Origin of the sequence: Stenotrophomonas sp. RG-453, from assembly GCF_033843685.1 — a bacterium.
Classification (GTDB): Bacteria; Pseudomonadota; Gammaproteobacteria; order Xanthomonadales; family Xanthomonadaceae; genus Stenotrophomonas; species Stenotrophomonas bentonitica_A.
Map to the genome: position 1 here is coordinate 513,400 of NZ_JAMYED010000001.1, position 57,120 is coordinate 570,519.

50 protein-coding genes and 1 tRNA gene (2 of these 51 cut by a window edge) are annotated in these 57,120 nt (G+C 67.7%); 26 read left to right on the forward strand and 25 right to left on the reverse strand.

Annotated elements, in window-relative coordinates; all coding sequences use genetic code 11:
• The 8 genes from rnfB to NJD74_RS02220 all read right to left on the reverse strand — a co-directional run.
• Positions 1-170, reverse strand: the beginning of a protein-coding gene (rnfB, locus tag NJD74_RS02185; protein ID WP_319623577.1) for an Rnf electron transport complex subunit RnfB. It extends 250 nt beyond the left edge of the window; 170 of the gene's 420 nt are visible here — the first part of the coding sequence; its start codon is at positions 168-170; its stop codon lies off the left edge, out of view.
• Between the two features lie 28 nt (positions 171-198).
• Positions 199-840, reverse strand: a complete 642-nt coding sequence (locus NJD74_RS02190) for an HAD family hydrolase (RefSeq protein WP_319623578.1) — start codon at positions 838-840, stop codon at positions 199-201.
• A gap of 60 nt (positions 841-900) precedes the next feature.
• Positions 901-2,979 (reverse strand): methionine--tRNA ligase, encoded by a 2,079-nt coding sequence (gene metG / locus NJD74_RS02195; RefSeq protein ID WP_319623579.1) that lies wholly within the window; start codon positions 2,977-2,979, stop codon positions 901-903.
• 98 nt (positions 2,980-3,077) lie between these two features.
• Complete coding sequence (locus tag NJD74_RS02200; protein ID WP_121038630.1) at positions 3,078-3,521, reverse strand: DUF2147 domain-containing protein; 444 nt, start codon at positions 3,519-3,521, stop codon at positions 3,078-3,080.
• Positions 3,522-3,622: 101 nt separating this feature from the next.
• Positions 3,623-4,042: a VOC family protein gene (locus tag NJD74_RS02205; protein ID WP_319623580.1), complete on the reverse strand. Its 420-nt coding sequence runs from the start codon at positions 4,040-4,042 to the stop codon at positions 3,623-3,625.
• Positions 4,039-5,085, reverse strand: a complete 1,047-nt coding sequence (locus NJD74_RS02210; RefSeq protein WP_319623620.1) for a serine hydrolase domain-containing protein — start codon at positions 5,083-5,085, stop codon at positions 4,039-4,041. The genes NJD74_RS02205 and NJD74_RS02210 overlap by 4 nt, the downstream gene beginning before the upstream one ends.
• Positions 5,086-5,142: 57 nt before the next feature.
• Complete coding sequence (locus tag NJD74_RS02215; protein ID WP_319623581.1) at positions 5,143-7,059, reverse strand: DUF885 family protein; 1,917 nt, start codon at positions 7,057-7,059, stop codon at positions 5,143-5,145.
• A 131-nt stretch (positions 7,060-7,190) separates the two neighbouring features.
• Positions 7,191-7,868 carry a DUF502 domain-containing protein gene (locus tag NJD74_RS02220; protein WP_319623582.1) on the reverse strand — a complete coding sequence of 226 codons (678 nt, stop codon included), beginning with the start codon at positions 7,866-7,868 and terminating at the stop codon, positions 7,191-7,193.
• Positions 7,869-7,967: 99 nt separating this feature from the next.
• On the opposite strand from NJD74_RS02220, the gene NJD74_RS02225 reads away from it, so the two are divergent.
• Positions 7,968-9,239, forward strand: a complete 1,272-nt coding sequence (locus NJD74_RS02225; RefSeq protein ID WP_319623583.1) for a hypothetical protein — start codon at positions 7,968-7,970, stop codon at positions 9,237-9,239.
• A 23-nt stretch (positions 9,240-9,262) separates the two neighbouring features.
• Here NJD74_RS02225 and NJD74_RS02230 read toward each other — a convergent pair whose 3' ends face one another.
• From NJD74_RS02230 to trxA, 5 genes are all read right to left on the reverse strand, one after another.
• Complete coding sequence (locus NJD74_RS02230; protein ID WP_319623584.1) at positions 9,263-9,994, reverse strand: hypothetical protein; 732 nt, start codon at positions 9,992-9,994, stop codon at positions 9,263-9,265.
• A 51-nt stretch (positions 9,995-10,045) separates the two neighbouring features.
• Positions 10,046-10,510 carry a DUF4442 domain-containing protein gene (locus NJD74_RS02235; protein WP_121038612.1) on the reverse strand — a complete coding sequence of 155 codons (465 nt, stop codon included), beginning with the start codon at positions 10,508-10,510 and terminating at the stop codon, positions 10,046-10,048.
• A 70-nt stretch (positions 10,511-10,580) separates the two neighbouring features.
• Positions 10,581-12,212, reverse strand: coding sequence for a CHASE2 domain-containing protein (locus NJD74_RS02240; protein ID WP_319623585.1), 1,632 nt, complete (start codon positions 12,210-12,212; stop codon positions 10,581-10,583).
• Positions 12,209-13,831: a FecR domain-containing protein gene (locus NJD74_RS02245; protein ID WP_319623621.1), complete on the reverse strand. Its 1,623-nt coding sequence runs from the start codon at positions 13,829-13,831 to the stop codon at positions 12,209-12,211. Before NJD74_RS02245 ends, NJD74_RS02240 begins: the two co-directional genes overlap by 4 nt.
• Before the next feature lie 251 nt (positions 13,832-14,082).
• Positions 14,083-14,946 (reverse strand): thioredoxin, encoded by an 864-nt coding sequence (gene trxA / locus NJD74_RS02250; protein ID WP_319623586.1) that lies wholly within the window; start codon positions 14,944-14,946, stop codon positions 14,083-14,085.
• Positions 14,947-15,074: 128 nt separating this feature from the next.
• On the opposite strand from trxA, the gene NJD74_RS02255 reads away from it, so the two are divergent.
• The 8 genes from NJD74_RS02255 (at position 15,075) to NJD74_RS02290 (ending at position 22,238) form a co-directional block, all read left to right on the forward strand.
• On the forward strand, positions 15,075-15,686 hold the full coding sequence (locus NJD74_RS02255; RefSeq protein ID WP_319623587.1) for a DUF998 domain-containing protein: 612 nt from the start codon (positions 15,075-15,077) through the stop codon (positions 15,684-15,686).
• 186 nt (positions 15,687-15,872) lie between these two features.
• Positions 15,873-18,521 carry a leucine--tRNA ligase gene (leuS, locus tag NJD74_RS02260; protein WP_319623588.1) on the forward strand — a complete coding sequence of 883 codons (2,649 nt, stop codon included), beginning with the start codon at positions 15,873-15,875 and terminating at the stop codon, positions 18,519-18,521.
• Between the two features lie 163 nt (positions 18,522-18,684).
• Positions 18,685-19,320, forward strand: coding sequence for an LPS assembly lipoprotein LptE (gene lptE / locus NJD74_RS02265; protein WP_319623589.1), 636 nt, complete (start codon positions 18,685-18,687; stop codon positions 19,318-19,320).
• Between the two features lie 31 nt (positions 19,321-19,351).
• Positions 19,352-20,389 (forward strand): DNA polymerase III subunit delta, encoded by a 1,038-nt coding sequence (gene holA / locus NJD74_RS02270; RefSeq protein ID WP_070425626.1) that lies wholly within the window; start codon positions 19,352-19,354, stop codon positions 20,387-20,389.
• A 4-nt stretch (positions 20,390-20,393) separates the two neighbouring features.
• The gene (nadD, locus tag NJD74_RS02275; RefSeq protein ID WP_319623590.1) at positions 20,394-21,059 is read left to right on the forward strand and encodes a nicotinate-nucleotide adenylyltransferase; all 666 of its coding nucleotides are present in this window, start codon (positions 20,394-20,396) and stop codon (positions 21,057-21,059) included.
• Positions 21,060-21,117: 58 nt separating this feature from the next.
• Positions 21,118-21,549 (forward strand): ribosome silencing factor, encoded by a 432-nt coding sequence (rsfS, locus tag NJD74_RS02280; RefSeq protein ID WP_121038588.1) that lies wholly within the window; start codon positions 21,118-21,120, stop codon positions 21,547-21,549.
• A gap of 84 nt (positions 21,550-21,633) precedes the next feature.
• On the forward strand, positions 21,634-22,104 hold the full coding sequence (gene rlmH / locus NJD74_RS02285) for a 23S rRNA (pseudouridine(1915)-N(3))-methyltransferase RlmH (protein ID WP_259259584.1): 471 nt from the start codon (positions 21,634-21,636) through the stop codon (positions 22,102-22,104).
• Between the two features lie 57 nt (positions 22,105-22,161).
• Positions 22,162-22,238: transfer RNA gene (locus NJD74_RS02290), tRNA-Asn, on the forward strand.
• A gap of 124 nt (positions 22,239-22,362) precedes the next feature.
• On the opposite strand, the gene NJD74_RS02295 is transcribed toward NJD74_RS02290, so the two are convergent.
• The 3 genes from NJD74_RS02295 to NJD74_RS02305 all read right to left on the reverse strand — a co-directional run bounded on the left by NJD74_RS02295 (position 22,363) and on the right by NJD74_RS02305 (position 26,985).
• Positions 22,363-25,182, reverse strand: coding sequence for a TonB-dependent receptor (locus NJD74_RS02295; protein ID WP_319623591.1), 2,820 nt, complete (start codon positions 25,180-25,182; stop codon positions 22,363-22,365).
• Between the two features lie 177 nt (positions 25,183-25,359).
• Positions 25,360-26,019, reverse strand: coding sequence for a TonB family protein (locus NJD74_RS02300; protein WP_319623592.1), 660 nt, complete (start codon positions 26,017-26,019; stop codon positions 25,360-25,362).
• Between the two features lie 231 nt (positions 26,020-26,250).
• On the reverse strand, positions 26,251-26,985 hold the full coding sequence (locus NJD74_RS02305) for an SIMPL domain-containing protein (RefSeq protein WP_088434541.1): 735 nt from the start codon (positions 26,983-26,985) through the stop codon (positions 26,251-26,253).
• 130 nt (positions 26,986-27,115) lie between these two features.
• Here NJD74_RS02305 and NJD74_RS02310 point away from each other — a divergent pair, with 130 nt between their 5' ends.
• From NJD74_RS02310 to tldD, 4 genes are read left to right on the forward strand one after another with little or no spacing between them, the layout of a single operon-like run.
• On the forward strand, positions 27,116-27,697 hold the full coding sequence (locus NJD74_RS02310; RefSeq protein ID WP_319623593.1) for a Maf-like protein: 582 nt from the start codon (positions 27,116-27,118) through the stop codon (positions 27,695-27,697).
• Positions 27,690-29,177 (forward strand): ribonuclease G, encoded by a 1,488-nt coding sequence (rng, locus tag NJD74_RS02315; protein WP_319623594.1) that lies wholly within the window; start codon positions 27,690-27,692, stop codon positions 29,175-29,177. Before NJD74_RS02310 ends, rng begins: the two co-directional genes overlap by 8 nt.
• Positions 29,178-29,207: 30 nt before the next feature.
• A complete protein-coding gene (locus NJD74_RS02320) occupies positions 29,208-33,068 on the forward strand; it encodes a YhdP family protein (protein ID WP_319623595.1) in 3,861 nt (1,286 codons plus the stop codon).
• Positions 33,069-33,122: 54 nt separating this feature from the next.
• Positions 33,123-34,568 (forward strand): metalloprotease TldD, encoded by a 1,446-nt coding sequence (gene tldD / locus NJD74_RS02325; RefSeq protein ID WP_070470976.1) that lies wholly within the window; start codon positions 33,123-33,125, stop codon positions 34,566-34,568.
• A gap of 78 nt (positions 34,569-34,646) precedes the next feature.
• Here the strand turns inward: tldD and yjgA are convergent, their stop codons facing one another.
• On the reverse strand, positions 34,647-35,270 hold the full coding sequence (gene yjgA / locus NJD74_RS02330; protein ID WP_319623596.1) for a ribosome biogenesis factor YjgA: 624 nt from the start codon (positions 35,268-35,270) through the stop codon (positions 34,647-34,649).
• A gap of 68 nt (positions 35,271-35,338) precedes the next feature.
• On the opposite strand from yjgA, the gene pmbA reads away from it, so the two are divergent.
• Together pmbA and NJD74_RS02340 are read left to right on the forward strand one after the other, a co-directional pair.
• Positions 35,339-36,706 carry a metalloprotease PmbA gene (gene pmbA, locus NJD74_RS02335; protein WP_319623597.1) on the forward strand — a complete coding sequence of 456 codons (1,368 nt, stop codon included), beginning with the start codon at positions 35,339-35,341 and terminating at the stop codon, positions 36,704-36,706.
• Between the two features lie 78 nt (positions 36,707-36,784).
• A complete protein-coding gene (locus NJD74_RS02340; RefSeq protein WP_019182616.1) occupies positions 36,785-37,162 on the forward strand; it encodes a DUF4870 domain-containing protein in 378 nt (125 codons plus the stop codon).
• A 102-nt stretch (positions 37,163-37,264) separates the two neighbouring features.
• Here NJD74_RS02340 and NJD74_RS02345 read toward each other — a convergent pair whose 3' ends face one another.
• The 5 genes from NJD74_RS02345 to NJD74_RS02365 all read right to left on the reverse strand — a co-directional run bounded on the left by NJD74_RS02345 (position 37,265) and on the right by NJD74_RS02365 (position 42,068).
• Positions 37,265-38,143, reverse strand: a complete 879-nt coding sequence (locus tag NJD74_RS02345; RefSeq protein ID WP_070470974.1) for a farnesyl diphosphate synthase — start codon at positions 38,141-38,143, stop codon at positions 37,265-37,267.
• Complete coding sequence (locus tag NJD74_RS02350; RefSeq protein WP_019182618.1) at positions 38,133-38,393, reverse strand: exodeoxyribonuclease VII small subunit; 261 nt, start codon at positions 38,391-38,393, stop codon at positions 38,133-38,135. The genes NJD74_RS02345 and NJD74_RS02350 overlap by 11 nt, the downstream gene beginning before the upstream one ends.
• Before the next feature lie 36 nt (positions 38,394-38,429).
• Positions 38,430-39,719: a tRNA lysidine(34) synthetase TilS gene (gene tilS, locus NJD74_RS02355; RefSeq protein ID WP_046273262.1), complete on the reverse strand. Its 1,290-nt coding sequence runs from the start codon at positions 39,717-39,719 to the stop codon at positions 38,430-38,432.
• A gap of 64 nt (positions 39,720-39,783) precedes the next feature.
• Complete coding sequence (locus tag NJD74_RS02360; protein ID WP_070470972.1) at positions 39,784-40,356, reverse strand: hypothetical protein; 573 nt, start codon at positions 40,354-40,356, stop codon at positions 39,784-39,786.
• Positions 40,356-42,068, reverse strand: a complete 1,713-nt coding sequence (locus NJD74_RS02365; protein WP_319623598.1) for an alkaline phosphatase — start codon at positions 42,066-42,068, stop codon at positions 40,356-40,358. Before NJD74_RS02365 ends, NJD74_RS02360 begins: the two co-directional genes overlap by 1 nt.
• A 149-nt stretch (positions 42,069-42,217) precedes the next feature.
• Here NJD74_RS02365 and NJD74_RS02370 point away from each other — a divergent pair, with 149 nt between their 5' ends.
• The 7 genes from NJD74_RS02370 (at position 42,218) to NJD74_RS02400 (ending at position 49,651) form a co-directional block, all read left to right on the forward strand.
• Positions 42,218-43,546 carry a dicarboxylate/amino acid:cation symporter gene (locus NJD74_RS02370; protein ID WP_070470968.1) on the forward strand — a complete coding sequence of 443 codons (1,329 nt, stop codon included), beginning with the start codon at positions 42,218-42,220 and terminating at the stop codon, positions 43,544-43,546.
• A gap of 431 nt (positions 43,547-43,977) precedes the next feature.
• A complete protein-coding gene (locus NJD74_RS02375; protein ID WP_070425617.1) occupies positions 43,978-44,508 on the forward strand; it encodes a hypothetical protein in 531 nt (176 codons plus the stop codon).
• Positions 44,505-45,143: a hypothetical protein gene (locus tag NJD74_RS02380; RefSeq protein ID WP_319623599.1), complete on the forward strand. Its 639-nt coding sequence runs from the start codon at positions 44,505-44,507 to the stop codon at positions 45,141-45,143. Before NJD74_RS02375 ends, NJD74_RS02380 begins: the two co-directional genes overlap by 4 nt.
• A 56-nt stretch (positions 45,144-45,199) precedes the next feature.
• Complete coding sequence (locus NJD74_RS02385) at positions 45,200-46,666, forward strand: adhesin (RefSeq protein ID WP_319623600.1); 1,467 nt, start codon at positions 45,200-45,202, stop codon at positions 46,664-46,666.
• Positions 46,667-46,825: 159 nt separating this feature from the next.
• Positions 46,826-47,512 carry a C39 family peptidase gene (locus NJD74_RS02390; RefSeq protein ID WP_070471074.1) on the forward strand — a complete coding sequence of 229 codons (687 nt, stop codon included), beginning with the start codon at positions 46,826-46,828 and terminating at the stop codon, positions 47,510-47,512.
• Positions 47,513-47,521: 9 nt separating this feature from the next.
• Positions 47,522-48,286, forward strand: coding sequence for a hypothetical protein (locus NJD74_RS02395; protein WP_019182627.1), 765 nt, complete (start codon positions 47,522-47,524; stop codon positions 48,284-48,286).
• A 48-nt stretch (positions 48,287-48,334) separates the two neighbouring features.
• Positions 48,335-49,651, forward strand: coding sequence for a hypothetical protein (locus tag NJD74_RS02400; protein ID WP_019182628.1), 1,317 nt, complete (start codon positions 48,335-48,337; stop codon positions 49,649-49,651).
• Between the two features lie 31 nt (positions 49,652-49,682).
• On the opposite strand, the gene NJD74_RS02405 is transcribed toward NJD74_RS02400, so the two are convergent.
• The 3 genes from NJD74_RS02405 to NJD74_RS02415 all read right to left on the reverse strand — a co-directional run bounded on the left by NJD74_RS02405 (position 49,683) and on the right by NJD74_RS02415 (position 52,714).
• A complete protein-coding gene (locus tag NJD74_RS02405) occupies positions 49,683-51,020 on the reverse strand; it encodes a sigma-54 dependent transcriptional regulator (RefSeq protein ID WP_070470967.1) in 1,338 nt (445 codons plus the stop codon).
• 246 nt (positions 51,021-51,266) lie between these two features.
• On the reverse strand, positions 51,267-52,028 hold the full coding sequence (locus NJD74_RS02410) for a C40 family peptidase (protein WP_235318920.1): 762 nt from the start codon (positions 52,026-52,028) through the stop codon (positions 51,267-51,269).
• A gap of 146 nt (positions 52,029-52,174) precedes the next feature.
• Entirely contained in the window at positions 52,175-52,714 is a 540-nt protein-coding gene (locus NJD74_RS02415; RefSeq protein WP_019182631.1) for a C40 family peptidase, read from the reverse strand.
• 111 nt (positions 52,715-52,825) lie between these two features.
• Between NJD74_RS02415 and NJD74_RS02420 the strand changes: the two genes are divergently transcribed.
• The 4 genes from NJD74_RS02420 to NJD74_RS02435 form a co-directional block, all read left to right on the forward strand.
• Positions 52,826-53,305, forward strand: a complete 480-nt coding sequence (locus NJD74_RS02420; RefSeq protein ID WP_019182632.1) for a peptidylprolyl isomerase — start codon at positions 52,826-52,828, stop codon at positions 53,303-53,305.
• 83 nt (positions 53,306-53,388) lie between these two features.
• Positions 53,389-54,636, forward strand: coding sequence for a DUF418 domain-containing protein (locus NJD74_RS02425; protein ID WP_319623601.1), 1,248 nt, complete (start codon positions 53,389-53,391; stop codon positions 54,634-54,636).
• A gap of 154 nt (positions 54,637-54,790) precedes the next feature.
• Complete coding sequence (gorA, locus tag NJD74_RS02430; RefSeq protein ID WP_019182634.1) at positions 54,791-56,146, forward strand: glutathione-disulfide reductase; 1,356 nt, start codon at positions 54,791-54,793, stop codon at positions 56,144-56,146.
• A gap of 262 nt (positions 56,147-56,408) precedes the next feature.
• A protein-coding gene (locus NJD74_RS02435) for a DMT family transporter (RefSeq protein ID WP_026069690.1) crosses the window boundary here: on the forward strand, positions 56,409-57,120 show its 5' portion. The gene runs 209 nt beyond the window's last position; the window shows 712 of its 921 coding nt (coding positions 1-712); its start codon is at positions 56,409-56,411; its stop codon lies beyond the right edge, outside the window.

The window sequence follows — 57,120 nt, forward strand, 5'->3', positions numbered from 1 at the left end:
AGCGCGCGCGCACCCGCATCGCCGCCGGGCGGGCAGTGATCGACGCCCGCCACGCCGCGTGCCATCGCCTCGGCATACGGGCGGCAGCCGTCGTAGCCGCACTGCCCGCATTGGGTCTGTGGCAGGAGGCGGTCGAGGCGTTCGGTGAGGGTGTCGATGGGGAGGCTCATGGCGTGGCGGTGGCTGCGCGGTGGGGCATCAGGCCCGGCTGTCCCGGGCCGGTGGTGGGGTCGCCGGTGGATCCCGACGCGGCTTCATGGGCTTGCCGCGATACCAGCGCTCGTGGGCGAGCGCGAGCATCGGGCGGTCTTCGCGGCTGTCGCCGTACGCGTGGATGCGCAGGTAGCGCGCGAGGTCGTAACGCCGGCGGATGTGCTCCACCTTGTGCGGCGCGCAGTCGCCCTCGGCGTAGCGCCCGGTGAGGCGTCCGTCGCGGCTCTCCACTCGGTTGCAGATCAGCTCCAGCCCCATCGCCTCGCACCACGGGCGCAGGTACAGGTCCAGCGAGCCGGACACGATCACCACGGTGTGTTGTTGCTTGAGGTGCCAGTGGATCTGATCGAGCATCTCCGGCCGCATCACCTGCGGCAGCACATCGCGCGCGTAGCCGGCGGCTTGTGCGGTGATGTCATCGAGATGGCGGCCGGTGAAGGTCAGGCGGGTGACACGTGCGCGGATGCGTTGCGCGGAGATCAGCTTCAGGCGATAGGCCAGCAACCACGGGCCGACTTTCCACCAGGCCTGTGCAAGCTGTTCGGGGGTCGCCACGCGGCGCAGGAACCGCCCGTAGGTATCGCAGGTGGTGACCGTGTGGTCGAAATCGAACAGCGCCAGTTCCAACCCACACCTCCAGGCAGAAGAGCGTGGCAGGGCGACCCGGTGGCCGCCCTGCCGCAGCGATCAGCGGACCGGCATGCCCGGCAACGCGGCGCTGTCGGCGTCCAGCAGGGCCAGTGCGCCGCCGTCGAAACCGGCCGACAGGATCATGCCCTCGCTCAGGCCGAAGCGCATCTTGCGCGGGGCCAGGTTGGCGATGAAGACCACGCTGCGGCCGACCAGCTGTTCCGGCTCGCCGTAGCTGGCGCGGATGCCGGAGAAGATCTGGCGCTTGCCCAGGTCACCGGCGTCGAGTTCGAAACGCAGCAGCTTGTCCGACCCTTCCACGAACTCGCAGACCAGCACCTTGCCGATGCGCAGATCCAGCTTGGCGAAGTCGTCGATGCCGATGTAGGCCGGTGCGGCCTCGCCATCGGCCGCAGCAACCGGTGCCGGTGCGGCAGCGGGCTTGGCCGGTTTGGCCGGGGCGGCGGGGGCCGGGGTGGCGGCCTGCAGGTTGTCCTTGGATGCGTCGGTCATGGCGTCGATTTTTTTCGGGTCGATACGGGTGAACAGGGGCTCGTACACCGCGATGGTGTGCGCGGTCAGCGGGGTGGCGATGTCGGTCCAGGCCTGCACCGGCGCGGCCAGGAAGGCCTCGGCCTGCGCGGCGGTGGCCGGCAGCACCGGCTTGAGCGCGGTAACCAGCACACGGAACAGGTTCAGGCCCTGGGTGCAGACCGATTGCAGCTGCGCGTCGGCGCCGTCCTGCTTGGCGATCACCCACGGCTTTTCATCGTCGATGTAGCGGTTGGCTTCGTCGGCCAGCGCCATGGTCTGGCGCAGTGCGCTGGCCGGATCGTTGCGCTCGTACGCCTCGCGGATCGGCGCCAGCGCGGCGACGAAACGGTCGTACTGGGCGGCATCGGGCAGCGCGTCGGCCAGGCGGCCCTTGAAGCGCTTGCTGATGAAGCCGGCGCAGCGGCTGGCCAGGTTGACGAACTTGCCGACCAGATCCGCGTTGACGCGCGCGATGAAGTCACCCAGGTTCAGGTCGAGATCGTCCACGCCGCCGGAGGACTTGGCCGCGAAGTAATAGCGCAGCGCTTCCGGTTCCAGCCCGGCATCCAGGAAGGTGCGGGCCATCACGAAGGTGCCGCGCGACTTGGACATCTTCGCGCCCTCCACGGTCAGGTAGCCGTTGACGTGCAGGCGGGTCGGCGCGCGGTGGCCGGTGCCGTGCAGCACCGCCGGCCAGAACAGGCCGTGGAAGTTCACGATGTCCTTGCCGATGAAGTGGTGCAGCTCGGTGCTGGTGCCCGCGCGCAGGTGCGCCTCGAAATCTTCGCCGGTCTTGGCGCACAGCGCCTGGAAGCTGGAGAGATAGCCGATCGGCGCATCCAGCCACACGTAGAAGTACTTGCCCGGGTGACCCGGGATCTGGAAGCCGAAGTACGGCGCATCGCGCGAGATGTCCCACGCGCGCAGGCCACCCTCGGCATTGAGCCACTCACCCAGCTTGGCCTTCACGCCCGGCAGGGCGACGTCGCCGGCCAGCCACTCGCGCAGGAAGCCTTCGAAGCGGCCGACCTCGAAGAAGAAATGCTCCGAATCGCGGATTTCCGGCGTGGCGCCGGAGATCACCGATTTCGGGTCCTTCAGGTCGGTCGGGCTGTAGGTGGCGCCGCAGACTTCGCAGTTGTCGCCGTACTGGTCCGGCGTGCCACAGTTCGGGCAGATGCCCTTGATGTAGCGGTCGGGCAGGAACATGCCCTTGGCCGGGTCGTAGAACTGGGCCACGGAGCGGCGCGCGATGTGGCCTTCGGCCTCGAGCTTGAGGTAGAAGGCTTCGGTCAGCGCCTTGTTGGCCACCGAGTTGGTCGAGTCGTAATGATCGAACGCCACGCCGAACGCGGCGAAATCGCGCTCATGGCTGGCCTGGATGTTGGCGATGAAGGCCTCCGGGGTCACGCCGGCCTTTTCGGCCGCGAGCATGATCGGGGTGCCATGGGTGTCATCGGCGCAGACGAACCAGGTCTTGCCGCCGCTCATTCGACGCGCGCGCACCCAGATGTCAGCCTGGATGTAGCCGACCAGGTGGCCCAGGTGCAGCGGGCCGTTGGCGTAGGGCAGGGCGGTGGTGACGAGAGCGGTGCGGGTCATGATGAGCGCTGTTGCCAGGGGAACCGGGGATTATCGCACGCCAAAACGCAGTAACCCGGCCGAAGCCGGGTTACGGGGGCTCAAAAGCAGCGCCGGGCTTACTCGCGCACCCAGGTCTGGGCGCGGCAGATGAAGGCCACGCAGCCGGACACGTCCAGCTTGGCGCCGCCGGTCTGCAGCTTCATCTTGGACTTGTAGGTCTTGCCGTTGCCCGGATCCAGGATGGTGCCGCCGGACCAGGCGTTGGTGCCGTCGGCCTTGAGGTTCCACAGGATGGTCATGCCTTTGACCGGCTTGTTCTTGTTGGCGCCCTCGCAGCCGTCGCAGACCGGATTGGGGCCCTTGTCCGAGTGCAGGATGTCCACGACCTTGCCGGTCAGGGTGCCATTGGTGGCCTGGGTGATCTCCACGATCGACTTCACCTTGCCGGTCTTGTCATCGATGGTCTTCCAGCGGCCGACGGCGCCGTCGGCGGCGCTGGCCGACATCGCGGCCATCATCAGCGGCAGCGCCAGCAACAGGGTCTTGAAAGTCTTGCGCATGTTCCCCTCCCAGGGATGTCCGTGAACGCCGGCGCAGGCGGCCGGTACAGGGCCGACTGTATACCCATTCGCTCCGGTACGGAACGTGTCCGGCGCACGGTTCAGCCGGCGTCGGCCGGGATCTCGTACAGCTCCAGCGGCAGGTCGTCCGGGTCGGCGAAGAAGGTGAAGCGGCGGCCGGTGTACTCGTCCACCCGGATCGGTTCGCAGGCCACGCCGGCCGCGGTCAGGCGGGCGATCATGGGCTCCAGCGTGTGCACGCGGAAGGTCAGGTGGCGCAGGCCCTGCGCCTCGGGGCGGCTGGGCCGTGTGGGCGCGCCCGGGAACGAGAACAGCTCCAGCTGGCTGCCATCGGGCAGGGCCAGATCGAGCTTCCAGGAGTCGCGCGCCGCGCGATGGTTCTCGGCGATCACCTGCAGGCCGAGCAAGCGGGTGTAGAAGTCTCGGGAGCGGACGTAATCGGCGCAGATCAGGGCCACGTGGTGGATGCCGATCAGTGGGGACGCGTCAGAAGCGTTCATTGCAGAGTATCCAGCCAGCGCCGGGCGATCTGCAGCGCCAGCGGATAGGGTTCGGGGGCGTTGCGGTTGCTGAGTACGATCACGGTGAGGCGCTGCGCCGGATAGCGCAGGATCACGTTGCGGAAGCCGATGCTCTCGCCGCTGTGCCACTGCGCGCCACCGTTGAGCCGCCAGCCGAAACCGTAAAACGGCACGTCCGTCTCGGTGGTGGGGGTGGCAGGGGAGAACATCTGCTTCAACGATGTCGCCTTCAACAGGCGCTGGTCATACAGCGCGGCATCCCAGCGCGCCAGGTCATCCAGCGAGGAATACACCCCACCATCGCCGAGCACCGCGCTGGTCGGGCTTTGATCGGTACGCTGCCAACGCCCGTCGCGCTCGCTGTAGCCATAGGCGCGGCGCGCGATGTCGTCCACGCCATCCTGATGCGCCACGCTGTCGCGCATGCCCAGCGGCAGGAAAATCCGCTGGCGCAGGAAGCTGGCGAAATCGGTGCCCGAGGCCTTGCCGACCACCAGCGCCAGCAGCGCGTAGCCGCTGTTGCTGTAACGGTAGGCCGAGCCCGGCGCGAAGTACGTCCGGTCCTGGTGTTCCAGCAGATGCAGCACGTCCTGGTCATGGACCTGCACGGTCGCGTCGGCAGCCATCAGGTCTTCGTAATCGAGCAGGCCGCTGGTGTGGCTGAGCAGCTGGCGCAGGGTGATGGCATCGGAGGCCGCCGGCAACGAGGGCAGCCAGCGCTTGAGTGGGTCATCCAGGCCCAGCGCACCATCTTCGGCCAGCAGCAGGATCGCCGCGGCGGTGAACTGCTTGCTGACCGAGGCCAGACGGAAATTGGTCTGCGCGGTCACCGTGGTGCGATCTTCCAGCACCGCCAGGCCGTAGCCGCGCCGGAACACCGGCTGGCCATCGTGCAGGACCAGCACCGCCGCGCCGGGAACCTGGCCGTCGTAGCGCTGCATCAGCGCATCGATGCCCGGATCCGGTGGCGTCAGCACCGGTGCTGCGATGACGGCGCCGCTACCGCTACCGGCGATGCACATCGCGCTGATCCACACATGCAGATGCCGGACGATGTGCATGCTCGTTTCCTTCAGGGCTCAGGGCGCGGGCGTGGCCGCGCCACTCTGGCTGGCGATCCAGCGGGCGATCTTGGCATCGAGGATGTCCAGCGGCATCGAGCCATCGCGCAGCACTTCCTCATGGAAGCGGCGCGCGTCGAAACGTGCCCCCAGCGCTGCCTTGGCCTTGTCGCGCAGTTCCATCATCTTCAGTTCGCCCAGGCCATTGGCCAGGGTCTGCCCGGGCAGGGCCATGAAGCGCTCCACTTCCGCGGTGGCATCGCTGGCGCTCATGTCCGCGGTCTTGACCAGATAGTCCACGGCCTGGCGCTTGCTCCAGCCCTGCGCGTGCACGCCGGTGTCGGCGGACATGCGCGCGGCACGGGTCAACGCGGCCTGCAGATAGCCGATCCGCTCGTAGGGATCCTGATAGACGCCCAGTTGCTCGCCCAGCGACTCGGCATACAGGCCCCAGCCTTCCACGAAGGCGATGTCTCCGCCCAGACGACGGAAGCGTGGCAGCTTGTCCAGCTCCTGTTGCAGGCCCAGCTGCACGTGATGGCCGGGAATGCCCTCATGCAGGAACTGCATCGGTGCGGCCCAGCGGCGGCGGCTCGGCAGATCGCCGGTGTTGATGTACAGCACGCCCGGGCGCATCCCGTCCGGCAATGGTTGCTGGTAGCTCACCGCGCCGGCGGTGGCCGCGCGTTCGGGCTCGACCGCGCGGATCTCCATCGGGGCCTTGGGCAGCGTGCCGAGCAGCGTGGGCAGGCGGGCGTTGACCTGGCTCTGCAGCTGCTTGTAGCGGTTGAGCAGCGCATCGGCGTTGGCGTACTGGAAATCGCGGTCGGTGCGCATGGTGCGCAGCAGTTTCTGCTGCGAGCCACGGATCTTGTTGTCTTTCATGATCGTGGCGATCTGCGCCTGCAGCGTGGCCACGCGTTGTTCGGCCAGGGCATGGATCTGTTCGGGCGTCAGCGTGGATGCGGTGCTCTGCACGATGGTCTGCGCATACCAGGCCTTGCCGCCGGGCAGGCCGGCCAGGCCATCGGTGCTGCGCGCGGCCGGCAGGTACTCGGTCGCGATGAAGCCGCGCAGAGCGCGATAGGACGGCATGATGCGGAACTCGATCATGCGCTTGTATTCGGCCGTGATGCGCGCCTTGTCGGCCGCCGGGAAATCCTCGGGCAGGTTGCGCACCGGCGCCCAGAAGATGCTCTCTTCGGCGGTCGGCTTGATCACCGCATCCAGCTGCGGCAACACCTTTTCCATCAGGTCGCGCGGTTGCACCACACCGGCGGCCATGCCTTGGCGCATGTTGGCGATGGCCTGCTCGAACAGGGCCGGAATGCCCAGCGAGCGGCGCGACCAGCCATCGTAATCCTGCACCGTGTTGAACGGCTGCGCACCGGAGCCGGAGCCGAGAATGGCCATGATGCTGCCGAGGTTGTAGTACTGGCTCACCGGCAGCATCCAGCCGGGGAACTGCTCGGCGGCCAGCGACATGCGCGCGTCGCGCACGAAGATTTCGTAGCTGAGCAGGTCCTGGCCGGTCAGGCCGTCCGGCCCGATCTTCTCGACCTTGCCCAGCCACTCCACGGTGAAGTCATGCGACTGCTGCCGGTAGGCGGCAGAAAGAATGTTGGGCAGCTGATCGTTGTGGCGGCTGTCGCCCTGGAAGGTGGCCTGCAGCGGATTGAGCCGCATCGAGGCATCCCAGTACTCATCGTAGATCCGGTCCAGCTGCGCGGCCTTGGTCTGCTGGCGCACCAGCGGCTGGCGGGCAGGGGCGGCGGCTGGGCGTGCACGCGGCTTGGCCTTGGGCTTGGCAGCGGGCCGGGACTGGGCCGCGGCGGGCCGGGTGGCCTTCTTCTTGGCAGCTTCGGCCGGAGCGGCAGCGCTGAAGGCCATCAGTACGGCAATGGCAAGCGCCAGGGCGCGGGCGGGGTGGGGCATCGGCTGTTTCCGTAAACGCACAGACACGGGAGCTTGCCCGATTCGCCTGCGTACGGCCAGCATCGGCCCCCGGTCAGGTTTGTCATGTACGGCGCCCAGTCAGCTGCGGCAGCATGCTGCTGCCGCGATGCTCAACGATCGCCGGCGCGGGTGAACGGCATGGTTTCCGGGGCGACCGCGCCGCCGGAGATGATGAAGCTCATTGCCTGGTCCACGGTCCAGTCGGTGGGCGTGAGCAGCTCCACCGGCACGATTTCCAGATAGCCCGAGGTCGGATTGGGGGTGGTGGGGACGTATACGGCGGCCAGCTCCCGGCCGCTGCCTTCTTCCTTCATCACCCGCGTCACCAGGCCAACCGACTTCATGTCGCGATGCGGGAAGTCGATCAGCACCACACGCTGCGTGCTGCCCGGTTCGGTCTGCAGCATGTCCAGCAGTTTCTTGGCGCTGTCGTAGATGATGCTGGCCAATGGAATGCGCTTGATCACCGCACCGAACCAGCGCAGCAGGCGCTGGCCGATCACGCGGCGGCTGAGTATGCCCACCGAGAGAATCACCAGCAGCGTGGCGGCCAGGGCGATGATGTCCTGCATCCACTCGACCTTGATCCAGCCCAGGTAATGCGGGAACGAGGCGGCGATCTGCTCGGACAGCGGCACCACCAGCGGGCTGGAAATGCCCGAGAGCAGCACGAACACGAATTTGACCACCACCCAGGTCAGCCAGATCGGCAGCAGGGTCAGCAGGCCGGTCAGGAACAGGCGCTGCAGGGAGGGACGCGGAACGAGTTGGGGGGCTTCGGGCGACATCCGCGCATTGTAGCGGTGGCGATGCCCGGTTTACGCTGCCCATCCCCGCAGGACGCGGGGTCTGGGGAGAATGCTGTGGTGAGAAATGGACTGAAATGGGTGGGCATCTCGATCCTGAGCCTGTCGCTGGCCGTGGCGGGGCTCTGGGCCGCCTCGCGGTTCTGGCCGCTGCCGGCCGAGCAGCGTGAGGCGATGCGGCTGCTGCAGGCGCCGCTGCCCACGCGCGGCGAGAACGGCTTCACCGCGTTGTGGACGCTGCGCTACGACGGCCTGGATGCCCATGGGCGCGCGGCCGTGATGGCACAGGATGTCGCGCGTTGGCGCACCGGTACGCCAGGCCAGCGGCCGGTAGCGTCCAGCGCGGAGGGGCATTACCCGGCGACGCCGCTGTCGGCCCTTGCGCGCTGCGGCCGGCGGGGTGTCGGGTGTCTTGCGGCGGTGCGGGCGGACCCCGAACGTTTCGCCAGCGCGCATGCCGGACATGATGGGCTTCACCAGCGCGTGGCCGCGCTGGCCGGCTACGGTCATTTCGTCTCTCCGTTCGAGCCGTTCGGCACGGACCCGATGGTGCCGCTGCCCGCGTTCCAGCCGCTGCTCGATCCGCTGTCCGCGCATGCGCTGGCCCACGTGCGCGGCGACAGTGGATCCGCGCTTGCCGGTGCATGCGCCGATATCCTCAGTGGCCGCCGGCTGACAGGGCAGGGCGACACCCTGGTCACCAGCATGATCGGCGCAGCCATGGTGGAGAGCAACGCGCGGCTGCTGGCCGATATCCTGGTCGAGCTGCCCGCCGACGTTGCATTGCCCGCGGTCTGCGCGGCGGCACTGGCGCCGATGACGGCCAGCGAGCAGAGCCTGTGCACGACGATGCGCGGCGAGTTCGCGCTCGCTGCGGCGGGCGTGCGGCCGTCCACTGGGAACCCGGACGGCCATCGCCTGTTGCTGGATGTGCCGCGCACTCTGGCGCGCATGGCGCCCCGCTATGCGTGGGCGTGCGCCACCAGTGCAGAACTGGTAGCAGCGCGCGACGCGCCCACGCCCATTCCCGGGCCCGCGCAGGATCGCTTTGCCTGCATCGCCAATCCGCTGGGCTGTGCCGTGGCCAACATCGGCGGGCCAGACATGCGGCAGTATGCCGGCCGCCCGCAGGATGCCGCGGCGATGCTGCGCCTGGTGGCGGCGCAGCGATGGCTGCGGCAGCAGCCGATGGCGGCCTCCGCGGCGCTGCAGAGCATGCCGGAGGCGCTGCATTCGCCCACCCGCACGCCGGTGCTCAGCGACGATGGCCAGTGGCTGCAGGTGGAGCGGCGCGTGGTGATGGATGAGGCCGGGCCGACGCTGCAGGTGCCGATGCGCGCGCCTGCCCGGTAAGCCGCGCGCGGCGCCGCGGCGGTTTACCGATCGTCGGCGCCGGCCAGTGGCTCGAATGCGCTGCCATCGCCTACCGTCTCCAGCGTCCAGCGGCGTGGCGAGGTGAGGGTCTCCCAGCGCACGGTGTCTTGGTCCGATTCCATGCTGCCTTCGGCATGGCGCACGCGGCGGGTCGAGTAATTGATGCTCAGGCTTTCGGTCTGCCCGGAGTTGCGCATCATCGAGTCGCGGTCATACCCAATCAATGCGAAGGCACCGTTCTGCCAGCGGAAGGTGTAGCTGGCCGAACCGGTGGACCAGCTGCCGGCATTGGAGAAGAAGAACAGCGTGGTGCGCAGGGTGCCGCGCACGATCGAGACGCCGGCGCCGTCTTCAAACACATCCGACAGGTTCGGCGCCTCGTGACGGGTGATCAGCGTGTGGTTCTGCGTGGCGAGCGTGTAGCCGTTCGGTGTGGCCCAGGCGATGGCGAGCATGCGTGGATTGCTGTCCAGTGGGCTGATGCCGAAGCCATCGTGTTCGACGATGTTGCGCGGGTCCTGCTGGCGCAGCACCAGAACGAGATCATCGCGCTTGTCGCCATTGAGATCGCCACGCAGCTGCTGCTCGATGCGCCAGCCGGACGGCACGAAGCCCTCGGCGTTGGCCGCGTGAGCCGGCAGGACCGGATAGTCGACCGGCGGGATCCGCAGCTCCTGTGCGGCGGCGGGCAGGATGACGAACAGCAATGGGGTCAGCAGCAGGCGCAGGTGCATGGTCTTCCGTGGCGTGAATCCGGCGCGCGAGCATAGCAAGCGTGCGAGGGCTCATCCCGCGCGCTGGCGTGCCTCGGGCTTGAGCCGCAGGTAGACCTGCTTGCGTACGCGGGCGATGACCTCGCCTTTCGCATCGACAATGTCATTGCTGAACCAGTGCAGGTACTTTTCCCCGCTGGCAGTGGCGGCACGCAATTGATCCAGCAGTGCCTCGTCCAGCCGGAACTCGGCAACCACCGTCCCGCGGCCCGGCTTGAGGAATTCGATCTCACCCGCACGGTCCCAGACGTAGTAATCGCGTCCCAGGTTCTGCATCACGGTGAGCATCCAGAACGGATCGGTCATCGCGAACAGGCTGCCACCGAAGTGGGTACCTACGTAGTTGCGGTTCCACGGGCGCATGCGCAGTTCGACACGCACATGGCGATAGTCCGGGCTGACCGTGGTCACGTGGATGCCCGTGAACAGGAACGGCGGCCACAGGTTGAGGCCAAGGCGGAAGACGGAGGCCTTCATTCGGATCGCATCTCAGTGCTGAGGGTGACCGGAGTCTACCATTCGCCTGCGTATGGGTGCCGTGGGGGTATCAGCCCAGCCCGCCATCATCGACCGCATACCCATTCCGTCCGGCCGCCTTGGCCTGGTACAGCGCGGCATCGGCGCCTTCGAAGAAGTGCCGCGGCTCGGTGCCGGGCGTCGGCACCCGGGTGAACACGCCGACGGTGACGGTGATGTGCGTGGTCGTGCCGCGGCCGGCGGGAATTTCCAGCGCCTGCGCCCGTGCGACCAGATCCTGCACCACCTGCACTGCGCCTTCCGGCGTGGTGTCGGGCAGGATCAGCGCGAACTCGTCGCCGCCAAAGCGCGCAGCCATGTCGCGGGGCCGGCGCGCGTGCGCCCGGATCTCCTGCGCGATCCGGCGCAGCACGGTGTCGCCGGCCTGATGACCGAAATCATCGTTGTGGCGCTTGAAGTGATCCACGTCGATCAACACCAGGCTCAGCGGCCGTCCGCTGCGGCGGCCGGCATCGTGCTCGGCCTGCAGGGTCTGTTCGAAGCGCAGCCGGTTGCCCAGCCCGGTGAGTGCATCGCTGTTGGCCTGGCGGCGCCAGGCGCTGACCCGCCACAGCGTCCAGGCCAGGATCACCGCCAGCATGCCGATCAAGGCGGCGGCCGGCGCGAACCACAGGTTGCCGGCGCGCAGCAGCACGAAGCTCGTCAGCAGCGTCAACGGCAGGGCGAGCACGCCGCTCAGCCACGCCCGCGGCAGGGTCAACAACAGGCAGCACAGGGCCACCAGCAGCCCGGTGACGGCGCTCTGCCATGCCGACGGCAGGGGATTGATCACCTTGTCGGCGAGCAGCATCGAGGCGACGTTGGCCTGGTACTCGCTGCCGCTCATCCAGCGCTCGCGGGTGGTCGGGGTCAGCAGGCGCGGCGCGATGCCGCTGGCCGTCATGCCGACCAGCACCAGGCGGCCGCGCAGCAGCGCCGGATCGACCTCGCCGTTGAGCACATCGGCGTAGGAGACCTGCGGGAAGCGTTCGGGCGGCCCGGCGTAGCGCACGCGCACGTAGTGGTCGCGGCGCCACTGGTACGGCGACACCAGGTCCGGCTGATCATCGTGCAGCCCGGGCAGCGGGCCGTGCGTGTCCGCCAGCGCCAAGCCAAGCGCCGGCCAGTGCGGTGAGCCGATGCCGGCAGTGAGGTACAGGCCGCGGGCGACGCCATCGCCGTCCACTTCGATGTCGGTGTGACCCAGGCTCGCCGCGTTGGCGGCGATCAGCGGAATCGGCAGCAGCTCTTCGGCCATGCGCGGGCCACTGGCGGGCGCGGCCAGCACCGGCAGCACCACATGCCCGTTGCGCCGGATTGCCGCGGCCAGTTCGGCATCCTGGGTACTGTCCTGGCGGTCCGGTTCGGACAGCATCAGATCCAGCACGACGCGCGCGGCGCGGGCATCGGTCAGCCGGTCCAGCAGGCGCGCGTGGGTACCGCGCGGCCACGGCCACTGGCCCAGCTGCTGCAGGCTGTTGTCGTCGATGGCCACGATCAGCAGGCGTGCATCGGGCGTGTATTCCCAGCCGCCGACGTAGGCGTCGTAGACCACCTCATCCTGTTTCCAGAACCACTGCCAGTGACTGGCCACGACCGCCAGCGCGCCGACCAGTGCGGCCAGCGCGATGCGTTGCGGCCAGGGCAGGTGCAGGGGCGTCACAGCAGCAGCCACAACAACAGCGCACCGCCCCCGGTGGCGTAACAGGTGCGGCACGGCAGGGCGATCTGCTGGGCCGGCGAGAAGGGACCGGCGTAACCGTCCTCATCGATGTACTGCACGCGCACATGCAGCGTGCCGCGCCAGGGGCGCTTGATCGAGACTTCCGGCTGGGCCAGTTCCTGATCGAGCAGCGGGGCACGGAAGTCGCCACGACGGTCCAGCTGCACGCGATAGCGCTGGCCGGGTTCGCCGGCCTGCCAGCGCAGCGTCAGTTGGCCTTTGGCGGCCTCGGGCGGCTGCAGCGCCGGGTCGACCGGTGCGTCGGTAATGACCAGCGGCAGCGGCTGCCCGAAACGCCCGCGGTCGCCGTTGCGATCCACCGATGCCACGCGCCACACATACTCGCCCGGGGTGAGGTCCAGGACGGGACGCAGGTGGGTGGCGCGGGTGTCCTGTTCGAGCAGGAGATCGAGGAACTGCGGATCGCGGGCGATCTGCAGCACCGTGCGCTCGGCGTCGGCCACCCGGGTCCATTCGAAGCGCGGCCGTGCGCTGTTGATGGTCTGGCCATGCAGCGGCCGCACGGTCAGCGGCGCGACCGGCTGGTCACGCACCTGGAAATCCTGCTCGGCATCCAGCCCTTCGACCTGCTCGGCGCTGACCGCGCGCACCAGCAGGCGCAGCTCGCCCGGCGGCAGATCGGGCAGGGTGAGCGTGGTGGTGTCGGTGTCGCGTGCGAACAGCAGGACCTCCGGCTGGTCGGCGCGGACGACCTCCACCCGGTACCCGGCAGCATCGGTCACCGGTTGCCAGGCCAGGGCAGCCGGCAGGGTGGCCAGCCGCTGCGGCTCGCTCGACAGCACGGGTGCGGGCAGCAGCGCCTCCACGCCGGCCGGGCGTGCGTCGAGCGAGGGACTGCGGGTGGCCTGGCCGCGGCTGACCAGGCGCTGGCCGCGGCGGTTGCCGACCTGCACGCGGCCGTCCAGCACTTCGGTGGCCGCGCCGCGGCCGTCCTGGCCGGCGCTGACCCGGAAGACGGTGCCACGTACGCTGCTGGTCGCCGTCGGCGCATCGATGATGTAACGCGAGGCCGGGCCGTTGGCCGGGGTCACCCGGTTGCTGGCGCGCCCCTGTTCCAGGCGCAGGCGGGTATCGACCATGCCAGTGCGGCCGTAGCGGGAAAGCTGGTCGAAGCGCAGGCGCGAACGCTCGCGCAGCTGCAGCCGCGAATCATCGGCAAAGACCACGGTGACGCTGGCATCCTCGCCGGTGACCAGTTCCTGCCCGATCCGCAGCAGGTCGCCTTCGATCACCTCGCGAAGGGGCTGGCCGTCGGCCTGGCTCTGCACCGGGCCACGCACGGCCAGTACCCGCGCCGGGGCGGGCTGCACCTGCAGCCAGGCGACGGGGAAACGCAGCTGGCTGCCGGGCGGCAGGCGGTAGGGATCGGCGATGCCGTTGTGCGACTGCAGCTGCTCCCAGGCGATGGACGGCTTCAGGTAGCGGGCACTGAGGTCCCAGATCGTGTCGCCGGGGCGGACCCGGTAGGTCCAGTCCTGCGCCAGGACCGGCGCGGCAGCCAGCATCATGGCGGCCAGCACCAACAGGCGGGCGGCCATCGGGAAACGGAGGAATCGGGTCAATCTCACGGTCATTCACGGCCCTGCAAGGCGGGGCGCAGCCAAGTAGGCCGCCATGGCCCAGACCTCATCCTCCCCGATGGATCGCAGCCTCCAGTGGGCCGCGGCGGCATTATTGCCCGGGAGTCGTGCAGGGTTTCTGAACGTGATTCACGTCACACATCGAAGTTGCCGGTCTGGATAGGCGGCTTCGTTGGGCCAGCACCCCGAAAGGCGCTGGCCGTGGCCGATCAGAACAGCAGCGAGGCCATCCGGCGGCGGTACTGGCCGACCAGGTCTTCATCCTCGATCACCTTGAAGGCATCGATCAGCAGCTTGCGCGGGCGGCCATCGTCGTAGCTGCGGTCGCGGCGCAGCATGTCCAGGAACTGCTCCAGCGCGGCCGCATCCTGCCCGGACAGCAGCAACTGCACGCCGCGCAGGTGGCGTGCCTGCAGATCGTCGCCATTGGCTGCGATGCGCGCCTCCAGCACCTCGGAAGCCGGGGCTTCCTGCAGGGCGCTGGCGAATTCCAGGCGGGCGCGGGCACGCACGGCGCGGTCATCGGTGGAGAGGTTGGCCGGCAGCGCGTCGATCAGGGCGGTGGCCTCGGCGGTGGCCCCGGTCTGCAGCAGGGCCAGGGCCAGGTCGAGCTTGAGCTCTTCCTTGTCCGGCTCGGCGGCAATCGCCGCGCGCAGCACATCGACCTGGGCCTGCGGGTCGAGCGGCGGCGCTTCGACGGTTTCCGCTTCCTCCGGGGCCGCTTCAAGCGGGACCACGCCGTGCTGGGTCAGGAACTCGCGCAGCTGGCCTTCGGGCACCGCGCCGGGGAAACCGTCCACGATCTGTCCGCCCTTGACCAGGAACACGGTCGGCACCGAGCGGATCTGGAACGCCGCGGCGATCTGCTGCTCCTTGTCGACATCGACCTTGGCCAGCTCGAAGGCGCCGTGATATTCGCCGGCCAGCTTTTCCAGCATCGGGCCCAGGGTCTTGCAGGGGCCGCACCAGGTGGCCCAGAAATCGACCAGCACGGGGGTCTGCAGGGATTTCTGCAGGACCTCGGTCTCGAAGGTCTCGGTGGTGGCGTCAAAGACGTGGGGCAGATCGCTCATGGTTTCAAATCAACGGGAAACTGGAGAGGAAGTGTATGGTGCCGCCCGCGGCCGGACGCAACCCCACCGGGCGGGTTCCCCTTGGAACAGCGACAATGCGGGCCTTCAGACGCAGCCGGGTGAGCAGCATGCAGGGAATCCAACGTTGGGAAGGTGGGCTCGGCATTGCCGCCGCCGTGTTGTTCGTGGGCGCGGTGCTGGGCTTCGGCGCGGCGCTGCCGCTGTTCGATCCGGTCGGCCATCCGGTCGCGCTGCTCGGGGCGATGGACGTGCCGCATGCGCGGGCATTCAACGTTCTCGGTTTCGCGCTGCCCGGCCTGCTCGCCAGCCTGGTCGCGCTGCGCCTGCTGCTGCGGGTGCCGCGCACCGCGCCGTGGTCGATGCGGGTCGGTGCGCAGTTGCTGATGCTGGCTGGGGTCGGCTTCACCGCGATGGGCGTGCTGCCGCTGGATACCCGCGATCTGGACAACCCGGCCAGCCAGTACCACGCCAGTGCCTGGATGGTGTGGGTGCTGGCCTTCGTGCCGGGCGCGGTGATGTCCGGGATCGGCGCGCTGCGGCTGCCGGCGTGGCGTGCCGTGGGCGGCCTGCACCTGGCCTGCGGGGTGGGCGTGCTGCTTGCCGCGTTCGCGCTGCAGGCCCTGCTGCCGGCCCCGATGGCCCAGCGCGTGGCCTTCGGGGTGTGGCTGGTCTGGCTGGTGGCGGTGCTGCCGTTGGCGCCCTCCACGCGGCGCGCCTGAGCGCAGCCGCCGCCGTTGCTGCGCCCCGGCACGCGCCGTGGCGCGGGGCGCGGGCTGACGTATTTCACCAATCCCCAGTCAATTCAATGAGATGACAGGTTTGGCCGCAACGGTTGGCCACGTCGATTGGAGCCCTTTGCCGCACTGCGGTACCCTGTGCCGCTTTGCCGCCGCACTAGCGTTTTTATGACCAGCGTCGAACCCAACGTTTACGATCCGCAGCAGGTTGAATCCGCCGCCCAGCAGTACTGGGATGCCACCCGTGCCTTCGAGGTCACCGAGACTTCGGAGAAGCCGAAGTTCTACTGCCTCTCGATGCTGCCGTATCCGTCCGGTGCGCTGCACATGGGCCACGTGCGCAATTACACGATTGGTGACGTGATCAGCCGCTACAAGCGGATGACCGGTCACAACGTGCTGCAACCGATGGGCTGGGATGCGTTCGGCCTGCCGGCCGAGAACGCGGCGATCAAGAACAAGACCGCGCCGGCCAAGTGGACCTACGCCAACATCGAGCACATGCGTGGCCAGTTCAAGGCCATGGGCTATGCGATCGATTGGTCGCGCGAGTTCGCCACCTGCACGCCCGAGTACTACGTGCACGAGCAGCGCATGTTCACCCGCCTGATGCGCAAGGGCCTGGCCTACCGCCGCAACGCGGTGGTGAACTGGGACCCGATCGATCAGACCGTGCTGGCCAACGAGCAGGTCATCGACGGCCGCGGCTGGCGTTCCGGCGCGCTGGTGGAAAAACGCGAGATTCCGCAGTGGTTCCTGCGCATCACCGATTACGCCCAGGAACTGCTGGACGGCCTGGACGAACTGCCGGGCTGGCCCGATTCGGTCAAGACCATGCAGCGCAACTGGATCGGCCGCTCGGAAGGGCTGGAGATCCAGTTCGATGTGCGTGACGCTGACGGCAGCACGCTGGACCCGCTGCGCGTGTTCACCACCCGTCCGGACACCGTGATGGGCGTGACCTTCGTGTCGATCGCCGGCGAACATCCGCTGGCCCAGCACGCGGCCAAGTCCAACCCGGCGCTGGCCGCGCTGCTGGCCGAGATGAAGCAGGGCGGCGTGTCCGAGGCGGAGCTGGAAACCCAGGAAAAGCGCGGCATGGATACCGGCCTGCGCGCCATCCATCCGGTCACTGGCGCCCAGGTGCCGGTGTGGGTCGCCAACTTCGTGCTGATGGGTTACGGCACCGGCGCGGTGATGGCCGTCCCCGGCCACGACCAGCGCGACAACGAATTCGCCAACAAGTACGGCCTGCCGATCCGCCAGGTCATCGCGTTGAAGTCGCTGCGCAAGGAAGAAAGCGCGTACGACGCCACGCGCTGGCAGGACTGGTACGGCGACAAAACGCGCGAGACCGAGCTGGTCAACTCCGAAGAGTTCGACGGGCTGGATTTCCAGGGCGCCTTCGAGGCACTGGCCGAGCGTTTCGAGCGCAAGGCCCAGGGCCAGCGCCGCGTGAACTACCGGTTGCGCGACTGGGGCGTGAGCCGCCAGCGCTACTGGGGCTGCCCGATCCCGGTGATCTACTGCCCGAAATGCGGCGCCTTGCCGGTGCCGGAAGAGCAGCTGCCGGTGGTCCTGCCGGAGAACGTCAACTTCGTCGGCACCGGTTCGCCGATCAAGGCCGATCCGGAATGGCGCAAGACCACCTGCCCGGACTGCGGCGGCGCGGCCGAGCGCGAGACCGACACCTTCGATACCTTCATGGAATCGAGCTGGTACTACGCGCGTTACACCTCGCCGGGTGCCCGTGATGCGGTCGACAAGCGCGGCAACTACTGGCTGCCGGTGGATCAGTACATCGGCGGTATCGAGCACGCGATCCTGCACCTGATGTACTTCCGTTTCTTCCACAAGCTGCTGCGTGATGCGCGCATGGTGGACAGCAACGAGCCGGCGCAGAACCTGCTGTGCCAGGGCATGGTGATCGCCGAAACCTACTACCGCCCGAACCCGGACGGCTCCAAGGACTGGATCAACCCGGCCGACGTGGATGTGCAGCGTGACGAGCGCGGCCGCATCGTCGGGGCGACCCTGATCGCCGACGGCCAGCCGGTGGTGATCGGCGGCACCGAGAAGATGTCCAAGTCCAAGAACAACGGCGTGGACCCGCAGGTGATGGTGGGCAAGTACGGCGCCGACACCGTGCGTCTGTTCTCGATGTTCGCCGCGCCGCCGGAGCAGTCGCTGGAGTGGAACGAAGCCGGCGTGGACGGCATGGCCCGCTTCCTGCGTCGCTTGTGGGCGCAGGTGCAGAAGCATGCCGCTGATGGCGCTGCCCCGGCACTGGACGTGGCCGCGCTGAACGCCGAGCAGAAGGCGCTGCGCCGCAAGACACACGAAACCATCGGCAAGGTCGGTGACGACTACGGCCGCCGCCACAGCTTCAACACCGCGATCGCCGCGGTGATGGAGCTGATGAACGCGCTGGCCAAGTTCGATGATGTCAGCGAGCAGGGCCGTGCGGTGCGCCAGGAAGCGCTGCGCGCCACCGTGCTGCTGCTCAACCCGATCACCCCGCATGCCAGCCATGCGTTGTGGCAGGTGCTGGGCCATGCCGAGGAACTGCTGGAAGACCAGGCGTTCCCGGAAGCCGATCCGGCCGCGCTGGTGCGCGATGCGGTGACGCTGGCGGTGCAGGTCAACGGCAAACTGCGTGGCACCATCGACGTCGCTGCCGATGCGCCGCGTGATCAGATCGAAGCCCTGGGCCTGGCCGAGCCGAACGCGGCCAAGTTCCTGGAAGGTCTGACCGTGCGCAAGATCATCATCGTGCCGGGCAAGATCGTGAACATCGTGGCGGCCCCGCAGGGCTGATCCTGTCGTGCCACCGGGGGCCTTGCGCGCCCGGTGGCACCGATCTCCATGGGCCGATGGCGGGCACGCCCTGTAGGCCGTCCGGTATCAAGTCCTGTTCACGCGGCATCCGGCACGATCACTGCTTGTTGCCGCGACCGCCCGGCTCCTACAGACTGTATCCATGACCCGATTCCTGCTTGCCCTTGTCCTGACCGCAACCCTTGCCGGGTGCGGCTTCCATCTGCGCAACAAGTTGATGCTGCCGGCCGATACGGCTGCGGTGCAGGTGGTCTCCACCGCGCCCTACAGCGAACTGGTCAAGTTGCTGCGCCGTGGCCTGCAGGCCTCCGGGGCGCAGCTGGCCGATCCGGACAGCACGGGCCCGGCTTCGCAGCTGCAGGTGTTGTCCGAGCGTTGGGGCGATCTGCCGATCGCGATCGATGCCCAGGGCCGTGCCCAGGAGTACAGCCTGCGCTATGCGGTGATCTTCATCTTCCGCCGCGAAGACGGCAGCGAGCTGGTGCCGCAGCAGGTGATCGAACTCTCGCGCGACTACGTGTCGCCGCCGACCGACGCCACCGGTACCACGACCGAACGCGAAATCCTCGCCGACGAACTGCGCCGTGAGATGTCTGCGTCAATCATGCGCCGTATCGACAGCGTGGTCCGCGCCGAACTGGAGCATGGCCGCGCCCCGGCCAAGCCGGGTACGACGCCGGTGGAAACGCCGGTTGAGATCCCCGCGGCGGCCCCGGCAAGCCCGAGCTCGACGACCCCGACGCCGGCGGTCCCCGCCGTCGTCCCGCAGGGGCGCTGAGCCCGGTCCGCCTGCGGATCGGCCTGCCCGGATGGAACTGCGCCCCGAACAGCTCGCCAGCCAACCGGCCAGTCAGCCGTTGGCCCCGGTGTATCTGATTGCCGGTCCGGAAACGCTGCGCGTGCTTGAAGCCGCCGATGCCGTGCGTGCACGTGCGCGCGCCGATGGCGTCAACGAGCGCGAAGTCTTCGATGCCGATGGCCGTGACTTCGACTGGAACCAGCTCGACGCCAGCTTCAATGCGCCCAGCCTGTTCAGTGCCCGACGCCTGATGGAACTGCGCCTGCCCAGCGGCAAGCCGGGCAAGGAAGGCGCCGAGGTGATCAGCCAGTTCTGTGCCAACCCGGCGCCGGACGTGATCCTGCTGATCACCTGCAACGAATGGAGCAAGGCGCACCAGACCAAGTGGGCCGATGCCGTTGGCCGCGCCGGGGTGATCTCGGTGGCCTGGGCGATCAAGCCGCATGAGCTGACCGAGTGGATCGAGCGCCGGCTGCGTGGCAAGGGCCTGCGCGCCGACCCGCAGGCCGTGCAGCGCCTGGCCGAACGGGTGGAGGGCAATTTGTTGGCCGCTGCCCAGGAGATCGACAAGCTGGCGCTGCTGGCCGACGGCCAGACCCTGGATGTGGACACCATGGAATCGCTGGTGGCCGATGCCGCCCGCTATGACGTGTTCCGTCTGGTCGAGGCGACCTTCTCCGGCCAGCCCGCCGCCGTCCTGCGCATGATCGCCGGCCTGCGTGCCGAGGGTGAAGCGGTGGCGGCGCTGACGCCGATCGTGATCCGCGAGCTGCTCTCCACCGCCGGTCTGGCGCGGGTGCAGGCGCGCGGCGGCAACCTGGCCGCGGAAATGAAGAGCCGTGGCATCTGGGAGTCGCGGCAGGCGCCGTTCAAGCGCGCGCTGCAGCGTCACCCCGAGGTCAAGCGCTGGGAGCGTTTCGTGGCCGAGGCGGGGCTGGTGGACCGCATCGCCAAGGGGCGCGCCGATGGCGACGCCTGGCTGGCGCTGGAGCGGCTGCTGATCGCCGTCTCCGAAGCCCGCGCCGTGCGCCTGCTCGCCCGGGCCTGAGCCCATGGGGCTGCGCATCTATTACGGCGGGACCTTCGATCCCGTCCATCTGGGCCATCTGGCCATTGCCCGTGCCGCCCGCGACCAGTTGCAGGTCGCCGTCCGCCTGCTGCCCGCCGCCGATCCACCGCACCGCGCCGCCCCCGGCGCCGATGCCGGGCAGCGCCTGGCCATGCTGGCCCTGGCCATCGGCGAGGAGCCCGGCCTGCTGCTGGACCGGCGTGAGCTGGACCGGGCCGGGCGCCAGCCCGGTGTGCCGTCCTATACCGTGGATACCCTGCGCGAGCTGCGTGCCGAGCTGGGCCCGCGCCAGCCGATCGCCTGGCTGGTCGGTGCCGACAGCCTGTTGGCCCTGCCCAGTTGGCACCAGTGGGCGTCGTTGTTCGATCTGGCGCATTTCATCGTCGCCGACCGCCCGGGCAGCCCCTTGGCCGACACCCTCGACCCGGTGCTGGCGCAGGCCCTGGAAGGGCGCTGGGCCAGTCACGAGCGTGAGCTGTTCAGCGCGCCGGCCGGGCGCCTGATGCGCCTGCAGGCCCCATTGCGCGAGGAATCAGCCACCGCGGTGCGCGCGCAGATCGCCGCCGCCGGGCCCTGGCAGCAACTGCTGCCTGAGGCTGTCGCGGGCTACATCATCGACCACCGCCTGTACGGCGCGACACCGTCGTGAATACGCGCGGGCCCGCCGCCCCGTATAATCGGCCCCACATTTATCGAGTTGACCCGCTTTGAGCAACCAAGCCCAGCCCCAGACCATCAAGGTCCAATTGCCCAATCCGGCGCCCTCCGTTCTGCAGCTGCTCGAGTGCGTGCGCGGGGCCACCGAAGAACTGAAGGCCAAGGATCTCGTTGAGATCGACGTGATCGGCCGCTCCAGCGTCGCCGATTACATGGTGATCGCGTCGGGCACCTCCAGCCGTCACGTCAAGTCGATCGCCGACGAAGTGGTGAAGTTCGCCAAGAAGCTGGGCGTGATGCCGCTGGGTGTGGAAGGCGAGCGCGAAGCCGAGTGGGTGCTGGTCGACCTGGGCGACGTGATCGTTCACGTGATGCTGCCGCGCGTCCGTGAGTTCTACGCGCTCGAGCGCCTGTGGACGGTGGGCGACCAGCCGCCGATCGAACTGCTCGACGATGCGGACGACGACTACGACGCGCGCTGATCGCAGCGTGCCCGGTCACGACAACGGCGCCGATGGCGCCGTTGTCTTTTGCGGCGCCACCTGTGGTGGCTGCGGAGGACAGACATGAAAGCCAAGCTGATCGCCACTGGCGAGCGCGCGCCCTCCTGGGTTGCGCAGGGCTTTGCCGAGTACCAGAAGCGGCTCTCGCACTGGTTGCCGTTCGAGCTGGTCGAGATCGAACCCGGCCTGCGCGGGAAAGGGCGCGATGCGCGCCGCGCGACCGATGACGAAGGCAAGCGGGTGATCGCCGCGCTGCCGAAGAATGCCTACGTGGTCGCGCTCGATGTGCCGGGGCGCCAGCTCAGCTCCGAGCAGCTGGCGCAGCGGCTGGAGCACTGGCGTGGACAGGGCCGGGACCTTGCCTTCCTGATCGGCGGGCCGGAAGGTCATTCGGCGGAAGTGTCCGCGATGGCTGATGAGAAATGGTCGATCGGCCCGCTGACGCTGCCGCACATGCTGGTGCGCCTGGTGGTAGCCGAGCAGCTGTACCGCGCTGCAGCGATGCTGGCCAACCATCCGTATCACCGCGCGTGAAATAGTTGCCGCCAGACGGGTTACATCTCGCGAAAAACGGGCTACAATGCGCACCCAGCCCGAATAGCTCAGCCGGTTAGAGCACTTGACTGTTAATCAGGGGGTCGTTGGTTCGAGTCCAACTTCGGGCGCCAAGATTCGAGAAAAAGCCTCGCAGCGATGCGGGGCTTTTTCTTGTCCGCGATTTACCCGCGTGCCGCGATCCAAACAAAAAGCCCGGGCACTGCCCGGGCTCTTTGTTCCCCAAGTGCGGCTACCTCATTCGAAGGTGTACTTGGCACCGACGGTGAAGTAACGGCCGATCGCGCCGCTGAAGTGCAGCGGGTTGTAGTTCACGCCACCGTAAGTGGTCGGATCCAGCGGAGCGATGCGGTCGAACAGGTTCTGCACCGATGCGTTCAACTCGAAGGCCTCGGTGATGTTCCAGCGACCGGACAGGTCGAAGGTGGTGAACGAGGAGATCTTGGTGACGTCCGTGCCGTCGGCGTAGGCGAACTGGTACTCGCCATCCGGACCGCGGAAGTCGGTGTTCTCCATCTTGGAGATGTAGTTGGCCACGCCGCTGACGCTCCACGGGCCCTGCTTCCAGGTGGTACCGAAGTTGATGCGGTCCTTCGGGGTGCCGATGCAGTTGGTGACGTCGCAGTTGCCGTGGGTACCGGCGTAATCGACGGTCACATCCGAATCGGTGCGCTCGAACTTGAGCACATGGCTCCACTGCAGATCCATCTCCAGCTGGCCCGGACCGATGTCGAAGGTCTGGCGGATGTCGGTATCGATACCGCGCACGCGGGTGGAGGCGGCGTTGATGTACGCGGTGTTCACCGCAAGGATCGTGCCGGTGTTGGGAATGCCGTTGATCAGATCGCTGTCACGCAGCACGTTCCCGGCTGCAATGGCATCGGCCGTGGAGCCCTGCGCGATTTCGTTGGTGCGTTTGATCTGCCACGCATCGACCGTCATCGAGGTGCTCGAGGTGGGCTGCAGCACCACGCCGAACGAGTAGCTCTTGGATTCTTCCGGCTTCAGGTCGGGATTGGGGCGGGTGATGATCGCCACCGGTCGCGAACTGCAGTTGGTCAAGTTGGGCTGCAGGTCGCAACGGAGTGCATCGCGGGCATTGGAGAAGGCGGCCAGGCCACCATCGCCGTTTTCGGCCGGGTTCGGCGCGCGGAAGCCTTCGGCATAGCTGCCGCGGACCGCGATCCAATCGGCCGGCGTCCACTTCACGCCGAGCTTCGGCGTTGCCTTGCCTTCGCCACTTTCGTACTTGTCATAGCGCACCGCGCCGGACAGTTCCAACTGTTCCAGCACCGGGGCGGACAACTCGACATAGCCGGCGTAGACGTTCTGCGTGCCGTCATAGGCCGAATAACCCAGACCGATGATCTGGCCCTGGTCGGTGAAGGTCTGCGGGGTCAGGCTGTTGCTGGTCTTGCGCCATTCGGTACCCAGCGCCAGGCCCAGCGGGCCACCCTTCAGATCCATCAGGCTGCGCGACACGGTGAAGTCGAACATGTCCAGGCTGGACTTGGCGCGTGCGCTGATGTCCGGCGAGATGTAGTCATACAGGGCCTGCGAGTTGAGCCCCGCATTGTCGCCAATGCGCCACACGCCCGCCGGGCAGGCCGGGTTGCCGAGCACGCAGCGGACCGCGTCGTAGTTCAGGAAGCCGGTGCGCTTGTTGACCAGGTCGGTACCCGAATGCAGGTAGGCGGTGTCGTAGCTCCACTCGCCCCAGTTGCCCTTGACGCCCACCAGGAAGCGGTTGAACTCGTTGGTGTTCTCAGTCACACGTGGGCCCACATCCCAGGCCGAGTAACGCAGGCGCGAGGCCTGGCCCGGGATCGGGTTGTCCGGGTGGGTCGGGCTCAGCACGGTAGCGCCGGGGCCGCTGTTGGCGTTGACCGGACCTTCCGGATAGCCCCAGCCGCCCGACACGCCGGAGGGCGTATTGCTGAAGGTGGTTTCCTTCTTGGAGTAGCCGATCTCGGTGTAGATCTCACCGCCCTCGCCGAAGGCGAAGCTGGCGCGACCAAACACGTTGACGTACTTCTCTTCCGGGGTCAGGTCACGGTACAGCTGGGCCGGATCCCACAGGCAGCCCTGCTGCTGTGCGGTGACGTCGTTCTGGCCGGGGATGGTGGTCAAGCCCGCGCAGCCCGGGAGCGCAACGAGGAAGGCGGGATTGTCATCGGTCACGGCGCGGTCGTCGAAGACCGAACCATTCGGACCGACGCCGCCGCTGGTGCCGCCGTTGAGGAAGGCGCCACCCAGGAACTGCGCGTTGTTGCCATAGCCGTAGCGACGGATGTCACCCGTGCCGATCCACTTGCGGTCCTTGCGATCGCTGATCTTGATCGCGTCGGTCTTGCCCACGTCCAAACTGAAGAACGCGTTCCAGCCATCGGTGGCCAGGTCGCCGGTACCGGCGGTCAGCGTGGCTTTCTTGGCATCGCCATCGCTGTCACCGGACAGGCCGTAGGAGGCGCGCAGGATGGCGCCGTTGAAGTCGCTGCGCAGGATGATGTTGACCACGCCGGCGATGGCGTCCGAGCCGTAGATCGCAGAAGCGCCGTCCTTGAGGACTTCAATGCGCTCGACCGCATCCAGCGGAATGGTGCTCAGATCGGTGAAGACCTTCTGGCCGTCATCGGCCAGGCCGTAGGTCGCCATGCGGCGGCCGTTCAACAGGACCAGCGTGGAGCCGGCGCCCAGGCCGCGCAGCGAGATGCCCGCGCCACCGCCGGCAAAGCCGTTGCCGAAGGTCTTGGGAATGGAGCCCGACCCATCCGCGGTCAGGGTCTGCAGGTATTCGGCGACCGTGGTCTTGCCGGTCCGGTCGATTTCCTGGCGGGTGACCACCTGGACGGGGGAGGGGGTTTCGGTGTTCGTGCGGGGGATGTTCGACCCCGTGACGGTGATCCGGTCAAGGTTGGTCGCCTGCTCCTGCGCGAACGCGGAGGACGACGCCATGGCCCCTACCAGCAGCAGCGCGCCGCTGGTGAGGATCGTGGAAATGGAATGGGCCAGGGTATTGCGGCGGCTGTCGTCGCGGCGTTGGATCGGGTGTTTCACAGCTTCTCTCCTGACTGGGAAAACCTAAATGTCATTGAGTCGACACCAGAACGGTGCCAACGGCGCCAATCTAGGTTTCCGTCGTGTGACGCAAGAGTGAAAAATTGCTTAATTGGGGAAAGATGCTGTGCCTCTCAGTTTGTGAATGGGGAGCCCCGTCACGGGGCTCCCATTCACTCAGCGCGGCAACGAAAAATCGACCGGAACCAGGCCATCGGCGGCGACCGCCTGCCCATCGACGAGAGCTGGTACGAAACGCCAGTGACGCAGCACCTGCTGGCGGGCGGCCTGGTCGAGCACGCGCGAACCACTGCTCTTCTCGATACTGACCGCAACCGGGTTGCCCTCGCTGTCGACCCGGATGCGCAGCAGGACCGTTCCCTGCTGGCCGAGGCGGATCGCCGCGACGGGATACGGCGGGGGTGGCGCGCTGCGGTACTTCAGTTGGGCTCCGGCGGCGGGCGACGGCACGGCGGGGGCAGATTCCAGCGCCGGTGCGGCGGTCTCGCTGGCGGGCATCGGTGTCACCGTGAGCGCCTCGTCGAGGGTGGCGGTGGGGGTCGGCAGCGGTGCCGGCGCGCGTTGCGTGGTCACGGGCACGGTCGGGGGGAGCCGCTGCGGGTCCGCCGGAGGGTGGCGGACGATCTCCGGCGGCGGCGGCGGAGGCAGTACCCAGGTCACCTGCATGCGTTCGCGGGGTGCCTTGATCAGGGGCTGGGTAGCCGGGATCAACAACAGCATCAGGGCCAGCGCATGGACCGCGATGGCAGTGCTCCACCCGAGCACGCGGGAGGCTTCGATATGCAGCGGGACAACCGGGGACGGGGTACGGACCATGCTCCACTCTCCTTGCCAGATGTGCGGGAACATCAACGTGCCTGCGCGGCACGTGGGGTCAGGCGGGGCCGCGCAATGACAGCAATACCCGAGCCCGGCACGGGCCGGAAGTCAGGGGCAGGGTGGTGAGTTGGCTGGCAGTCAGGATCCAGCCGCAGACAGCATGACGGCGCCCGCAGGCGCCGTCATGCCAGGCAGGAGCGGACCGTTGGTCCGCTCGCTTCTGACGTGTTACCGGCCCAGATCGAACACCACGTCCAGGTTGACCGACACGGTCGATTCGCCCGGCGAGACCGGGGTGGATACGTCGGCCGCCATCGGCGCCGCTGCCGCACGCATCATCACCGGGCGGAAGTTGCCGCCGCCGCTCTCGGAGATGCTCACGATCCGGCGCACGCGCAGGCCCAGCGACTTGGCGTAGGTTTCGGCACGGGCCTGGGCTTTCTTCAGCGCGGCCAGGCGGGCCTCGTCATAGACCGGCTCGGGCTGGTCGATCTCGAACTGGGGGCCGTTGATCTGGTTGGCGCCCTGGGCAGCCAATGCGTCGAGTACTTTGCCGAGCTTGGCGATGTCGCGCACTTTCAGGCTGACCGTGTTGCTGGCCTGGTAGCCGGTGATCTTCGGTGCCTCGTTGTCGGCGTAGCGGTATTGCGGGCTCAGGTTGACGCCGCTGGTCTGCACATCACGCTCGGCGATGCCGGCAGCCTTGATCGCGGCGAGCACCTTGGTCATCTGCTCGGCGTTCTGGCGCATGGCGGTGTTGCCGTCCACGGCCTGGGTCACCACACCGGCCGAGAGCGTGGCCACGTCCGGCACGCGCCTGGCCTCGGCATTGGCCGAGATGTTGAGCAGGGTGCCGTCAGCCGGCACGGCGATGGTGGGCTGGGACTGGGCGTGGGCGGTCATCGAAGCTCCCAGGGCAAGGGACAGGGCGAGCAGCAACGGGGACAGGGACGGGCGGCGCATGTACATCTCCTTGTGAAGACGTTGAGGTTGGTGTCGGGGCGATGAACGCGTCGTGAGGTTTGATGGGGTTGATCACGATTCAAGCGTGTTGCTCGCGATTCAGACAGTAGGCTCAGGTTATGCTTCCTCGATGCTTTATCTTGCCTCTCGATCCCCCCGACGAAACGAACTGCTTGCGCGCCTGGAACGACCGTTCCAGGCGCTTGAGCTTCACGTGCCCGAAGTCCGTGCGCCCGACGAGTCCGCCGCCGATTACGTGCAGCGGGTCGCCGCCGACAAGGCGCGCGCCGGGTTGGCGCTTGTCGCGCATGACCCCGAGGCGGTGGTGCTGGGCTCGGACACCGAAGTCGTGCTCGATGGGCGCGTGTTCGGTAAACCGGCCGATGCTGCCGACGCCTGCGCGATGCTGCGCGCGTTGTCCGGGCGCACCCACCAGGTGATGACCGCCGTGGCGCTGGTCGCTGCCGGCCGTGAACAGGGCGTGCTGGTGGTTTCGGAGGTGACGTTCGCGGCGATCGATGAGGATCGGATCGCCGCCTACGTGGCCAGTGGCGAGCCGATGGACAAAGCCGGTGCCTATGCGATCCAGGGTGGCGCCGAACGATATATCCGCCATCTGGCGGGAAGCTATTCGGGTGTGATGGGTTTGCCCCTGCAACAGACCGAGCAGTTGCTGCAGACGTTTGAACTGAAGGGAGTCGCCCATGTCTGAAGAAATCCTGGTCAATGTCACCCCGCGGGAAACCCGCGTCGCCGTCATCGAAAACGGCATGCTGCAGGAACTGCACATCGAACGTGGCTGGCGCCGCGGCGTGGTCGGCAACATCTACAAGGGCAAGGTGCAGCGGGTCATGCCGGGCATGCAGGCCGCCTTCGTGGAGGTGGGGCTGGAACGCGCGGCGTTCCTGCACGCCAACGATGTGATCCGCCCGGCGCCGGTGGCCAGCCCGGATACCGAAGGCACCACGTTGCCGCCGCCGTCCTCGGTGCCGATCGTCGAGCTGCTGCGCGACGGCCAGGACATCGTGGTGCAGGTGGTCAAGGACCCGATCGGGACCAAGGGCGCCCGCCTGACCACCCAGATCAGCATTCCCTCGCGGTATATGGTGCTGCTGCCGCAGTCCAAGGTGGTGGGCGTGTCGGCCCGGATCGAGGACGAGGCCGAGCGCGCCCGCCTGAAGAGCCTGGTGACCGAACTGTCGGCCCAGCACGGCGGCTACGGCTACATCGTGCGCACCAATGCCGAAGGCCAGCCGGCCGAGGCGATCGCCGAAGACGTGGCCTACCTGTCGCGGGTCTGGAACGTGGTGGAGCGCCGTGGCCGCGATGCCGCGCCGCTCAGCGTGATCTATGAAGACCTGAGCCTGCCGCTGCGCTCGGTGCGCGATCTGATCCGCAAGGACGTGGACAAGGTAAAGGTCGATTCCAAGGAGACCTTCAACCAGCTGCAGGCGTTCGTGGCCAAGTACATGCCGGTGCTGGCCGAGAAACTGGAGCTGTACAGCGGTGATCGCCCGATCTTCGACATGTTCGGGGTCGAGGATGAAATCGGCCGCGCGCTGGACAAGCAGGTGCCGCTGAAGTCCGGTGGCTATCTGGTGATCGACCAGACCGAGGCGATGACCACGATCGATGTGAACACCGGTTCGTTCCTGGGCCAGCGCAACCTCGAAGAGACCGTGTTCCGCACCAATCTGGAGGCCGCGCAGGCAGTGGCACGCCAGCTGCGGCTGCGCAACCTGGGCGGCATCATCATCATCGACTTCATCGACATGGACGATGCCGAGCACCGCCGCCAGGTGCTGCGTACCCTGGAGAAGGCGCTGGCCCGGGACCATGCCAAGACCACCGTTTACGATTTCTCGCCGCTGGGCCTGGTCGAGATGACCCGCAAGCGCACCGTGGAAAGCCTGGAGCGCCAGTTCTCCGAGCCGTGCCCGGAGTGCAGTGGCCGTGGCTCGATCAAGACCGCCGAAACGGTGACCTACGAGATCTTCCGCGAGATCACCCGGGCAGTGCGTCAGTTCGATGCGGCGCGCCTGCTGGTGATCGCCTCCTCCAAGGTGGTGGCACGCATCACCGACGAGGAATCCACGGCGGTGGCCGAACTGGAGGAGTTCCTCGGCAAGAGCATCCGCTTCCAGGCCGATGAGCAATACCTGCAGGAGCAGTTCGATGTCGTGCTGCTCTGACTGCGGCCGGTCCGGCATTCCCACGTTCCGATGAGCACACCGCTGCGCCTGCGCCTGCGCCGGATTCGCCGCCATGCTGTGTATGCGGTGGCGGTCCTGCTCGTGGGCGTGGCTCTGCTGGTCGGCACCGCCAGCCAGCTGCTGCCCTTGGCCGAGCGTCACCCGGACAAGGTGGCGGCGTGGTTGAGTGCGCGCGCGGGCCAGCCGGTGCGTTTCGATGCGCTGGATACTGCCTGGACCCGGCGCGGCCCGCTGCTGCAGCTCAAAGGGCTGCGCATCGGTGAAGGGCAGGGCCTGCGCATCGGCGAGGCCGAGGTGCTGGTGTCCATGTATGCCGGCCTGCTGCCGGGCCACTCGCTGACCGAGCTGCGCCTGCGTGGTCTGGCATTGGTACTGCAGCGTGCCGACGACGGCCGCTGGTCGGTGCAGGGCTTGCCGCAGTCCGGTGCAGGTGATCCGCTGGAGACGCTGCGCCGCCTCGGCGAACTGCAGGTGATCGGTGGCCGCTTGAAAGTGGATGCGCCCTCGTTGGGCGTGAACGCCGTGCTGCCGCGGATCGACCTGCGCCTGCGCGTCAATGGCCAGCGCCTGCGGGTTGGGGCGCGTGCGTGGGCCGACCCGTCCGCACAGCCGCTGACGGCGGTGCTGGAATTCGAGCGCAAGCGCGGCGATGGTCAGGCCTGGTTCTCGGCCGACCCGGCCGACTTCCGGGCGTGGGCCTCGCTGCTGCAGTTCGGCGGCATTGGCCTGCAGCAGGGTACGGGTGAGTTCAATGCCTGGGTGGACCTGCGCGATCACCGGGTGGTGATGGTCACCACCGATGCGGACCTTCAGAACGTACAGGTGCGCGGCGTGAAACTCGCAGATGGCACCCACCCGCAGCTGGCGCTGGACACGCTGGAACTGCGCGCGCGCTGGCGCTGGGTGCAGGGTGGCTGGCGCGCCGATGCGCCGCGCCTGCGGATCGGCATGGAAGGCAGCACCCAGCAACTGGATGGGCTGCTGCTGGCCGGCGGGCAGCACTTCGCGCTGGCCGGCGACAACATCGATGCGACCGCGCTGCTGCGCGGCCTGGCGCTGACCGACCGGATCGATCCCGGCCTGCGCGAGTGGCTGCATGAGGCCGCACCGCAGGTGCGCATGACCCGCGTGCGGGTGGCAGGCGAGCAGGGGGGGGCGCTGTCGGTCGAGGGCGATCTGGAAGACATCCGCTTCGCGGCGGTCGGGCATTCGCCCGGGCTCAGCGGTGTGGGCGGGCGCTTCAACGGCGATGCCGATGGCTTCACCCTGGATCTGCAACCGCAGCAGGTGATGCACTTCGATTGGCCGAGCGGCTTTGGCGAGCGCCACGACGTGCGCCTGGCCGGCCGGCTGGTGGGCTGGCGCGACGAGGCCGGCGGCTGGCGGATCGGCACGCCGGCGCTGCGCGTGCAGGGCACCGATTACGCCGCCGATGTGCGCGGCGGCATCTGGTTCCAGAACAACGGCACGCGCCCCTGGCTGGAACTGGCGGCCAAGATCGACGATGTGCCGATGACCGCCGCCAAGCGTTTCTGGATCCATTCCAAGATGAGCAAGGCCGCCACCGATTGGCTGGATGCTGCGCTGGTCTCCGGGCAGGTGCGTGGCGGTGTGGGCCTGGTGACCGGGGATCTGGAAGACTGGCCGTTCGACAAGAACAACGGCCGCTTCGAGGCGACCGGCCACATCGACGCCGGCAGCATCCGTTTCCAGCACGACTGGCCGGCGATGAACAAGGTTGATGCCGATATCGCCTTCATTGGCCCGGGCTTTGAACTGCATGGCAAGGGCGACCTGGCCGGGGTGGCGGTGGACCACTTCGATGCCGGCATTCCCGATTTCGGCGTGACCGATCTGTACGTCAAGGCCAGCAGCCGCAGTGATGCCGGTGCACTGCTGGCCATGCTCAAGCAGAGCCCGTTGCAGGCCACCTATGGCGAGACGCTGGACAATCTCACCGCGAAGGGGCCGGCCGCGGTCACCTTCGACCTGCTGCAGCCACTGCACCACGACGACGGCGGGGGTCACCTGCAGGGCACGGTCGATCTCAATGGCGCGACCCTCACCGAGAAGCGCTTCGACCTGGTCTTCGAGAACATGCGCGGCACGGCCCGATATGGCCATGGCGGGTTCGATGCGGAGCACCTGGCCGTGCGCCACCAGGGCCAGGACGGGCTGCTCAGCCTGCGCGCCGGTGAGTTCGTGCGGGATCCGCAACAGGCCTTCGAATCCGAGCTGACCGCCTCGCTGGAAGCCGGGGCGCTGTTGGACCGGGCGCCCGAATTGAACTGGCTCAAGCCTTACATCCAGGGCACCTCACGCTGGACCATCGGGGTGACCCTGCCCAAGGTCGCCGCCGGCAGCAAGGTCGAGCCGCCCACCGTGCTCAAGCTGCATTCGGATCTGGTCGGCACCACGCTGGAACTGCCCGCGCCGCTGGACAAGCCTGCCGCTACGCCATTGGCGACGGACGTCACCGCACAGCTGCCGATGGGCAGCGGGCGCGTCGATGTCGCCTTCGGCCAGCGCCTGGCCTTGGCCGCGCGCACACATGACAACCAGACCGGGGTGCAGGTCACCCTCGGCAGCGACCGCGTGGATCGTGATCCGCCGGCCAGTGGGCTGGTCGTGAACGGGCGCAGCGGCTCGCTGGATGCGCTGGAGTGGATCGCCCTGGCCCGCTCGCCGGACGGTGGCGACGGCAACGACCCGATGCCGTTGCGGCACGTGGACGTGCAGGTCGGCCAGCTGCTGCTCGCCGGTGGCGTGTTCCCACAGACCCGGCTGCAACTGCGGCCGACCAACAGCAGCGTGGACGTGCGCCTGGACGGCCCCTCGCTGGCGGGCGGCCTGACCGTGCCCAATGCCGAGGGCGGCACCATCGTCGGCAAGCTCAGCCGGGTGCACTGGCAATCGCTGCCGACGCCGGTGAAGCCGCCCAGCGATGGCGCCCCGATCCTGCTGCCACCGGACGTGGCCCTGCCGGCGCGGGTCCAGGCCAGTGCCAATGACACCAATCCGGCCAAGATCCCACCGCTGTCGCTGGATATCGATGACCTCCAGTTCGGCAAGGCCAAGCTCGGCCAGGCGGTATTGCGCACGCGGCCGATGGCCAACGGCCTGAGCGTGGATCAGCTGCAGTTCCGCGCGCCCAAGCAGGAGATCGACGTCAATGGCCGCTGGATGGGCATGGGCGAGGCCGCGCGCAGCCAGTTCAACGTGCAGGTCAAAAGCGAGGACCTGGGCGGGCTGATGCAGAATCTGGACTATGGCGGCCAGCTGCGTGGCGGTCAGGGTCAGCTGACCATGTCGGCCGGTTGGCAGGGTGGGCCGTCCGACTTCCAGCTCGGTGCGCTGCAGGGCCAGCTCGATGTGCAGGCCCGCAACGGCCAGTTGCTGGAACTCGAACCCGGTGCCGGTCGCGTGCTCGGCCTGCTCAGCGTGACCCAGCTGCCGCGCCGGTTGATGTTCGATTTCCGCGATTTCTTCTCCAAGGGCTTCGCCTTCAACCAGGTCGAGGGCAGCGTGGCGTTCGCCGACGGCATGGCCACCACCGACAAAGTGCTCATCGAAGGCCCGGCGGCGAACATCACCATCCGCGGCAAGACCGACCTGCGCCTGCAGCGTTTCGACCAGACCATCGACGTCAATCCGCGTGCGGGCAACCTGCTGACGGTGGTCGGCGCGGTGGCGGGCGGCCCGGTGGGGGCGGCGGTCGGCGCGGCCGCCAATGCGGTGCTGTCCAAGCCGCTGGGCGAGATCGGCGCCAAGACCTACCGCGTGACCGGCCCCTGGGCCGAACCCAAGGTCGAGGTGATCGACCGCGACACCGCGCCCAGGCCGGCGCCGGCCGCACCCCTGGCGCGCTGACCCCTTTCCCGCGCCCGGGTTGCGATAGCGCCCGGCGCCCATAGATCAAAGAGCATGAACAACAACGCACTTTCGCTGGCCACCGACCGTCTGCTGCTGCCCGCCGGGCTGGATGCAGGCGGTCTGGAACGCACGTTCGGTACCCTGTTGGGGCCGGGCATCGATTTCGGGGATCTCTATTTCCAGCACGCGCGCCGCGAGAGCTGGAGCGTGGAGGATGGCATCGTCAAGGACGGTGCGCATTCGATCGAACAGGGCGTGGGCGTGCGCGCCATCGCCGGTGAAAAGACCGGTTTCGCCTATTCCGACGACATCCACAGCGATGCGCTGCTGGCCGCCGCCCAGTCGGCCCGCGCGATTTCCCGCGAGGGCGGGGCGCAGTCGGCCCGCTCGCTGGTGCGTGGCAGCGGCCGCGCGCTGTACCCGGCGCTGGACCCCATCGATGGCATGGGCAACGAGGCCAAGGTCGAGATGCTCAAACGCCTGGACCGCTACCTGCGCGCCGCCGACCCGCGCGTGCAGCAGGTGATGGTCAGCCTCTCCGGGGGTGTGGACACGGTGCTGATCGCACGCAGCGATGGCGTGCTTGCCGCCGACATCCGCCCGCTGGTGCGGTTGAACGTGCAGGTGATCGTCGAGCAGCACGGCCGTCGCGAATCCGGTTACTGCGGCGGCGGCGGCCGCTACAGCTATGAAGAGCTGTTCGCCGAGGGGCGCCCGGAGGGCTTCGCCCGCGAGGCGCTGCGCCAGGCACTGGTGAACCTGGAGGCGATCCCGGCCCCGGCCGGGGTCATGACCGTGGTGCTCGGCCCGGGCTGGCCTGGCGTGCTGCTGCATGAAGCGGTCGGCCATGGCCTGGAAGGCGACTTCAACCGCAAGGGCACCAGCGTCTACGCCGGCCGGATCGGCGAGCGCGTGGCCGCGCCGGGCGTGACCATCGTTGACGACGGCACCCTGGACGGACGCCGCGGCTCGCTGAACATCGATGATGAGGGCCACCCGACCCAGTGCACCACGCTGATCGAAGACGGGATCCTGGTCGGCTACATGCAGGATTCGCTCAATGCGCGCCTGATGGGCGTGGCCCCCACGGGTAACGGCCGCCGTGAATCGTTCGCGCACATGACCATGCCGCGCATGACCAACACCTACATGCGCGCCGGCCAGCACGATCCGGAAGAGATGATCCGCTCGGTCAAGCGTGGCCTGTACGCCGTCAACTTCGGTGGCGGCCAGGTCGACATCACCAGCGGCAAGTACGTGTTCTCGGCCACCGAGGCCTATCTGATCGAAGACGGAAAAATCACCGCGCCGGTGAAGGGCGCCACCCTGATCGGCAACGGGCCGGAAACCATGCAGAAAGTGCGCATGATCGGCAACGATCTGGCCCTGGACGAGGGCGTGGGCATCTGCGGCAAGGATGGCCAGAGCGTGCCGGTCGGCGTGGGCCAGCCGTCCCTGCTGATCGATGGCATCACCGTGGGCGGCACCCAGGCCTGAGCCGGGATGCATTCGCCTGCGCTGCCTGATGACGCGGCCGCCAGCGGGGTGCTGGCGCCGCCGCGTGAGCGCCGGGACTCAGTCCTCGGCGTTCTCGTCGCTGTCGCCGTCGATGTCGTCCGCGTAGATCGCATCGTCCAGTTCGTCCTCGGACGCGGCGTTCACGCCTTCCAGGCCGAGCGCGGCCGGCAGCAGCAGCGCACGCAGCAGCTGGAAGATCTCGCGGTAGGCGCGCGGCGGCTTGTTCTTGGCCTTTTCGGCCTGGGCGTTGCGGACCAGCGTACGCAGTTGCTGGCGGTCGGCATGCGGGTACTCGTCCAGCAGCGCGCCCAGCGCCTTGTCGCCGTCCTTGAGCAGGCGTTCGCGCCAGTCTTCCACGCGGTGCATGGTCGCCACTTCACGGCGCGAGGTCTCGCTGTTGGCATCCAGCGCGTCGCGGATCGCATCCAGCACGGCGTCGTCTTCGCGGCGCATGTGCTTGGCCAGGAACGCCAGCTGGCGCTTGTGGGCGATATGCGCGGTGATGCGCTTGGCCTCAGCGATGTGCGGCAGCAGATCTTCGGGCACCGGCAGGCGCGCCAGCTGGGCCGGGGTCAGCGAGACCAGCTTCTCGCCCAGGGCCAGCACGTCCAGCGCAGCCCGGCGGTTCTGGCTGCGGCTGATATCAAGGAATTCACCGGTTTCTTCGTCGCGTCCGCGCATCGTCTTATTTCCACATCCGTAAACTGTGCCGGCGTCGCGCCGGGCACTCACCTGTACAGGATAAAGCATTGAACGTGATCTCCCCTGAAGTCTCCCCGGCCGACGACAGCCTGCAGCGCCTGGAGCAGCTGGCCGACATCTCCCAGCGCCTGCTGGAGCGGGCCAAGGCCCTGGGCGCCACCCAGGCCGAGGTCAGCTGCAGCGATGAGCGCGGCCTGGATGTGAACGTGCGCCTGGGCGAGGTCGAAACGGTCGAGTCCACCCGTGACCGGGGCATCGCCGTGACCGTCTACTTCGGCCAGCGCAAGGGCAGCGCCAGCACCGCCGACCTGCGCGAGAGCAGCCTGGAGTCGACCGTGGCCCAGGCCTGCGCGATCGCCCGCCACACCGAGGACGACGAGGCCGCCGGGCTGGCCGAGGCGGCGCTGATGGCCCGTGAGTTCCCGGATCTGGACGGCTGGCACCCCTGGGAACTCAGCGCCGATGCGGCGCTGGATCTGGCGCTGGCCTGCGAAGCGGCCGGTCGTGAGGCCGACACGCGCATCAGCAATTCCGACGGTGCCTCGGCCGCGACCGCGCAGAGCCTGTCGGTGTATGCCAACTCGCATGGCTTCATCGGCCGCGAGCGCAGCAGCCACCACTCGATCGGCTGTGCGCTGATCGCCGGGCAGGGCGATGGCATGCAGCGCGACGGCTGGTACAGCAGCGCGCTGGCCCGCGAAGATCTGGACGATGCCGCGTCGATCGGCCGCCGTGCCGCCGAGCGCACCGTCGCCCGGCTGGACCCGCGCTCGATGACCACGGCGCAGATGCCGGTGCTGTATTCGCCGGAGGTGGCCCGCTCGCTGATCGGCCATCTGCTCGGTGCCGTGTCTGGCGGCGCGTTGTACCGCCGCGCCAGCTTCCTGCTCGACAGCGTCGGCACGCGCCTGTTCCCGGACTGGTTCGGCATCGAAGAGCTGCCACTGCTGCGCCGTGGGCTGCGCTCGGCCGCCTTTGATGGCGATGGCGTGGCCACCCGCAATTCGGCGTTGATCCGCGATGGCCTGCTGGAGCGCTACATCCTGGGCAGCTACTCGGCACGCAAGCTCGGCCTGCCGACCACCGCCAACGCCGGTGGCGTGCACAACCTCAAGGTCACCGCCAACGCAGGTGATCTGGTCTCCATTGCCCGGCAGATGGGCAATGGGCTGCTGGTCACCGAACTGATGGGGCAGGGCGTCAACAGCGTCACCGGTGACTACTCGCGTGGTGCCGGCGGCTTCCGCGTGGAGAACGGCGAGATCAGCTACCCGGTGGACGGCATCACCATCGCCGGCAACCTCAAAGAGATGTTCACCAGCATCGAAGCGGTCGGTGCCGACATCGACACCCGCTCGCACGTGCACACCGGTTCGATCCTTGTAGGACGAATGACCGTTGCCGGTAACGATTGACGTATTCTATTGGGGCTGCCCTGGCAGGCGGGGAGCCTGCCGCGTGCAATACCCATTACCTCGAACAAGGAGTTTCACGTGAGCGATTTCGACAACGTCACCACCCCGCCGCCGCCGGTGAGCGCCCCGGCACCGGCCGATCAGCGCACCATGGCGCTGGTGGCCCACCTGCTGGGCATCTTCACCTGGTTCCTCGGCCCGCTGATCATCTGGCTGATCAACAAGGACGACAGCAGCAAGCGCTTCGTCACCGACCAGGCCAAGGAAGCGCTGAACTTCCAGATCACCATCACCATCGCGATGCTGATCTGCATCGTGCTGACCATCGTCATCATCGGTGGCCTGCTGGCGCCGATCGTCGGCCTGCTCAACGTGATCTTCTGCATCATCGCAGCGGTCAAGGCCAACAACGGCGAAGCCTACCGTTATCCGTTCGCCCTGCGCCTGATCAAGTAATCGATCCGCAGCGCTGGAACGAAAAACGCCCGGGATTCCCGGGCGTTTTTCTGTGTCCTGGCGTTGTGCAACCACGCCATGCGTGGCTGCCGGCACGGTCGCTCAATGATCCCGCTCGACCGCCAGTTTCGCCAGCGCACGCAGTGCATCTGCCGGCTCGCCATACCCGGCCAGGCCATCGAACATCTGCTCGCTCAGCGTGCGCAGATGCGCCTTCGCCCCGTCCATGCCGAGCAGTGCCGGGAAGGTCGACTTGGCCTGTGCCTCGTCCTTGCCGGCGGTCTTGCCGAGCTGTTCGGAACTGGCTTCGACATCGAGGATGTCATCGCGCACCTGGAACGCCAGGCCGAGCGCCGAGGCGACCGTATCCAGCGTTGCCAGATCGGCGGCGGGTGCCTGGCCACACAGCGCGCCCATGCGCACCGCCGCGCGGATCAGTGCGCCGGTCTTGAGCGCGTGCATGCGCTCAAGAGCCTGCAGCGGCTGTTGATGACCGGTGGCGTCGATATCCAGCGCCTGGCCGCCACACATGCCGGCGGCACCGGAGGCGTGGGCCAGCGTCTGCAGGCAGGCCACGCGCAGTGACGCGGGCAGCGGCGCATCGGCGATCAGGCCGAACGCGCGCGTCTGCAGTGCATCACCGGCGAGGATCGCGGTGGCTTCATCAAAGGCGATGTGCGTGGTCGGGCGGCCGCGACGCAGGGCGTCATCGTCCATTGCCGGCAGATCGTCATGCACCAGCGAATACGCGTGGATCAGCTCCACCGCCATCGCCGGGGCGTCCAGCGCGTTCTCGTCGGCGCCGAAAATCCGGCCGCCGGCATACACCAGCAGCGGGCGCATGCGCTTGCCGCCCCCGAGCACCGCATAGCGCATCGCCTGGTGCAGTCCACGCGGGGCATCGGACGGGGAGGGCAGGCTGGCGTCGAGCTGGCTTTCGATCCGGTCGCGCCAACGCGCGAACGTGGCCTCAACCGTCATGGCTGGGCGGGTCGAATGGCACCGCGGTGTCGGGCTGGGCCGGATCGCTGAGCAGGCGCACGCGCAGTTCGGCCTGTTCCAGCGCCTGCTGGCACTGGCGGTACAGGCCGACGCCACGTTCGTAGGCGCTGAGCGATTGCTCCAGGCTCATTTCGCCGGTTTCCATCTTCTCCACCAGCTGCTCCAGCTCTTCCAGCGACTGCTCGAAGTGGGCGACCGGGGAGGTTTCATTGGGGGACTTCTTTGCCATGTGCCAAGTGTGGGCTGCTGGCCGGGCGGGGTCAATTCAGGCCGCGCCGGGTGTCCACTGCAACTGCGCGTGATGGGCCAGCAGCCATGGTTGCAGGGCGGCACCGATGACCCGGTCACCGGCGGCCAGCAATGTGTCCTCGTCGAACAGCAGCGGCAACTGGCGGCGCTGCCACGGCGGCAGGCCCTGCTGCTGCAGCAGGTCTTTGAGCGCATGGGAATGCGTGCGCCCGGGCAGCTGGATGCGCTCGCCGCCGCGGCGTGCGCGGATCTGCACCGGGCTATCGAAACCGGCGTCCGTGCCAAGCAGGCGCAGCTCGCCACCGTCTGGCAATGCCAGCGGCGCGCGGCCATCCCAGTGCACGCTCCAGTCGGCCGGCAAGGCCAGGCTGGCCGAGAGCAGGTGCAGTTGCCCGCGCCAGCGGCGGATGCGTGCCCCCTGCCAGGCGAACTGCGCATCGGCGTGGTGGGCAGCCGGGAGCAGCTCGCGTTCGACCGCCTCCACGCCCGCTGCCGGCAGCGGCGGCAGGCCACTGCCGCGCACCCAGTGCCGCAGCAACCGGGCGCGGCGCTCGAGCGGCTGGCGCAGCAGCCGCGCGCAGTCGATCACACCGGGGCCGACGCTGCAGCGTTCCAATGCGTCGCGGTCGGCACTGTCGAGCAGGTGCTGGGACTGCGCGCACAAGGCGGCACTCCGGGCGAATGCCGCATCGGCCTGCGGCCAGCGCTGGCGCAGTTGCGGCAGCACGTGCAGCCGCAGGAAGTTGCGATCGGCGTCATCGCTGGCATTGCTGGGATCTTCGATCCACTCCAGCCCCTCGGCCTGCGCATGTGCGCGCAACGCACTGCGCGGAACCTCCAGCAAGGGCCGCCACACGGTGCCGGCGCCAAACGCGCTGGTGACCTGCATGGAGGCCAACCCATCCACGCCGGAGCCGCGCAGCGCACGCATCAGGAAGGTCTCGGCCTGGTCATCGCGGTGATGGGCCAGGGCCAGGTGTTCACCAGGCAGCAGCTGCGAAGCGAACGCCTCACGGCGCGCATGCCGCGCGGCGGCTTCCAGGCCTTGTCCCTGGTGACGCGGCACCTGCACGCGGATCACCCGCAGCGGGATGTTCCAGCGCGCACAGAGCTGCGTGCAGTGCACGGTCCAGGCGTCAGCCTGTTCCTGCAGGCCGTGATGGATATGCACGGCGCGCAGGCCGGCCGTCCGCTGTGCCGGCGAGGTGGCCAGCCAGTGCAGCAGGACGGTGGAATCGAGCCCACCGCTGAAGCCGACCAGCACAGGGTGGACGACAGAGGGCGGTGGCGGCAGCAGGGAGGTCATGGGAAGTGCGATCTCAGGCAGACCGGCAGTATCGGTGCTGCGTGGCGACGTTGCCACGCGGGAATCACGGTGTGCCGGCATCCATCGCCGGGCGCCCCTGCCGATCGATGCGATACCAGGTGCCGCCAACCATCGCGATGTGGCCGTGGTCGTCCGGCGTGCCCGGACGGCAGCCTTCGCAGACGCGGGCCACCCCGTCATCGAAGGCCCAGCCAAAATCGAACGTGCCCGGAAAGGCTTGGCGCAGCTGGGTATCGAAGTAACCGATGCGCTGCCCGACACGCCCACGGACCAACCCCTCCACAACGTAGTCCGGGCCGTTGTCGAAGGTGATCACCGGCAACTGACGACCATCGGCACGGACGTAGTGGAATCCACCGCCGGCGTAGACCGCTGCCAGCCCGTCCTGATCGTAGGACAGCGACGCCAGGGACGCCGCGTCGAGTTCCAGATGCCCATCGAGCCACTGGCAACCGGGCAGCGGCTGCAGCCCATCTTCCTGGGTCAGGGCGGTGCAGCCGGTGCCGGTGTCGGTGCCGGCGGCCAAGGCCAGCGGCGATGCGAACAGACCGGCCACCAGCAGCAGGGGCCGCGCGAGGCGGCCCCTGTTTGCTGCATTGCGAAGCAGTCGATGCATTACTTGCTGTCGCCCGCTTGGCGCTCGAACGCGGTCGGCTTGGGCAGCTCGACCGGCACGCCCTTGGCATCGCAGGTGCCGGCTTCGCACAGGCGCTGGCGCAGGCGCGGGGTGGCCTGCACGATCATGTGGTAGATCGCGTTCTGCTCCATCGTGCCGCGGACCGCCTTGCTGCCCGGGCCACGTGCCCAGATGCCGACGTCTTCGCCGCCATGCGATTCGCTCTTGGCCGGGACCAGCGCTTCCTGCATGTAATCGGGATGCTCGGTATCCACCGCGGTCAGGTCCGGCCGACCCGTGGTCGGATCGAAGCTGCTCGGGTTGTGCGGGTAGCGCTTCGGGCCGACCGGCTGCTGGTTGGTGGCACCGGTGTAGCCCGGGCCGTTGGCGTAGGTCAGCGTGGTGTAGGGCAGGCCGAGGCCATCGCGGGCCAGGTCCAGCTTGCCGGCACCGTCTTCGCCCCCCTTGTCCTTGACTTTGCCCAGGATCGGGTTGCCACGGGCCGGGTAACCAACGAAGTTCAGCGTGTGGGAGTGATCGGCGGTGACGATGATCAACGTGTCCTGGTCGGAGGTGGCCTCGACCGCGGCGCGCACCGCATCGGACAGCGCCACCGTATCGGTCAGCGCCCGGTAAGCGTTGCCGCTGTGGTTGGCGTGATCGATGCGCGCGCCCTCGATCATCAGCACATAGCCTTCCTGATGGCGCGACAGATTGGCGATCGCCGCCTTGGTCAGCTCGGCCAGGCTCGGCTCACCGGCCGGGTCGTCCTTGCGCTCGGCTTCGTAGCGCATGTGGTCCGGCTCGAACAGGCCCAGGATGGCCGGCGCATTGGCCGCCGCCTGCAGCTGCCTGGCGTTCCATACGTACGCGCCCTGCGGGTGCGCCTGCTGCCATTCGGTCACCAGGCTGCGCCCGTCCAGGCGCTGGCCGACCTTGTCGTCGTACTCGGGATCGCGCTCTTCCACCGTGGTGAACTCACCGCGGCCGCCGCCGAGGGCGACCAGCGGGCCGCGCCCGAAGCGCGAGGTCGACAACAGCTGCTGGGCGATATCGCGGCAGCCGGCGGCCTTGGCCTCGTCCGGCACGTCGGTGTCGTTTTCCCAGTTGCGCTCCGGCGAGTGTGCATAGGTCGCCGCCGGGGTGGCATGCGTCAGGCGCGCGGTGGAGACCACGCCGGTCGCCATGCCGGCACTGTCGGCCAGCTGCAGCCAGGTCAGCAGGCCCTTGTCGAGGCTGTCGGCGCAGTCATTGCGGGTGCCCGCGCTGACGCCGATCGCGCCCATGTGGGTCTTCACGCCGGTGGTGATCGCGGTCATGGTGCCCGCCGAATCCGGCGTCTGCGAATCGGTGTTGTAGGTCTTGCTGAACGCCGTCGCCGGGAAGCGCTCCCAGGACAGCAGGTTCTCCTCGCCCGGGTGCCCGTTGCGCTGCCCCTCGAAGATGCGGGCCGCCGCCACCGTGGTCAGGCTCATGCCGTCGCCCAGGAACAGGATGACGTTCTTGGCCTTGCCGTCCATCGCACCGGTGCTGGCCGCCCGTGCCGCGCCGCTGCGGTACCACCACTGCGGCGTCTCCCCGGCGGGGTGGGCAATGGCCGGCACATCGACCTGGACCGCGCCGGCAGAGGCGCTGGAGGAGGGAGCGGTACTGGCGCAGGCGCCGAGCAGCAGGGTGGTGACGGCAGCCACCAAGGGCGTGAAACGGGACATGGATGAATGAATCTCACATGTGAAACGGGCGTTCATTATGCAGAACGCCGCAAGGCACGCCGATGACACGCTGATTTTCCGTCCACGCCTCGTTCCGCGGCCCGGCTTGGGCTAAGGTGCCTAGCTGTCAAATCATCTCTGGAACGCACATGAAGCTGGTCTCTGCCTGGCTGCGGATCCCCTTCTGGCAACGGGTCCTCGGCGGCTTCGTGCTGGGCGCACTGGCCGGCTGGCTGCTCGGCCCGGCGGCCGAAACCTGGTTCGGCCCGCTCGGCGATCTCTACGTCACCCTGATCAAGATGATCGCGGTGCCGCTGGTGTTCTTCGCCGTGATCAACGCCATTTCCTCGCTGCACGGGCAGAAGTCCGTGGCAGCCTTGGGCGGGCGCACCTTCCTGTGGTTCATCATCACCGCTGCCCTGGCCGTGTGCGTGGGCCTGGGCGTTGGCACCCTCATGCAGCCGGGCAGCGGCGCGCTCAGCCTGAGCATGGACCACGGCTACACCCCGCGCGAAGTACCCAGCGTGATCAAGGTGCTGATGGATGTCGTGCCCTCCAACGTCTTCTACGCGTTGACCGGCATCGGCACCCGCATCAATGGCGCCGGTGAAACCGTGCTGGCCGCGGGCCGCGGCTCGATCCTCCCGGTGATCTTCTTCGCCGGCCTGCTCGGCTTTGCCATGGTCAAGCTCGGCGACAAGGTCAGCGAGGCACGCAAGCTGACCGGGCAGATGAGCGAGATCATGATCCAGGTGACCCGCTTCGTGCTGGAGATCACCCCGCTGGGCACCTTCGGCCTGATCGCCGGCCTGGTCGGCAGCTACGGCTTTGAGAAACTGCTGCCGCTCGGCAACTTCGTGCTCGCCCTGTACATCGCCTGCGCCCTGCACATCGTCGTGGTCTACGGCAGCCTGCTGCTCATGCACGGCCTGAACCCGCTCAAGTTCTTCCGCGGCGCCGCCCCCGGCATGCAGGTCGCCTTCGTCAGCTCTTCCAGCTTCGCCGCCATGCCGGCCGCGATGCGCTCGATCACCCACAACCTCGGCGTCAACAAGGACTACGCCTCCTTCGCCGTCCCCCTCGGCGCCAGCATCAAGATGGACGGCTGCGGGGCGATCTATCCGGCCCTGTGCGCCGTCTTCATCGCCCAGTACACCGGCGTGCCGCTCACCCCCGAGCAGTACATCGTGGTCCTGATCGCCTCGGTCCTGGGCAGCTTCGGCACCGCCGGCGTCCCCGGCACCGCCGTCGTGATGGCCACCGTCGTCCTCAGCGCCGCCAATCTCCCGCTGGAAACCATCGGCTACCTCTACGCCATCGACCGCATCCTCGACATGATGCGCACCATGACCAACGTCACCGGCCAGATGCTGGTCCCGGTCATCGTCGCCAAGGAAACCGGCCTGCTCGACCGCGAGATCTACGACAACCCATCCACCAACCTCGGCGTGGATGAAGGCGAAGAACGAACGTCCTGATGCAGGCACGGACGCAGCACCCAAAGACCGGCGAGAGCCGGTCTTTTTTTGCTTGTGTGCAACTGCTTTCGCATCGTCGCTTCTTCCTGCCAAACAGGCAGATGTCTGGCGGGCTGGCGAGGCTTGGCATCGCCGGCCCTCACGACAAAGCGACTGGCTGAGGCTTTACAAGCAAACCCGGGGCGAGCCTGAATCCGCACCGTAACCCCCTGTATCACCCGGTGTAACACCCGTGATACACCCGCACCCCGCTTGACTCTCAGCGCAACGCCGTCCATCGCCAAACCTATTCATACGCACAAACGCTAACGCCGCTGTAACAGCAATGTTGCGTGCGATTAACCCGCGCCGCAGGAAAACCCCGGAAACACGGCCATTGGGAACTTGGCACGAATGCTGCTCCACCCCTCCGCATGTCATCGGAGGTCGCCATGGACAGCGTTGCCGCACACCGCACACGACACATCACCCTGTGGCTGCTCGCCGCCGCACTCGCCGTGCCGGCCGCCGCCAACGCCTCCGGCGCACGCCAGGGCGTCAAGGCCCAGCCCGGCGAAATCGTCCTCCTGCGTGACGTCTCCGCACGACCGGCCTATCGCCCCGCACCTCCGGGCATGGCCCTCATCGCAGACCCCTCGCCGCGCCGCGAAATCGGCCACGCCCTCGGCACCTCCACCGGCATGGATGAACTCAGCGACGACGATTACGCCTCGCTCGGCTCCAACACCGGTGCCGGCATTCCGCGCAACGCCACCACCATCGAGCGCGTCACCGGGCATACCGTCAACGGCACGCTCGGCAAGGTCACCGACAGCGGCATGCTGTCCAGCGGCCAGTTCAGCAACACCATCGGCGGCCCCATGGGCGCGGTCGGCAACGCGACCCGCGGCATAGGCGACCAGGTGCGCGGCGCGCTCGCCCAGTTCCCGCTCGGCCAGCCTGCGGGCGGGCCCGGCAAATGAACACCGTCCTGCGCACCGCACTGCTCACGGGCCTGATGCTCGCGCCGTTGGCCGCGCATGCCCAGCAGGGCAACGACTACGCCGCGATGCTGTCCTATCTCAACCAGAGCCGCATCGACGGCCGCACCCTGGCCGGCGCCGATGGCGCCATGACCGTCAACATAGCCGCCGGTGATCTCAATCAGCAGGCCAACCTGATGGGCATCGCCAACGGCCGCAACGCCCACATCAACGTCGATGCGCGCCAGCAGCAGTCCAACAACCTCAGCATCAGCGACACCGCCATGGACGCCAGCGCCACGATCGGCGGCCAGGCACTGAACGGCGCCAGCGGCGTCGCATCGATCAACCAGGCCAGCGGTAATGGCAACGCGACGCTCAACGTCGTCACCGCCACGCTGGCGCAACAGGGCATACGCGAAACGAACGACGAGGCCTTGGCCGCGTCGGGCGCGCTCGCGTCAGCAGGGGGGCAGGGGGCCGTCAACAGCGGTCGGTCGGCCGGAACTCGCAGGGTGGCGGTCGAAGCCTCCGCACTGCAGGGATTCGACGGCGTCCTGCAACTCAATCAGATCGCGGGATCCGGCAACGCCACCGCAAACCAACTGAGCATTTCGGTGCAGTCCACCCCGTGAGTAGTCACATCCACCCGATTGTCTGTGATGAGAGAGAGGGCACCATGAACACCAACATGAAACGGACCGTACTGGCCATCGCCGTCGCCGCTGCATCCGCCTCCGCCGGCGCCAATGGCTGGGGCAATGACCGCGACAACCAGAACCAGAGCGCCAACATCAACCACCTGCACAACGTGGCTGAAACGCGCACCAATACCAATACCGATACCAACACCGAAACCAATACCACCACCAACACCGATACCGATTCGCGCACCTGGAACCGGACCTGGAACAACACCCGCAACAACAACAGCACCACCAACACCACCATCAACGACAACGTGACGAGCAACACCAACGTCACCAGCAACCGCGACGTGACCAGCAACCGCAACGTCACCGAGAACGTCAACAAGACCAGCAACATCCAGGCCGACGAACGCCAGGAAAAGAACAATCACGGCGTCGACGTCAACATCGAAAAGGACCTGCGCCTGAGCTCGGACATCAGCTTCTCGGGTGATCCGGAAATCACCGGTTCGATCGACATCGATTCGGCCGCCATCGCCGTCATCGACAACCGCCAGTCGGTCACCAACAATCTGGCCGGCAACACCCTGGTGACCAACAGCGCCTCGATCGCCGACGACGTCGGTGCCGATGCCTCGGGCAACCTGGGCTTCAACGTCGCCGCCGGTGACAACAACGCCCAGGACAATGCGGCGTCGCTGTCCGCGGCCGATGCGTCCTTCAGCTTCGGCATGGCCGATGCGGAAGTCTTCGTCAACCAGTTCGGCGGTGGCAACACCACCCTCAACTCCGGCGTGACCAACGCCGCGGGCCTGGGTGGCAATGCCTTCAGCGGCGCGTCCGGCAACATCGGCGCCAACGTCGCTTCCGGCAACAACAACGAGCAGAAGAACGCGCTCGCCGCATCGGTCGCCACCAGCGCCTATGCGACCTCGAGCATCAGCTCCAACCAGGTGTCCTCCGGCAACACCGTCAGCAACGCCGGCTACCTGCAGTCGATGACCGACACCGTGGACGTGAACCTGAGCGGTCGCGTCGCCGGCGCCACGTTGGCAGTGGGTGCGGGTCGTTACAGCGGCACGGGTAGTGCCTACCAGAAAGACAACTACTACCTGGACAGCTGGAGCGGCGCGCTGGATCACCCGAGCGGCAGCGCGAACGGCCACATCGATCTGGATAGCGATATCCAGAATGCCACCGCCAACCCGAATCGTCCGGGCGTGGGCGGCATTGCCTTCGATACCGATGAGCGCGGCACCAGCCAGTTCGTCGAACTGGGCGTGGCCGATCTCTACGCGAGCCTGAGCGGCACCGTCTCCACCACCCGCTGGGTGAACGTGGATGCGACCAACACCGCGGCGTTGTCCGGCAGTGCGTTCTCCGGCGCCTCCGGCAACATCGGGGTGAACGTGGCCTCCGGTACCGGCAACCTGCAGGCCAACAGCCTGGCTCTGGCGGTTGCGCAGCCCTCCACCCGCGGCGGTGGCGGCGGCGGTCCGGAACAGTAAGAAGGTTGTCCGTTTTCGCAGGCAGTACGCGTTGAGCGCAACAAACCCGGTCATCCGCCAATGACCGGGCTCCCCGGGAGCCCCTGTCCCTTCTCCCCCTTGGGGCAGGGGCTCCTTCCTGAGCCGGAGTAGACGATGTCCACACGTATGCGCACCTGGATGCTGGCCTGGGCACTGTCGATGCTGATGATGCCCATCGGGCTGGTGCGGGCCGGCGACATCGGCTTCAGCGGGGTGCTGCCCAACGGGGCGGTGCTCACCCAGCGCGTGGAGAGCATGCAGGAACGGCGCTTCCGCAACGTGGTAAGGCAACACACCGATTACAGCTGTGGCGCGGCAGCCCTTGCCACGATCCTGCGCTACGCCTACCACCTGGAGGCGGATGAGGGCACGGTGATCGAAGGGATGATGGGGGTCTCGGATCCACAACTGGTCCACCAGCGCGGTTTCTCGCTGCTGGACATCAAGCGTTACGTCGAATCGATGGGCATGCGTGGGCGCGGCTACCGCGTCAATGAAGAGCGCCTGCGCTCACTGCGCGTGCCCGGGCTGGTGCTGATGGATGTGCGGGGCTTCCGCCACTTCGTGGTCCTCAAACAGGTCCGTGGCGATCTGGTGGATGTGGCCGACCCGATTCTGGGCAACCGCAGCATTCCCGTCAGCGAATTTCTCCAGGCGTGGCCGTCGCGCGCCGTGTTTGTCGTGATCGGCAGTGACTTCGATCGCAACACGGTGCTGCTGCAGCCCGGTGAACGGCCGAGTGCCCGTTCGCTGTACGCCAGGCAGGGACCGATCACCGACGCGGAGCTGGTCGATTTCGGATTCACCCATGCCGATCTGTTTTAAGGAGGCAACATGAACATCGCAACCTGGACGCCCGGCATCGTGCTGCTTGCCCTGCTGGGCATCGCACCGGCACATGCCGATGACAGCCGGCCCGGCAAGGGATTGAGCGAAATCCCCGATCCGGAGTTGAACCTCATGCGTGGCCGCTACACCGTTGGTGGCAACACCGTGGCGTGGTTCGGGGTCACCATGGTCTCGCAATGGCAGACCGCCGGTGGGCAGTCGGCACAGAGCGCGCTGAAGCTGGGCATGGACTTCAGCCACGGCGGCAACGCGCCGAAGATCAGCTTCGCGCCCAGCGTGAGTGTCACCGCCGCGGATGCGCCACTGCCCGTGACACCCGGGCGCAGCGTGGACGCCAGCGGCCTGCAGAACGTGGCCGGCCTGAGCCAGAGCATCCAGGTCGCCGGTGACGGCAACCTGGCCAGCAACGCCACCCAGCTGACCGTGCGCGATGGCACCGCGCCAACGCCCACCGGCGAAGGCGTGAACCTGGCCAGCGTGCACCAGGGCGGGGTCAGTGCGCTGGCTCAACTGGAAGGCAACACGGCCAAGGTGCAGTTGCAGATCGAGGGTGTCGGCGCGGTCCAGCAATGGATCCGCAACGGCAGCGTCGGGCAGAGCATCGCGCTGGGCAGTGATGGGCAATCGGTCACCAACCGGCTGCAGATCGACCTTGTCAGGCAGTCAATGGCCAACAACGTGCCGCTCAACCAGAACGTGGCGCAGGCGATGACGCTGGTACGCGGGGTAGGCATGGGGCCGGGCCAGTGATCCATCGGCACGGCAGGGGGAGCGTCAACACAACAGTGGGCCAAGGCAATGCACACGATGATCCGCGCAACACCGCTGGCGCTGGCGGCGCTGGCACTGATGGCGGCTGCGTCCGCCCAGGCACAGGCGCAACAGCCTGCGCCGGTTGACGAGGCAGACGTCAAGGCACTGATGGCGCAGCTGGAAAGCCTCAAGGCCAACTACGCGCAGGAAGTACGTCGCCTGCGCGAGCTGGACATGCAGGTGCAGGCCATGCAGGCACGGCTGACCGGCAAGACCGCGCCGGTGGCCTCCAGCGCGCCTCCCCCGCAGCAGGCCCTGCCGGCGGGCACCCCGGCCGCACCGGCCAGTGCCGATGGCTATGCCAGCTCGGCGGCCGAAGCGCAGCAGGCCAAGCAGGAGTCGCGGCGCAGCGTAGATGATGTCAAACAGCAGCAGGCCGCACTCTTCAGCCGCCGCTTCACGATTGAGAACAGCCTTTCCTACGCCCGCTACGACCGCAAGCAGCTCAGCCTCAACGGCTTCCTGGCGCTGGATGCGATCTTCCTCGGCAACATCGCCATCGAGAACGTGGAGTCGGACACGCTGACCTACAACCTGGCCGCGCGCTGGGGCATCAGCCCGCGCCTGACCTTGAACCTGGACGTGCCGTACCTGGCGCGCAAGACGGTGTTCCAGAAGGGCGGTGCCGGTGGCTCGGCCGCGGCCATCGCGCAGGAAGAGACGACGGGCAACGGCATCGGCGACGTTGGCCTGAGCGCCAACTACCGGCTGTTCGCCGAACGCGGGCGGCTGCCCGAAACCGTGCTCACCGTGGGCGCGACCGCGCCGACCGGGCGGGCGCCGTACGGGCTGGACTGGAAGGTGCTCGAGCGCGATGACGATGACTTCATCCGCTTTGCCGTGCCCGAGCAGCAACCGACCGGCAACGGCGTGTGGCAGGCCAACGTCGGCCTGTCGGCCGTGAAGACCGCCGACCCGGCGATCCTGTTCGCCAATATCGGTTACATCCATTCCTTCCCGCGCAGCTTCGATGACATTGATGCCAACCCGGACACCACCAACCCGGGCGACGTAAAGCTTGGAGGCTCCTATTACTTCGGCGCCGGCGTGGCGTTCGCGTTCAATGAGCGCACCAGCCTGAGCATCTCCTTCAGTGACAAGCTGAGCGCGCGTGCCTCCACGCGCTACAAGAACGGGCAGTGGTTGAAGGTGATCGGCAGCGACGCCAATGCAGGCACGCTCAACCTGGGCATCACCTATGCGCTCAACCAGAAAACGACCCTGGTCAGCCTGCTGGGTATCGGCCTGACCCCGGATGCACCGGACTTCACCCTGGCCTTCAAAGTGCCGTACAGCCTGTGAGCGCGCCCGCTCACACGCTGCGCCCTGCGGCTCAGCGCAGTTCGGGCAGCGCGAGCTGGTGCTTGCGGCACAACCGGTAGACCGTCACCCGCGAGACCTGCATGTGACGGGCGCAGGCGGTGACGTTGAAATCGTGCTGGCGCAGTGCATGCAGCAGCGTTTCGCGTTCGGCGATCTGCTTTGCGCCGTGCAGGCCGCGTTCGGTGCTGGCCAGAAGCGGCTGACTCAACTCCAGGTCCGCCGCCGTGATCAGCTCGGCATCGCTGACGATCGCCGCACGCTGGACCCGATTGAGCAGCTCGCGCACGTTGCCCGGCCAGCCGAAGCGTTCGAGCGCCTGCACCGCCTCGGCCGTGAAGCCGCGCGCGCGGGTGACATGGCGATGCCGGAAGCTGCTGAGGAAATGGTGGGCGAGCAGTGCGATATCACTGCCGCGCTCACGAAGCGGCGGCAACGGCAGGCGCAGCACATTGAGCCGATAGAACAGGTCGCGACGGAAATGGCCTTGTTCGACCGCCTTCTCCAGATCCACGTGCGTGGCCGCGAGCACGCGTACATCGACCTCCAGCGGCCGGTTGCTGCCGACGCGTTCGACCGTGCCTTCCTGCAGCACCCGCAGCAGGTTGGTCTGCGCATCCAGCGGCAGGTCGCCGATCTCGTCCAGGAACACGGTGCCGCCACTGGCCGATTCGAACAGGCCCAGGCGCCGCGTCGCCGCGCCGGTGAAGGCGCCGCGTTCATGGCCGAACAGTTCGGACTGGACCAGCGCAGCCGGAATGGCCCCGCAGTTCACTGCCAGGAACGGGCGCGCATGCCGTGCCGACAGCGCATGCAGCGCCTGGGCGGCAAGTTCCTTGCCGGTCCCGGTCTCGCCGGTGATGAGCACCGGCAGGTCCACCGGCGCGTACTTGCGGATGGCCGCACGGGTGACCTGCAGCACCGCGCTGTCGCCGATCAGGGACTGAGGGCCATGGGCGGCGGGCAGGGATTCGGCGCCGGCCAGCTGCTGCAGCCGCTGCACGACGCGCGGCAGGTCGATCGGGGCGACATAGGTATCCACGCACGCCGCCAGCAGCGCATCGAGCACCGGCGAGGAGCGCAGCGGCGCAGCAGGCAACAGCGCCAGCAGGCTCATGTGGCGGTGATCGACCAGCAATTGCTGCAGGTGGGCCAGGTTGGCCGGCACCACCGTGCGCAGGTCAAGCAGGCCGACCACCTGGTCGCTGCCGCGCATGCCGATCCCGGCGCATTGTTCGGGGGCCACGCTGCGGACCTGCCAGCCGGCCGCAGCCAGCGTCGCCCGTTCAAGCGCGAGGGGTTGCCCAAACCAGATCACACACCGGGCAGGAAAATCGGGGACAGCCGCCATGCGTCACCTTGTCGACAGGAATCGCGGGCGGTGTCTGCTGCCTGATCGGTTGCCACGGACGTGCCGCCCCACGTCCGGGTCCGTCCCCCGCCGCAGCACGTGTGCGCCGGGCGCGTCGCCGGTCGGGAAAAAGACCGTGACAGAGAAGGGAACGCGGGTTGGGGCGATCAGCGGCCACTGCCGCGGCCCAACGAAAAAGGCCGCTGCAGGGCAGCGGCCTTCGATCCGGTGGTCCCGCAGGGCGGGTCAGAGGTCGACGCGGCGGGCCTGCATGAACTTGCCACCCCAGTAGCCGCTGACCAGGCTGTCCACACGGACGTCCTTGCCAGTGCTCGGGGCGTGCAGGAAGCGGCCTTCACCCACATAGATGCCGACATGGTCCACACGGCCCTTGCGGCCGAAGAACACCAGGTCGCCAGCGGCCAGGGCGTTGCGATCGTTGATCAGCTGGGCAGCGCCGTCATGGGCCATTTCGCGCGAGACACGCGGCAGCTCGACACCCAGCGCGGTACGGAACACATAGCCGACCAGGCCACTGCAGTCGAAACCGCTGTCCGGCGAGGTGCCGCCCCAACGGTACGGGGTGCCCAGCAGGGTCATCGCACGGCGCAGCAGGGACTGGACCTTGCCGTTTTCGGCGGCGTCGCCGGCCACGGTAATCGCGCCGGTGCTGGCATCGTAATTGGCGAGCAGGCGGCTCAGATCGCCGGCGAACATCGCCGAACGGTCCATGAGGGGGATGGTGTCGTTGGCCGCCAGGTGCGGAAGCAGGGCGGCGAGGGTGGCGCTGGCAGCGGCATCGGCCTTGCTGCGGGCCGGCGCATCAGCCTTGGGCTTGGCCGGCGCGGAGGAATCGGGGGCAACAGTGACAGGGGTTGCAGAAGCTTCGGGGGCGATCGTCGGTGCGGACTGCGCCCAGGCCGGAAGGCTGGCCAGGCAGAGCGCTGCAGCGAGGAAAGCGGGTCGGGCACGTCGCCGGGTTGCGGCGGTCTGGCCTTTGCAAGTCAGGTCGTCTGTCGTCACGCGGCGGTCACTGAATAAAAACGATGGGTGATGATGCCGTGTAAGCGCAGTGATTAGGTACAAATTCCGTTAATTTTTCGTTTACAACTATGTGATTCGCGTCACAAATTTGTACCTTACCCCTGTTCAGCTTAGTTAAGGACGCGTTTCGCGCCGGTGTAGTGGTCCTTCCAATAGGGGCCACCGAGCGAATCCAGCCGGACCGTGCCCCCGGTGCTCGGGGCATGCACGAAGCGCCCTTCACCCACATAGATCCCGACATGGAAGACGTTGCCCCTGTCGCCGAAAAACACCAGGTCGCCCGGTGCCAGTCGTTTGGGGTCGATCTTCGGCCCCTGCACCGCGGCCAGATCGCGCGAGGTTCGCGGCAGGCGCAGGTCGAGCATTTCCCGGTACACATACGCGACCAGGCCGCTGCAGTCGAAACCGGATTCGGGGGTGTTGCCGCCATAGCGGTAGGGCGTGCCGACCAGTCCGATCGCGCGCATCAGCACCGAGTTGGCGGCCTGCGGATCGTTGGGGGTGACGTTGGGCCAGACCTGGGCCGAGGCGGGCGGCGGGGCCGGGCGGGTGGTCTTGCCGCCGCCGCAGGCGCTCAGCAGGGCGATGATCGCCAGCAGGGCCACGTGGCCGGGCAGGCGGGTCAGGCGCGAAACTGGCGTCATGTGCATGTTGTCCGGATAATGCGCGACCTTAGAAGGCCGTCATGATGGCGGCGTATCCGGCAGGCCACAACCCGCCTCACCCGTCTGCCCTCGGCAGTCTCCAGACCAGAGTTGCGCATGAAGATCGAAAAAGACCGCGTCGTCCGTTTCCATTACACCGTCGCCGAGCAGGGCCAGGAGCCGATCGAGAGCTCCAGGGACCGTGATCCGCTGGCGATCCTGATCGGCCACGGCAACATCATCCCCGGCCTGGAAAACGCCATGATGGACAAGGAAGCCGGCGCCACCTTCGAGGTGGACGTCAAGGCGACCGACGCCTACGGCGAGCGCCGCGAAGGCCTGACCCAGCGCGTGCCCAAGAAGCACTTCGGTACCAGCAAGCTGGTCCCGGGCCAGCAGGTCGTGCTGCAGACCAACTTCGGCCCGCGCGCGGTGACCGTGGAGAAGGTCGGCATGAGCGTGGTCGACGTCGACCTGAACCACCCGATGGCCGGCAAGGACCTGCACTTCAACGTCGAGATCGTCGACGTGCGCGAAGCCAGCAAGGAAGAAATCGAGCACGGCCACGTGCACGGCGACGGCGGCCACCAGCACTGAGTGCTGCGCCCCCTCGTTGATCCAACGGCCCGCTTCGGCGGGCCGTTTTCGTTTCCGCGGCAGGCCGCCGTGCGCACGGCATAATGACGGACCTGGTCAGCGGATTGCCTGTGAACGCAGCTTCTTCTCCTTTGCAGCCGGTGGGCGCGCATGAGCGCATCGCCGTCATCGATATCCTGCGCGGGTTCGCGTTGCTGGGCATCCTGCTGATGAACATGGAGGCGTTCAGCGGTCCGCTGGACCTGTCCTTCACCGGCATCGATCCGCACTGGCAGGGCGCGGACTACTGGGCCGACGCGGCGATCTACGTTCTGGTCCAGGGCAAGTTCTTCACCCTGTTCTCGCTGCTGTTCGGCGCCGGCTTTTCCGTCATGGCGCAGCGCGCCGAAACGGCTGGCCGCGCGTTCGCACCGTTCTATCTGCGCCGCAGCGCCGCCCTGCTGCTGATCGGCCTGTGCCATGCGCTGCTGGTGTGGTCCGGCGACATCCTGGTGATCTACGCGTTGATCTCGCTGCTGTTGCTCGCCTGCCGCGAAGCGCCGCGCAGTTGGCTGCCGGCGATGGGCGCGATCAGCTACCTGGGCGCGGCCGGGCTGGTGCTGGTGCTGGGTGCACTGATGAGTTGGATGGCCAGCATGGAGCACGCGCAGGACCCGCTGCGCGAGGCCCTCGCCCAGGCCCAGCGCACGATCGAACTGCAACGGCAGGCGTACGCGCACGGCACGTGGGGCGAGGCCGTCGGCCAACGCCTGCGCGACCTCGGCGCGATGCTCTCGGGCATCTTCGTGATCGGTCCGGAAGTGCTGGGCATGTTCCTGATCGGCAGTTGGTTCGCCCGTAGCGGCGCGCTGGCCGAGCCGGAACGGTTCGCGCGGCTGTATGCGCGGCTGCGCTGGATCGCCCTGCCGGTCGGCCTGGTGTTGATGCTGGGCAGTGCAATCTGGCATCCGTACCAGGCCCCTGGCACGCTGGATCTTGCCGGTGGCGTGGCCTACGCCGTGAGTGCATTGGCCGGGCTGCTGATGTGCCTGGGGTACCTGGCCTGGATCGTGCACTGGCGCGCGCGGCTGCAGTTGCTGGCGCCGATGGGGCGGATGGCGTTGACCCACTACATCGGGCAGTCGCTGGTCTGCACCTGGGTGTTCTATGGATACGGACTGGGCGCGTTCGAGGCGATGCCCCGGCTGTGGCAGATCCCCTTTGCGCTGGCGCTGTTCGCGCTGCAGGTCGGCATCAGCCATGTGTGGCTGCGCTGCTTCCGCTTCGGGCCGCTGGAGTGGATCTGGCGCGCGATGACCTATCTGCAGTGGCCGCCGCTGCGCCGGACCTGACCCCGTCGCGCCGAGCCCCTCACGTCTGGATCGCGGCCGGTCATGGCATGCTGGGAATGCGCATGAGCGTCGGCACCGGCGGTTGATGGCAGAGCTGATCAACTGCCCGCGCGCCGGCGATCGATCCTGCCCCTTACCGAGTTGAGCGATGCCAATGACGACGCAATACGACTATGACCTGATCGTGCTGGGCGGTGGTTCCGGCGGCCTGGCCGCGGCTTTCCGCGCTGCGCAGCATGGGCAGCGGGTGGCGATGCTGGAGCCGGGCGAACTCGGTGGCACCTGTGTCAACGTCGGCTGTGTCCCCAAGAAGGCGATGTGGCTGGCCGCCGATCTGTCTGCACGCATCGGCCTTGCCGCGGCGATGGGATTCGATGTCCCGGTACGCCCCTCGCTGGATTGGAAAGAACTGGTGGTACACCGCCAGGCCTATATCGCCAACATCCATGCCAGCTATCTCAAGCGCCTGGATGAGAACAAGGTGGTGCGCGTGCCGCGCCGTGGTCGGCTGGTCGATGCGCACACCGTGGAATGCAGCGATGGTGTACGCATCAGCGCCGGGCACATCCTGATCGCCACCGGTGCGCATCCGCAGCGCCCGGACATTCCCGGCGCCGAGCTTGGCCTGGTTTCCGATGATTTCTTCAACCTGTGCAGCGCGCCCGAACGCGTCGCGATCGTCGGCGGCGGCTACATCGCCGTCGAGCTGGCCGGGCTGCTGCAGGCCCTTGGCAGCCGCGTGACCCTGCTGGTCCGTGGCGAGCGCCTGCTGGAGCGCTTCGATGCGGAACTCACCGGGCAACTTGCCGAGAATCTGCGCCATCAAGGCGTGCAGGTCCACTTCGGCTACCGCCTGCGCGAGCTGCGCCGTGACGGCGATGCCGTTGTGGCGTTCGGGCACGACGGCCCCGCGGATGGCCAATTCGATGCCGTGTTCTTTGCCACCGGCCGGCGCGGCAACAGTGCCGATCTCGGGCTGGAGGCGATCGGCGTGGTGGTGGGCGACAAGGGCGAGGTCGAGGTCGATGCGTGGCAGACCACCGCGGTACCCAGCGTGCACGCGGTGGGTGACATCGCCGGCAAGGTCGGCCTGACCCCGGTGGCAATCGCCGCGGCGCGCAAGCTGATGGACCGCCTGTTCGGTGGCCAGCCCCAGGCGAAGATGGACTATGAGAACGTGGCCAGCGTGGTGTTCTCGCATCCGGCGCTCGGCGCCGTGGGGCTGAGTGAAGAGGAGGCGTGTGCGAAGTACGGCGACGTGCGCGTGTACCGCAGCAACTTCCGCCCGATGCTGCAGGCGCTGGCCGACGGCACCCAGCGCAGCGTGTTCAAGCTGGTCTGCGTGGGCGAGGAGGAGCGCGTGGTCGGTGTGCACCTGCTGGGCGAGTCTGCCGATGAAATCCTGCAGGGGTTTGCCCTGGCGGTGAAGATGGGCGTGACCAAGGCCCAGTTCGACGACACCGTGGCGATCCATCCGACCTCGGCAGAAGAAGTCGTACTGATGCGCTGAAAGCGCGCCAGCGGCGTGTCGCCGCCGAAGCCGCGCCCGGGATCCAGGTAGTGCCACGCCATGCGTGGCAACCGCGCACGAAGCGGCACAGCCTTCCGCAGGCGCCGGGTCTTTCGGTCGGCCGAGCCCTTTTCGCCGTTGAAACAGGATCGGAGCGCCGTTCCCGCAGCGTCTGCAGGCGCAGAACACCCGCCGCCACGCATGCGACAATGGCCGCCCCACCTGCTGCCCAGCCGCCTCCGTGCGGCTGTTCGCCGTCCTGATGTCGTCACCCGCTTCCTCGCTCCCCACGTCCTCCAGTCGCATCGCCGCCGGCGGCATCGCCTTGGCCGCGATCGGGGCCATTGCCGCCTCGGGCAAGGCGGTCATCGTCAAACTTGCGTACCGGCACGGGGTGGATGCCACCACGCTGCTGGCACTGCGGATGCTGATGGCCTTTCCGTTGTTCGCGGTGCTGGCGGTATGGTCGGCGCGGCGCGCGCCGGCATTGTCCTGGGGCGACCGCGGGCGCGTGGTGTGGCTGGGCTTCACCGGCTACTACCTGTCCAGCCTGCTAGACTTCCAGGGCCTGCAGTACATCAGTGTCACCCTGGAGCGGCTGATCCTGTATTTGAACCCCACGCTGGTGCTGCTGATCAGCCTGGTCCTGCTGAAGAAGCGCCCTGGTCGCTGGCAGGTGGCGGCACTGGTGCTCAGCTATCTCGGCGTGCTGCTGGCCTTTGGCCATGACCTGCAGCTGGAAGGCGGGCGCATCGTGCTGGGCAGTGCACTGGTGTTCGCCAGTGCGCTGAGCTATGCGCTGTATCTGTTCGGCAGCGGCCAGGTGGTGGCGCGGATCGGCGCGATCCGCCTGACCGCCTACGCCAGCTGCGTAGCCTGCGTGCTGTGCGTGCTGCACTTCGCGGTGCTGCACCCGATGTCCGCCCTGGGCCAGGCACCCCCGCCGGTGTACTGGCTGTCGCTGATCAATGCGA

Excerpts from the sequence above, each read along its gene's own strand:
- NJD74_RS02365 (WP_319623598.1), bottom strand. The coding sequence starts at position 42,068 with ATGTCCCGTTTCACGCCCTTGGTGGCTGCCGTCACCACCCTGCTGCTC.
- NJD74_RS02370 (WP_070470968.1), top strand. The coding sequence starts at position 42,218 with ATGAAGCTGGTCTCTGCCTGGCTGCGGATCCCCTTCTGGCAACGGGTC.
- NJD74_RS02415 (WP_019182631.1), bottom strand. The coding sequence starts at position 52,714 with ATGCACATGACGCCAGTTTCGCGCCTGACCCGCCTGCCCGGCCACGTG.
- NJD74_RS02360 (WP_070470972.1), bottom strand. The coding sequence starts at position 40,356 with ATGCATCGACTGCTTCGCAATGCAGCAAACAGGGGCCGCCTCGCGCGG.
- NJD74_RS02350 (WP_019182618.1), bottom strand. The coding sequence starts at position 38,393 with ATGGCAAAGAAGTCCCCCAATGAAACCTCCCCGGTCGCCCACTTCGAG.
- tilS (WP_046273262.1), bottom strand. The coding sequence starts at position 39,719 with ATGACCTCCCTGCTGCCGCCACCGCCCTCTGTCGTCCACCCTGTGCTG.
- NJD74_RS02310 (WP_319623593.1), top strand. The coding sequence starts at position 27,116 with ATGCTTTATCTTGCCTCTCGATCCCCCCGACGAAACGAACTGCTTGCG.
- NJD74_RS02345 (WP_070470974.1), bottom strand. The coding sequence starts at position 38,143 with ATGACGGTTGAGGCCACGTTCGCGCGTTGGCGCGACCGGATCGAAAGC.
- NJD74_RS02235 (WP_121038612.1), bottom strand. The coding sequence starts at position 10,510 with ATGAAGGCCTCCGTCTTCCGCCTTGGCCTCAACCTGTGGCCGCCGTTC.
- NJD74_RS02215 (WP_319623581.1), bottom strand. The coding sequence starts at position 7,059 with ATGCCCCACCCCGCCCGCGCCCTGGCGCTTGCCATTGCCGTACTGATG.
- NJD74_RS02375 (WP_070425617.1), top strand. The coding sequence starts at position 43,978 with ATGGACAGCGTTGCCGCACACCGCACACGACACATCACCCTGTGGCTG.
- NJD74_RS02305 (WP_088434541.1), bottom strand. The coding sequence starts at position 26,985 with ATGCGCCGCCCGTCCCTGTCCCCGTTGCTGCTCGCCCTGTCCCTTGCC.
- NJD74_RS02255 (WP_319623587.1), top strand. The coding sequence starts at position 15,075 with ATGCAGGGAATCCAACGTTGGGAAGGTGGGCTCGGCATTGCCGCCGCC.
- tldD (WP_070470976.1), top strand. The coding sequence starts at position 33,123 with ATGAACAACAACGCACTTTCGCTGGCCACCGACCGTCTGCTGCTGCCC.
- leuS (WP_319623588.1), top strand. The coding sequence starts at position 15,873 with ATGACCAGCGTCGAACCCAACGTTTACGATCCGCAGCAGGTTGAATCC.
- holA (WP_070425626.1), top strand. The coding sequence starts at position 19,352 with ATGGAACTGCGCCCCGAACAGCTCGCCAGCCAACCGGCCAGTCAGCCG.
- yjgA (WP_319623596.1), bottom strand. The coding sequence starts at position 35,270 with ATGCGCGGACGCGACGAAGAAACCGGTGAATTCCTTGATATCAGCCGC.
- rlmH (WP_259259584.1), top strand. The coding sequence starts at position 21,634 with ATGAAAGCCAAGCTGATCGCCACTGGCGAGCGCGCGCCCTCCTGGGTT.
- NJD74_RS02405 (WP_070470967.1), bottom strand. The coding sequence starts at position 51,020 with ATGGCGGCTGTCCCCGATTTTCCTGCCCGGTGTGTGATCTGGTTTGGG.
- NJD74_RS02205 (WP_319623580.1), bottom strand. The coding sequence starts at position 4,042 with ATGAACGCTTCTGACGCGTCCCCACTGATCGGCATCCACCACGTGGCC.
- lptE (WP_319623589.1), top strand. The coding sequence starts at position 18,685 with ATGACCCGATTCCTGCTTGCCCTTGTCCTGACCGCAACCCTTGCCGGG.
- NJD74_RS02300 (WP_319623592.1), bottom strand. The coding sequence starts at position 26,019 with ATGGTCCGTACCCCGTCCCCGGTTGTCCCGCTGCATATCGAAGCCTCC.
- NJD74_RS02400 (WP_019182628.1), top strand. The coding sequence starts at position 48,335 with ATGCACACGATGATCCGCGCAACACCGCTGGCGCTGGCGGCGCTGGCA.
- rng (WP_319623594.1), top strand. The coding sequence starts at position 27,690 with ATGTCTGAAGAAATCCTGGTCAATGTCACCCCGCGGGAAACCCGCGTC.
- NJD74_RS02320 (WP_319623595.1), top strand. The coding sequence starts at position 29,208 with ATGAGCACACCGCTGCGCCTGCGCCTGCGCCGGATTCGCCGCCATGCT.
- NJD74_RS02385 (WP_319623600.1), top strand. The coding sequence starts at position 45,200 with ATGAAACGGACCGTACTGGCCATCGCCGTCGCCGCTGCATCCGCCTCC.
- NJD74_RS02210 (WP_319623620.1), bottom strand. The coding sequence starts at position 5,085 with ATGTGCATCGCCGGTAGCGGTAGCGGCGCCGTCATCGCAGCACCGGTG.
- gorA (WP_019182634.1), top strand. The coding sequence starts at position 54,791 with ATGACGACGCAATACGACTATGACCTGATCGTGCTGGGCGGTGGTTCC.
- trxA (WP_319623586.1), bottom strand. The coding sequence starts at position 14,946 with ATGAGCGATCTGCCCCACGTCTTTGACGCCACCACCGAGACCTTCGAG.
- nadD (WP_319623590.1), top strand. The coding sequence starts at position 20,394 with ATGGGGCTGCGCATCTATTACGGCGGGACCTTCGATCCCGTCCATCTG.
- NJD74_RS02245 (WP_319623621.1), bottom strand. The coding sequence starts at position 13,831 with ATGGCCGCCCGCCTGTTGGTGCTGGCCGCCATGATGCTGGCTGCCGCG.
- NJD74_RS02425 (WP_319623601.1), top strand. The coding sequence starts at position 53,389 with ATGACGGACCTGGTCAGCGGATTGCCTGTGAACGCAGCTTCTTCTCCT.
- NJD74_RS02200 (WP_121038630.1), bottom strand. The coding sequence starts at position 3,521 with ATGCGCAAGACTTTCAAGACCCTGTTGCTGGCGCTGCCGCTGATGATG.
- NJD74_RS02390 (WP_070471074.1), top strand. The coding sequence starts at position 46,826 with ATGCTGGCCTGGGCACTGTCGATGCTGATGATGCCCATCGGGCTGGTG.
- NJD74_RS02220 (WP_319623582.1), bottom strand. The coding sequence starts at position 7,868 with ATGTCGCCCGAAGCCCCCCAACTCGTTCCGCGTCCCTCCCTGCAGCGC.
- NJD74_RS02230 (WP_319623584.1), bottom strand. The coding sequence starts at position 9,994 with ATGCACCTGCGCCTGCTGCTGACCCCATTGCTGTTCGTCATCCTGCCC.
- NJD74_RS02420 (WP_019182632.1), top strand. The coding sequence starts at position 52,826 with ATGAAGATCGAAAAAGACCGCGTCGTCCGTTTCCATTACACCGTCGCC.
- metG (WP_319623579.1), bottom strand. The coding sequence starts at position 2,979 with ATGACCCGCACCGCTCTCGTCACCACCGCCCTGCCCTACGCCAACGGC.
- NJD74_RS02380 (WP_319623599.1), top strand. The coding sequence starts at position 44,505 with ATGAACACCGTCCTGCGCACCGCACTGCTCACGGGCCTGATGCTCGCG.
- NJD74_RS02395 (WP_019182627.1), top strand. The coding sequence starts at position 47,522 with ATGAACATCGCAACCTGGACGCCCGGCATCGTGCTGCTTGCCCTGCTG.